Below are 47984 nucleotides of genomic sequence, written 5' to 3'. Positions count from 1 at the left end.
ACCATGGCAAGCAAGAGCGCCGACGTTCGCCCAAAGATCACGCTTGCATGCGTGGACTGCAAGGAACGCAACTACATCACCAAGAAGAACCGTCGCAACAACCCAGATCGCCTGGAGCTTGCAAAGTTCTGCCCACGTTGCGGAAAGCACACCGCACACCGCGAAACCCGCTGATCCAACGGTTCTTCGTAGTCCTAAATACTTAGGAGAGCAATGACGCAATCTTCTGTGAACCTCGACTTCATTGGCCGAGAGTATCCGCAGACCTCGCCCTATCAGGTTGGACGGGAGAAGATTGCTGAGTTTGCACGTGCACTAGGCTCATCGAACCCCGCCAACTTCTCAACTGAAGTTGCGCGGGGTTTGGGCTATCCAGATGTTGTTGCACCAACAACCTTCGCGGTCATCATTGCTCAGGCAGCTGAGGCCCAATACATCGAGGATCCCGAGGCCCGAGTCGACTTCAGCCGGGTCGTGCACGCCGATGAGCGGTTTACCTACACCCGGCCGATCTTTGCCGGGGACGAGCTGGTGACGACCGTCCACGTGGACAAGATCATCGAGCGGGCTGGCCTCGCCATGGTGACAACCCGCTGCGAGATCGAAGCGCTGCGCGATGGCGCCACCGAGCACGTGGTGACGGTGACGTCTACTCTTGCGATCCGTGGGGAAGGAAACTGATGTCGGACGTTTCGTTTGAAAGCCTCGAGGTCGGTCAGGTTGTAGCCACCAAGACCCTGAGCTTCGACCGCTCGACCCTCGTGCGTTATGCAGGTGCGAGCGGCGACTTCAACCCCATCCACTGGAACGATACATTCGCTCAGTCCGTCGGACTCGACGGCGTGATCGCTCACGGCATGCTGACCATGGGCTCGGCTGTGACTGTCGTTGAGGAATGGATCGGCGACCAGGCCCGAATTCGTGACTACCAGACGCGGTTCTCCCGTCCTATCGCAGTCCCAAACCCCGGCGTTTCGGAGGTTGAGGTGACCGCAACAGTTGGAGCTCTCGACGCGGAGGCACGTACTGCGCGCATTGATTTAAACGCACTGTTCGAGGGAACGCGAGTCCTCGCCAAGGCACAGGCTGTCGTTTCTTTCTAGCCGCATGAGACATGAGGGCTGGCCCCCGGATCGTTTCCGCGGGCCAGCCCATTTTTGCTCCATGTGCCTGCAGTGAGGCGATGAAAGACTCTATCAGCGGCGCGGAGCCGGTCCGCTGGTCGTGCCATTCACCACGGCGGTGTCCAACACGATGGGCGCCCCGACATTACCGTTGATGAGATCGATGGTGACCTCGGCGAGGATTTCTCCTTTGATGGCAAGAGGCTGGTCCACGGTGGTGAGCTTGTCGTCGCCGAGCCAGGGGAGGTCAACGCCGTCGAACCCGACAACGGACACGTCTTCGGGAACGCGCAGACCAAGTTGACGTGCTCCTTGCACCACCCCGGCGGCGAGCAGGTCGGACTGAGCCACGATTGCCGTGGGGACCTGTGAAGCATCGACATAGTTTGCCGGGTTGAGGAGGTTGGTTGCCGCGATCTGGCCCTCTTCGACCAACGAGCCCTGGGTAGACCAGATCGCGACTGGTGTAACTCCTGCGTCGTAGACCCCACGAAGCCTGCGGTGCGAGGGGTACCAGTAGGGCAGGTCCGGTGCATCGATGTCGTAGTCGCTGACTAGTCCAGGTCCAAAGCCTCCACCAAGGGGGAGCGTAGCAACTGCAATCCGGGTGTGACCGGAGTCCAAGAGGTGCTGCGTGATTGCACGCGACCCCTCTCGGTCGCGCACACTGACGGTGGGCGATCCCTCTACTTCTGCTCCCTCGCAGATGGTCACGGGGATACCGCGTTCGTGCAGGATCTTGTAGACGGGGTCCGAGGAGTGACCACCCCAGAGCATGATTGCAGCGTCCACGGCGGCCGTTTCGAGCAGCGGGTTCATGCCATCGGGGGAGTCGTAGTGTGTGCCGCCCGGCATGAGGAGGACCCCGAGTCCGCGCTCTCCGAGGGTTCGGGTGACACCGTCCAGCACGGAGATGGAGACAGGGTCACGGAAGGTGCGCCGCAGGGCATCACCAAAAACGACCCCTACGATCCCCGTGCGGCCCGACCTGAGTTGGCGGCCCAGCGCTGATGGCCCGCGGTATCCGAGTTCCTCTGCGGCTGCCAGCACGCGCTCCCGCGTAGCGCTTGCGATGGGTCCAGATTCGGAGAACGCAAGTGACGCGGTAGAGATGGAGACACCCGCGCGGGCGGCGACATGTGCGAGCGTGGGCTTTGTGGCTGACATTGCAGGGGCTTTCGGGTGGGATGCGATTGACGATAAGGACAGCGTACTTGAGAATTATATGGGTGGCTCGAATCGATTCGATACCGGACGTGGTTCAGCTGCCCGCCTTTACTTGCTAGACACTCACTAAAGATTGTTCATGACTTCATCTGACGGCCAGTTGGCCACCCCTGTTTCAGCGCTCTCGCCTGAGCAGGACACACGAGTTCGCAGCGCACGCATCTCGCTCCTTTTGCTTTTCGGCCTTCTCGGTCTTTCATTCTCCAGTTGGGTAGGCCGCTATCCAAGCGTCACCAGGGCGCTCAACCTCTCCACAGCCGACCTTGGCGTTGTGCTTCTTGCTGGTGCAGTTGGCTCTCTGATCTTTGTCACCCTCGCGGGCCCGCTCGTTCAGAGGTTTGGTGGCCGAAGCGTCCTCACCGTTTCCGCGTTCGGAATCTCCCTAGCGTTCTTCCTTGAGGGGCTTGGCCCGACGCTGGGCCAGACCTGGATTCTCGCCCTCGGCATCTTTCTTAACGGCGTGTTTGTTGCGCTGACTAACGTTCCCCAAAACGTGGAAACTGCAGGCGTTGAGCGCAGGGTAGGTCGGTCGATCATTTCGCACTTCCACGCCGCATACTCGGTTGGTGCCGTCGCGGGATCGCTCATCGGCGCGCTGTGCGCGGCCCTTGACGTTTCTCTCCTCGCTCAATTGACTACCACGGCAGCCATCACGCTCGTGGTCCGACTGATTCTCATTCCCAAGATCATTCTGGACACGGAGCTCACGTATGAGGAACGGTGGAACCGCGCGGACGCCGCCAGGCGCTCCCGGGTTCGAAAAGCAGAGCTGAAGGCTGGAGTCCTGCCTGCTGCAGAGCAGCCCACCGTCACGGACCTCTTCCGAGCCCGTACTCGTTCCTTGGGCTCGGCTCTGGGCGCGTGGCGCGAGCCGCGAACTCTGTTCATCGGGGTCATTATCTTTGCATCCTCACTATCTGAGGGGTCCGCAAACAACTGGCTCTCCATCGCCGTTGTTGATGGCTTTGGCAAGACGGAGGCGATCGGTGCGGTTAGTCTTGGCGTGTTCCTTGCATCCATGACGATCATCCGCGTTTCGGGACCCAGACTGATTGACAGGCTCGGGCGTGTGGATGTGCTTCGCTATTCGGCTCTCGCCACGATTGGTGGGCTCCTACTGTTCGGCCTATCCCCGGTGGTGCCGCTAGCCATCCTCGGTGTGGTGCTCTGGGGTATTGGGGCAGCACTCGTTGTTCCGCTGGCAATCTCGAGTGCGAGCGACGACCCCATGAAGGCTGCGGCGCGCGTCTCAGTAGTCTCCGCGTTCGGCTCGATTGCGTCACTCGCCGCACCGCCCGTTTTGGGTTTCATAGCGGAATCGATTGGCGCACGGCGCGCCCTGACGCTCATCGCGATCTTCGCGGTGCTCATGATCGTGCTCTCGCGTAACGTGGCGCCCCTGCGCCAAGATCAGAAGATGGGCCACCAAAAGGCCGCCCAGATGGAAGGATCCGCATCATGACTGCAGTGCACACAGTGAGGACGGCCAAGAACTCCGTTCATCTCACGTTCTTTGTGGTGGGCTTCATCTTTGCCAACTGGGCGTCTAGGCTCCCCGCGATCAGGGACACTCTTGAGTTTGAGCCGGCACAGATGGGCAGGCTCCTCCTCGTGGGTGCCGTTGGTTCGGTCCTTGCGCTTCCACTGTCGGGATGGGTTGCAGAGCGCCTCGGAGCCAAACGTGCGGTGTGGGTAGCCGCCGTTTTCATGTGCGGAGGCTACATCCTCGCGGCAACAACGCTGGGTGACGTCCCGGTCGCGGTCACCGGACTGGGCCTGTTCCTCGGCGGAATTGGCATGGGAACGTGCGATACCGCGATGAACCTTGAGGGTACGCGCGTAGAGCAGCAGCTCGGTCGCTCGATCATGCCCAAGTTCCACGGCATGTTCTCCCTGGGCACCATGGCCGGCGCACTTGTGGGCGCGGGAGTCGCGCTTCTCCACATTCCCGTGCAGGTCCATGTGGGTGTCGCGATCGCGATCGGATACCTCTTCATCACCTTTGCCGCGCGGTTCTTCCTGCCAGCAGGATTCGGGGTGCGCGCTCTGGATCTAGAGTCTGTGCACACGCGAGATGACGAACTCGACCCAGCCATATCGTCGGGAATCAGCACGGAGGGGGCCGCCGAGGCGGCCACACAGCCCAAGCGGTCCGTGTGGATGGCGTGGGCTGAGGGCCGCACATGGCTGATCGGACTTGTCATCCTGTCGGCGGCACTCACTGAGGGCGCCGCCAACGACTGGCTGAGCCTGGGCATCGTAGACGGGTTCGACACCTCGGACGCGCTGGGCGCGGTGGGGCTCTTTGTCTTCCTCAGCTCGATGACGGGGATGCGCATGGTCGGCACGTGGTTGATCGACAACTATGGACGTCTGCTGGTCATACGTGTCTGCTCGGCGAGCGCAATCGTGGGCCTCCTGCTGTTCGCTCTCTCCCCATGGCTGTGGCTCGCTATCCTCGGTGCCATCTTCTGGGGTGCGGGCGCTTCGCTCGGCTTCCCCATTGGCATGAGCGCGGCGAGCGACGAACCGGAGCGCGCCGCCGGGCGCGTATCCGTGGCAGCGACCATCGGCTACACCGCATTCTTTGCCGGCCCGCCGATCCTGGGTGAGCTGGCCCAGCACGTGGGTTACCGAAACGCCATGCTTGCAATCATGCTCCCAGCGGTGCTCGGGTTCCTCGTGGCAACCGCCGCGAATGAGCGCGGCAAAGCCGCCGAAGCGCTGTCCAATCGCCGCGCCGAACGCGCGCAGCGCGCGGAGCAAGCACAACGTACGGCCTAGCCGAAACCGCTGTGGCGTTCCACGCGATTCGGTAAATGGCTGATCGCAGCGAGTAGTCTTGTGTGCGTGACTACCCAGCCAAACAACGCGCCGCAGGTACTGGCGAGCGCCCGCACGGACCTCTCGCTGAGCGACATCACGACCCTGCGCATCGGCGGCCCCATTTCCACGTATGTGGAAACCCACTCCGAGGATGAACTCGTCCAGGTCGTGGAGTACGCCGATGCGAACAGCATAGACATTTTGGTTGTGGGCGGCGGTTCCAACATCGTCGCAGCGGACGAGGGCTTTGATGGGATCGTCGTGAGAGACATGCGCTCTGGCGTGAACATTGACCAGGTCGACTCGTGCGGTGGCGGCTCCGTCACGGTTCCCGCCGGGCACAACTGGGACGACTTCGTGGTCCAGTCGATCGCCGAGGGCTGGATCGGTATCGAATCCCTCATCGGCATCCCTGGAAGCGTCGGCGCGGCCCCCGTGCAGAACATCGGCGCCTACGGAGCCGAGGTCGCAAACGTCATCTCCTCGGTGCGTGTGTACGACCGCGGCACTCAGCGCAAGCGCACGTTCGCGCTGTTCGAGCTCGGCTTTGGCTACCGCGACTCCATCATCAAGCAGTCCATGACGATTGGCGACGATTCTGGTCGCGTTTGGGGCCCCACCCCTCGATACGTTGTGCTCGAGGTGTCCTTCCAGTTCCGCCTGGGCACCCGTTCGGCACCCGTTCAGTATGCAGAGTTGGCCAAGCGCCTCGGCGTGAACGTCGGCGACCGGGCCCCAGCCAAGGACATTGCGCAGACCGTCCTCGAGCTGCGTGGTGGCAAGGGCATGCTCGTTGACGCTTCCGACCGTCCTGAACTAGCTGACACCGCTGGCGCTCGCGGCACCCTTCCGCCCGCTCTTCTTGCCGCTACTAGCGACGAGATCGTGTCTGGCGCTGCAGCCGGTTTCATCACGCTGGACGCCGAAGCCCCCGCGGAATCGTGCGGTACGGACATCCGTAATGAGGATGTGCCGTCTGTGGAGTACACCGATTCTGCGAGTTTCAAGCCTGACTTTGACAGGTGGTCGGCGGGCTCCTTCTTCACCAACCCAATCATCGCTGCGGAGGACGCGGACGAACTGCCCGAGGGCGCCCCGCGGTACCCAGTCCACTCGGTTGCGCCGCTGGCCACCACTGGCCCGAGCACGGGTGCTGTGGACGCGGCAAAGGTTAAGACCTCGGCCGCATGGCTTATCCAGAACGCGGGCTTTGATCGTGGTTTTGGTGTGCACGGCGAGAGTTCGGCTGCGACCCTGTCCACCAAGCACACTCTTGCGTTGACTAACCGGGGAAGCGCTTCCGCTGCCGACGTCCGTGAACTCGCTTCCGCTATTCGTGCCGGGGTTCAGGAGAAGTTCGGGATTTTGCTCGAGCCGGAGCCGGTCGTCGTTGGACCGAAAATCAGCTGACGTAAGTCCAGACAGGCCCAGCAGTTCCCCGCGTGTGCGTTGTGCCCATCCATATTTTGTGGATAGGCACGACGCACATGCGTTTATAGGACACAATGTCACTTGTGAAGAACTGGGACGAGCGCCTGGCCAGCGGGCCCGCGCAACCACAGGTCAGTAAGCGCACAATCACAGCATGGTCGCTGTGGGATTGGGGATCTGCCGCGTGGAACGCGGTGGTGACCACTTTTGTATTCTCCACGTGGATCACGTCAAAGGCGTTCGTGCCCACGGAACTCGCGGACGCTTACGACACCTCCCTAGTGGCGCGCGATCAGGTCGACTCGATCATCGCGACCCACTCCACGTGGCTGAGCTGGGGGAGCGCCGCGGCGGGAATCGCCATCGCGCTGCTGGCCCCGATTCTTGGTTCCCGCGCGGACGCGGGAGGGCGGCGCAAACTCTGGCTGGGCATCAACACGGGTGTTGTCGTTGTACTCATGGCGATGATCTTCTTTGTGGTCCCCGATCAGGACAACCTGTCACGCAACGTCGTCTTTGGCATCGTCCTGCTGGGACTCGGAAACATCTTCTTCGAGCTGGCGTCCGTCAACTACAACTCGATGCTTAACCAGATCACCACCAAAGAGAACCGGGGCAGGATTTCCGGAATTGGATGGGGTGCGGGCTACCTTGGCGGAATCGTCCTGCTGTTCGTTCTGCTCGTCGGCTTCATTAACCCGGACGTGGGCTGGTTTGGTGTCACGGGTGAGAACAGCCTCAACATTCGTGCCGCGCTCCTGCTCTCGGCCGTGTGGTTCGCAGTGTTCGCTATCCCGGTGTTCCTAGCAGTCCCCGAGAAGCCGGCGGAAGCGACCCACAAGCCACTCGGTGTGAAGGGCTCCTACCAAAAGGTGATTCGCGACGTGAAGCACCTGTGGCATAACGACCGCCAGGTACTGCGCTTCCTGTTCGCCTCCGCAATCTTCCGAGACGGACTGGCCGGCGCGTTCGCTTTCGGCGGCATCATCGCGCAGGGAACGTTTGGCTTCACAGCCTCTACGGTGATTGTGTTTGCGATCGTTGCCAACGTCGTTTCGGGAATCGCAACCATCGCCTCCGGCTTCCTTGAAGACAAGATCGGTGCCAAGCGCATCATCGTGTTCTCGCTCGCTGGCATGGTCATCTCAGCGCTAGCGATATTCTTCCTCCACGACGCGGGCACCATCTGGTTCTGGATTTTCGGTTCCATCCTCTGCGTCTTTGTGGGTCCGATCCAGTCCGCGAGCCGCGCGACGGTCTCACGGATGGCCACCCCGAACACGGAAGGTGAGCTCTTCGGACTGTACGCGATGACCGGCCGAGTGGTCTCCTTCCTTGCGCCCGCCATGTTTGGTCTCTTGGTTGCAATCTTCGGCCGCCAGTACTGGGGAATCCTGGGTCTGGCCCTCGTGCTTGCACTGGGTCTGGCACTCACCCTCCCGCTACAGTTTGACCGTGAACGCGGAGCCCAAGACGAGGTTCCAGCGCAGGCGGACCACTAGCGAGCATTGCTGTCCCGTGACGGGCGCTCTCACCGGTGTGCGGGCGCCCAACACACGTTTCAAAAGCAAAACTGCTTCCAACGACATACGGTGGATCTATGTGGCAGCGTGACATTCTGGGTGGAGACTGGGTCTCTTGGCAGTTCGCGCTGCCTAAGTTGCGAGGGAGAGAAGCCGTCTCGACCCTCATAACTAAGCCCGAGTGGTTGCGACGGCGCTCGGGGGAGTTTTTGCCCTCCATCCATCAGTTCGCCGAGGCGGACACTCGCTCGCTTGCGATGGCGGATGCGGTTCTCCGCACGTCAACACAACCGCCGAAGACGGCGATTCTGTACTTGCCCGGGTACAACGACTACTTTTTCCATACTCACTTGGCGGACTATCTCGAGAGTTTAGGCGTCGCCTTCTTCGCCCTCGATCTGCATGGATACGGCCGCTCGACCCTCGATGAGGAATCGCGGAACAATGCGCATTCCCTGCGCGAGTACGGGCACGAGATCTCCGTGGCCACCAAGCTGATCAAGGAGCAGTGTGGCTACGAAAACCTCGTGGTCATGGGCCACTCAACGGGCGGACTCGTGGCCTCGCTGTGGAGCCATTCTCCAACCGGCCGGAGCACCGTCGACGGGTTAGTGCTTAACAGCCCGTGGTTTGATCTCAACCGCTCCTGGTTTGACCGTGTAGTGGGGACCGCCATGCTCGATGCGGTAGGAAACTACGTGACCGACTACGTGATCACAAACGATCCCTCGCCGTATACGCGCATGCTGCACTCCTCCCACGGTGGCCTGTGGGACTTTGACCTCGAGCTCAAGCGAGAACGCAGCACGCCTGTGCGCTCGGGGTGGCTGAGAGCCATCCGGGAGGGGCATGCCCGAGTCGCTCAGGGCCTCGGGCTGACTATCCCGGTACTTGTGTGCACCTCGGACCGGTCCTCTGGGGATCAGGCTTCAGACCAAGAGCGGCGCTCATCGGACACAGTCTTGGACGTCCAGCAGATTCGCGCCAGAGCGTTAATGCTTGGCCGCCGCGTGGACATAGTTGCGATCGAAGGTGGAGTTCACGATCTCGCACTGAGTTCAGAGGGTCCACGGCGCGCCTACTTTGAAGCACTGGCTGAGTGGCTGCGCGGCCACGGCTTCGCACCTCAGCACGCCTCTGAACTGTAACGTGTGTGGTGAGCGTGCACAAATACACGCCGCCCAGTAAGGAGTTGTCGTGCCAGTAGCCTTCGCAATCGACCCTGCTTCCGGCCTTCCGCCGTTTGAGCAGGTAAAGGGAGCGGTCAAGTCCGCCATCGCGGACGGAACAGTCGTGGTCGGCGAGAAGTTGCCGGCTATCCGGGCGCTCGCGGCGGAGCTGGGCCTTGCTGTCAACACGGTAGCGCGGTCCTACAAGGAGCTTGAGGACGAAGGTTACGTGGCTACGCACGGCCGTTCGGGCACCACGATCAGCCCGCGGGCGATGGGCTCCGGGGTGGCTCTCGACCAGTTCGCGCGCGCCTACGTGGCCGCCGCGCGAGAACTTGGTGTCTCTCGGGCGGCCGCCACGCGTGCCGTTGAGGCGCACTGGAACGCCTAGTACCTTGCTCCGGATTGCCACGGAGCCCATCCGCTCCTCTGTGCAGCGAGTCGCTAGCGATCGCGGGTAGGGAGTTTTGGCTACCAGCGGTTTCGTGCTTCCTCAGCCCAACCCTCGAGCCCGTCGAGCGAGAACGTGGTTCCGTCCGGGTGGCGATACACGCCTGACCACGTACCAAAGCACTGGTGGGTCTCTCCGCTGAGCACGAGCAGTGAAGTCTCTGCGATACGTTCATAGACCGGAGTGAAGGTTGCGTCGATGCACGAGCCCTTGACTCGCCAAGGGTTGAGCCAGTTCTTGCGGTCGTACTCCCAGGCCAGTTCCTCGGAGATCTTGGTGAGCTTGCCGTCGATGATGATTGCGTTCTCGGTGGAGCCTGTTCCGTCGGTCCACTTGTCGCCGAGTTGCAGACCGATGAGTTTGCCGTCAACTACACCGGAACCCGCTGCCCAGTTCCACACCATGGAATAAGGCCAGCGTCCGCGGCCGTGGTCGAGTACGGCGAAGGACTTGTCGTCGTCGTCGCCAAAGTAGTAGGTACCCTTGTTTGTGACAAGGCGCCCGTGCGCGCGTAGTGCTGGCTCCTTGATCGTGTACTGGAACCGGTTGGCCGACCACGGCACCACCACGTGGAGCGCCTCGGACTCGAGCGGTCTCTCGATCGTCACGTCAAGCATTGCGCGGTCGGTGACGGACACAACCTGGTTGTGCCCAACGTCTTCGAATCGAGGCCGGTTCACACCATTTGCTGTAATGCGGGTAGTGCGGTGGGTAGCATCCTGCGAGTGCACGATCTTTTGTGTCAGCCGCTTGGAGGTGAAGGACGCATCGCCCTGCGCGTAGGTCGAAGGCAGATCCACGCCGCGCGCGAACGGGGCAGTAGCTTCAAAGTCCATGGAGGCGTAAGTCTCGCGGTCCACCAAGTAGAACTGGCACACTCCCGCGTAGTCGAGCGTTGAGATTGTGATCCCGATGATGTGGGTGGGGGTCATGATTCCCCAGTATTCCCAGCGCTTGTTCCTGCCCCAGGCGCCGGGCCCGTTATAGAGGGCGGTGTCTAGTACGGGAGTCCGTGACCAGCCGTGCGCGTCCGGGTTCATCGCCAGGGTTGGCTTGCCGTTACGGACGCCCGAAAGGGTCGTGGGAGAAGTTAGCTCGCGTTCGTGGATTGGTGAGGGCTTGGTTGTTTTGGACGGCATGTTGCTTCCTCTAGCTAGGATCGACGGGCACGTAGTCAGGGGCTTTGGCGTGAAGCCCCGGCAACGCCGTAGAGTGAGGTCGTGATCATTGCGACCCATAACGGCAAATTCCATGCAGACGACGTCTTCGGCGTTGCGCTGTTGAAGCAACTGTACCCGGACGCGCAGGTAGTGCGTTCCCGTGACCCCAAGGTTCTTGACCAGGCGGATATCGTCCTGGACGTAGGTGGAGTGTATGACGTCGAGGCGCGGCGCTTCGATCACCACCAGGTGTCGTCGGGCGCCCGCGACTCGGGAATCCTGTACTCCGCGTTCGGTTTGCTCTGGCAGCACTACGGCAAGGAGTTCTGCGGCAACGACGACGTATGGCTCAAGATCGACTCCCGGCTCGTGACTGCGATCGATGCCGTGGACAATGGCCAGGACCTGTACGAGGTGTCGGACTTTGGTACCCGCCCGTTCGACCTGTCCGAATACTTGGGCCTGTTCAACCCCATTGGCGCCGACGAGGACTTCGACTCGCAGTTCATGGTGGCTGTCTCTCTTGCCACGTCCGTTCTACTGCGCCTGCGCGCAAAGTACCTCGACGTGATTGCTTCGGAGGAGTACTTCCTTGCGCAGTACGCGGCAAGCGAGGACAAGCGCATCGTGGTCCTCGATCGCTACATTCCGCACGGTTCGATCGCGTCCAAGCAGCCCGAGTTGCTCTACACGATCTACCCCGGCGCCACCGGCAACTGGACCGTCCAGACCGTTCGCCCCGAGAAGTCCCAGTTTGGTAACCGCAAGGACCTACCGGACGCCTGGCGCGGACTGCAGGGCAAGGACCTCGCTGAGGTCACGGGAGTCGCCGACTCCGTGTTCTGCCACAAGGCGGCCTTCATCTGTGCCGCAGAGTCCAAGGAGGGCGCTCTGGCGCTCGCGGACCTCGCGCTGAAGAACTAGTTCGCGCACACATCAGGCGGGTGGTCAGCGGCTTAGGCCTCTGACCACTCGCCTGCGTTTTCACACCTGATTTTCGACGATCCCCGCACTGCCCGTAGGGCATCTTTCTGCGGGAGGGTGGTCACTTGCCGTCAGGGTTTCCTGCATTATCGTCGGAAAGCCATGCGGCCACGCCGGAACGCATGGTCTTTTTGGTTTCCTCGCGAGCGGTGCTCGCGGCAATCGAGTCGAGGGCGAGACGCGCGAGCTGGTCGTCGGAGAAGCCGTGCACGTTTCGTGCGATTTCGTACTGCTCATTGAGCCGTGACTTGAAGAGCAGGGGGTCGTCGGAGCCGAGCGCGATCTTGAGCCCGGTGTCGTAGAGCTCCGCGAGCGGGACCTTGGTGATGTCTTCGAACACGCCAAGGCTGACGTTTGATGCTGGGTTCACCTCGAGTGCGACGTCCGCCTCGAGGAGCCGGTCCACGAGCCGTGGGTCCTCGAGCGCCCGCACGCCGTGCCCAAGTCGCTGTGGCGCGAGGTTGTCCAAAACCACCTCGACGTGGTCCGCGCCCAGGAGCTCGCCTCCGTGCGGTACGGAAATGAGCCCAGCACGTTGCGCGATAGCAAAGGCTGGAGCGAACTCTGACGTGCGTCCCTGACGTTCATCGTTCGAAAGACCGAAACCCACGACTTCACCGTCCGCGTCCCCGGCGTATTTGGCGGCCAGACGAGCGAGCACCCGCGCCTCGAGCGGATGGCGCATGCGGGAAGCCGCAACAATGACGCCCACGGAGATTCCGTGACGTGCGCTGGCACTCTTGGCCTCGTCGAGAATAATCTCCAAGGCGGGAGTAATCCCGCCAACAAACGGGGCATATGAGGTCGGGTCGACCTGAATCTCCATGCGACCGCCGCCAACGGCGGCATCTCCGGCTGCAGCCTCGTCCACCACCCTGCGCATATCGGCCTCGCCGCGGACACACGCACGGGCGGCGTCATACAGGCGCTGGAACCGGAACCACCCGCGGCTCGTGGGCGGCAGCATGACGGCGTCTTCAGTTTCAAGGACCGCACCGGGCAGGCGCACGTTGTACTGGTCGGCCAACTCAGCAACCGACTCGGGCTTCATGGAACCAGTGAAGTGGAGGTGGAGGTGGGCCTTCGGGAGAGCAGCCAGATCGCGCATGCTTGCAGTTTTACATGATCGGGAGGGCGGAGCCACACAGGCTCGCGGAGCCGAGACGGGAGCCCTATGTGACGCCGCGTAACTAAAGGTGACGGCGTTCACGGATGTTTCTGCGACCAAGGGACCTCCGGCCCAAGGAATTCGCTGCTGGCCGCGAAAGACTAGATATCACGACTCAAAGACACCAGGAGGGGCAGATGCGAGTCCTAGTAGCAGCAGCATCCAGACATGGATCAACACGCGAGATCGCTCAAGTTATCGGTGAGCAGCTCTGCGAAATGGGCATTGCGACCGACGTCAAAGACGCGCGCGATGTCATCTCAGTAGAAGAATATGACGCCGTCGTACTTGGCTCGGCAATCTACGTGGGCCAGTGGCTCGCGGACGCCCGAGAACTCGTGGACACGCGGGCAGCACAGTTGCTGAACCGCAAAGTGTGGCTCTTCTCGTCAGGTTTGGCGGACGCACCAAGCAAAGACGCAAACAACGCGCCCGCACTACTCACACGGATGAAGAACACGGGGGCAATTGGCCACCGGCACTTCCCCGGCAAGCTCGACGTTCTCCAGCTCAGCCTTGCAGAGCGGGCTGCCATCATGGCGGCTCGAGGCAAGTATGGGGACTCGCGCGACATGAACGTTGTCCGGGAATGGGCTCGCTCCATCGGTGAAGCCATCACTCTAGATCACCCGGTGAACGCGTAGCAGCGAGGAAACCCGAGACTACCTGGCCCGCCCCGCCTACGCGGCGCGACCGACCGGTGCGTTGATCAACTGACCTCCTGCGAGGCCGGCCCGTAGCCGGTCTCGCAGGAGGTCAGTGCATTTTCAAGGGTGGTTTAGCCACCCCAATGACGCGCAATTTCCTGTTGAAGGCGGCGTGGCGCGCCTCTCGTAACTGCGCGAGTTTTGCTATCAGCTGTGGCCGGTGGAGGACAGCTACTACGTGCGCGTGCTGGGCTTGAGCCATTCTTCTAGTCCTGAAGCCAGTCCTGGAGCGGGTTCAGGTGCCTGCCCACCGGCCAGTTAACACTTTGTGGCAACTTTCGCGTAGGATTACACAGGACCTTCCAAGAGGGGGAACACTTGCTTAGGTGTGCCTTCAAGGTCCATAGGGTAGTGGCGCAATTGGTAGCGCAGCGGTCTCCAAAACCGCAGGTTGCAGGTTCGAGTCCTGTCTGCCCTGCAGGTATCGGCTCAGTCATTTTGGCTGAGCCGATTTTTATTTGTGGCCGGTTCACGAGTGACCGTGTATCGCGTGGCCTTGCAGCACGAAGCCATTTGGGCATTCCACTTAGGTTGAGTACACTAACCGGGTACAGTTAAAGGGCAGTGGCGCAATTGGTAGCGCAGCGGTCTCCAAAACCGCAGGTTGCAGGTTCGAGCCCTGTCTGCCCTGCAAGTAACAATCATCAGTAGTGACTTCAGCACTCCAAACGTAGGGAATCACAGTGAGTGAATCAGCTTCCGGTGCAGTGAACGGTGACCTCTCCGGTGCACCGTCTGGTAAGTCGGCTGCGTCGAACGGTGCCCCAAAGAAGGGCAACATCTTCGCTCGTATCGCCCTGTTTGTGCGTCAGGTCATTGCTGAACTGAAGAAGGTTGTTACGCCAACTCGTAGCGCCTTCATCAACTACGTGACTGTTGTCATCGTATTCGTGATCGTTGTCATGGCCTTTGTTCTCGTCGTTGACGCTATCGTGAGCAGGGGAACGGGCCTGCTGTTCGGCTGACACAGTCGAGCAGGTCTACCACCGGTCTTGCCGGTGCATCATACGAGGACTGAACGCGCTGGCGTTTGGTTCTCGTCACATTTGAGGCAAACAACTCCCTCAGACGTGCAATTAATGGAAGAATAGGCTGTTGCAGGTTTTCTGCAACCCACGTGAAGTCGGGCTTGAGCCCGGTCAGTGAACTTAGAAAGCAGGTTGACACGTGTCTCAGGAGTCGTACGAACCGACAGAAGACAACGTTGACACTCCATTCATCGAGGTCGAAGCTGAGGTCGAAGAGACCGAAGCTGACGTTGTTGTGTCCGTAGATTCCGAAGACGTCGAAGCCGACGAAGACGAGTTCGAGGGCAACGAAGCCGCTGAGTCCGACGAGACGGACGAAGGAGACGAGGAGGACCCACTAGAGGCCTTCCGTCGTGAACTTCGTACGCTCGAGGGTGACTGGTACGTCATTCACTCGTACGCCGGCTACGAGAACCGCGTGAAGACCAACCTGGAGACCCGCATCACCTCGCTCAACATGGAGGACTACATCTTCCAGATCGAGGTTCCGATGGAAGAGGTCGCCGAGATCAAGAATGCCCAGAAGAAGATCGTGCGTCGCGTGCGTATCCCTGGTTACGTTCTTGTCCGCATGTACTTGACTGATGAGTCCTGGGGTGTTGTGCGCCACACGCCTGGCGTCACCGGATTTGTTGGTAACACCCACCAGCCTGTTCCGCTCACCAACGACGAGATCTTCTCGATGCTCGCACCGATGATTGAGCAGCCTGAACAGACCAAGGCATCCAAGAAGTCGAAGTCCGCACCGGTTGTGCAGATCGACTTCGAGGTTGGCGAGTCGGTCACCGTTACGGATGGACCGTTCGACACCCTGCCTGCAACGATTTCCGAGATCAACGTCGAGGCTCAAAAGCTCAAGGTGTTGGTTTCGATCTTTGGCCGGGAGACTCCGGTCGAACTTGGATTCAATCAGGTCGCCAAGATCTGACGTTCTACAAGCGCCTTTACTCGTGCCGGGAGACCGGTACGAGTTTTCGCGTGTAACGGATGATGAATCCGAGAAGTCTGTTGCCCTATCTGGGCAGCACATTTTCTAGTCACATTAAGAAGGACCCGAAATGCCTCCAAAGAAAAAGGTTGCTGGGCTTATTAAGCTCCAGATCAACGCCGGTGCAGCTACCCCAGCTCCACCAATCGGCCCTGCTCTCGGTCAGCACGGCGTCAACATCATGGAATTCTGCAAGGCTTACAACGCGGCTACCGAGTCGCAGCGTGGCAATGTTGTTCCAGTTGAGATCACGGTGTACGAAGACCGTTCGTTCACCTTCATCACCAAGACCCCTCCTGCTGCACAGCTGATCAAGAAGGCTGCCGGCATCGAGAAGGGTTCCGGAACCCCTCACACCGTTAAGGTTGCAAAGCTCTCGCAGGCTCAGGTCCGCGAGATCGCTACGACCAAGATGGAAGACCTGAACGCGAACGACATCGAGGCTGCTGCGCTGATTATTGCGGGTACGGCACGCTCGATGGGCGTTACCGTCGAGGACTGAGCGTAAGAAACGCATAGGTAGGGCGAGCGAAGCGAGACCTGCCGGAGCGTTTTTGGAGCTCAGCCCGAGCAAAAAGCATAGGGACTGAGCGAAGCGTTCGGGTGGCTCGCGTAAGCGAGACCTGCCGGAGCGTTTTTGGAGCTCAGCCCGAGCAAAAAGCATAGGGACTGAGCGAAAGGTTCCGCATCCAAGGGAACTTGGTTTTGGGAACCCGGGCTTTTCCCTCGCTGGTACTGAGCCCACGTCCGATCCAGTCGGACAACTTGACTCATTCATATCTAGGGCCCAGCCCTAGAAAGTGGCAGGATCCGCGCGGATCCTTTGACCACGACTGCTTAAGGAGAACAGCAGATGACTACGCGCAGCAAGGCTTACCGCGCCGCTGTTGAGAAGATCGACAGCTCGCGCATTTACTCCCCACGCGAGGCTCTTCGCCTAGCTAAGGAGACCGCGTCCACCAAGTACGACTCGACCGTTGAGGTTGCTTTCCGTCTTGGCGTGGACCCTCGCAAGGCGGACCAGATGGTTCGTGGCACTGTAATCCTGCCTCACGGCACCGGTAAGACCGCCCGGGTCCTGGTCTTCGCAAACGGTGAGCGTGCAGAGCAGGCACGTGCTGCTGGTGCAGACATTGTTGGTGGCGACGAGCTCATCGAGCAGGTTGCAAACGGTTTCACCGACTTTGACGCAGCAGTTGCTACCCCTGACCTCATGGGTAAGGTCGGTCGTCTGGGTCGTGTGCTTGGTCCTCGCGGCCTCATGCCAAACCCTAAGACCGGTACGGTAACCATGGATGTTGCTAAGGCTGTTAACGAGATCAAGGGCGGAAAGATCGAGTTCCGCGTTGACAAGCACGCAAACCTTAACTTCATCATCGGTAAGGCCTCCTTCTCGGAGACCCAGCTCGTTGAGAACTACGCTGCAGCGATCGAGGAAATCCTTCGTCTGAAGCCTTCGTCCTCGAAGGGCCGTTACCTCCTCAAGGCAACTGTTTCGACCACTCAGGGCCCTGGTATTCCAGTGGACCAGACCAAGGTTTCGAAGCTGACCGAGGAAGACGCTAACTGATTCTGAGCCTTCGGGCTTGATCGTTGTCGCCTTTCTGTGGGCCGTACTGCTTATGCAGTACGGCCCACAGTCGTTTGTGCGGCCGCTACGGTTAGGCCCCTGTACAGGCCTCTTATTGTCGACGATTTTGGTTGCATTCCAGCCCATGCGCGCGGTCGTCGCACACCGAGAGCGGTCCTTCCTGTCTCTCAGTTGAGCGTCCCAACCTACGCCTCCGCGGACTACTCCCTACCAACCTCCTCGCGAGTGCCGGTTTTTGGTGTCGAGTGCCGGGACGCGGATCCGGCACTCGACACCAAAAACCGGCACTCGTGGGGCATCCCGAGAACTCTCGGGAACGGATTGTGCGAGATCCGGACTTTTCGAGAGACGGAGCGCACGGCGTTACGTAAGCAGTGGCGGTTGTGGGGTGGTGCTGGTGGGGGAGCAAGATCGTCGTAAGTCAATGGGGGTGTGCACCTGCCCTGGATAAGGGCATGTGGATAGCCGGAGTGTGACGCAGAACGCGCCGGAGCGCGTTGTCTGCACCCACGGCGGTATGTATAGTTGACCTGTACCCAAGACCGTAGGTTGTTTGGTGTGTGCGTCCAATCGGATGAACACGGCAGACCGAAGTCCAGTTCTGGAGCCCACGCAGGTAACGAATTTAGACATGCTTTTGTATGTGTAAGCCTCGTGCCTGTGCACGAGGCTTTTTTGTTACCTAGGTGGCAGTCAGAGCGGGACGGGAGCTGGATCCCCCAGCGAATACCAGCGGCATTCAATCGGAAGGATTGCCATGGCGAGGCCGGACAAGGCAGCCGCAGTAGAGGAACTCGCAGGACTTTTCCGCGAATCCAACGCTGCAGTGTTGACCGAGTACCGCGGGCTCACCGTTGCACAGCTTAAGACGCTGCGCCGGTCGCTTAGCGGAAACGCATCCTACGCCGTGGTAAAGAACACGCTGACCGCCATTGCGGCCAAGGAAGCTGGCATCGAAGGACTCGACGCCGACCTCAAGGGCCCATCGGCAATTGCATTCATCACTGGTGACCCAGTAGATGCTGCTAAGGGTCTTCGTGACTTTGCCAAGGCTAACCCACAGCTGATCATCAAGTCGGGTGTACTCGACGGTAAGGCGCTCTCAGCTGCGGACATCAATAAGCTTGCGGACCTCGAGTCCCGCGAAGTACTGCTTGCAAAGACCGCTGGTGCCGTTAAGGCCACCATCGCGAAGGCAGCTTACCTCTTCGTGGCGGCACCATCGAAGACCGTTCGCACCATCGACGCCCTGCGCGAGAAGCAGGCATCGGCAGAGGCTGCAGCCTGATTCTCCACCCGGAGATTCAAGTTTCATTCTCTCGTTAACCCCTACTGCTTCACGCAGGATTAATCGGAAGGAAGGCCATCATGGCTAAGCTCACCACCGAAGAGCTCATCGCAGCATTCAAGGAACTCACCCTCATCGAGCTCTCCGAGTTCGTTTCCGCATTCGAAGAGACCTTCGACGTAACCGCAGCTGCTCCAGCAGCAGTTGCAGTTGCAGCAGCTCCAGGCGCAGCAGCAGAAGCTGCTGAAGAGAAGACCGACTTCGAGGTTATCCTCGAGTCCGCTGGTGACAAGAAGATCCAGGTCATCAAGGAAATCCGCGCCCTCACCTCCCTCGGCCTCAAGGAAGCTAAGGACCTCGTTGACGCAGCTCCAAAGGCTGTCTTCGAGACCTCGGTTGACAAGGACAAGGCTGAGGCTGCAAAGGCTGCTCTCGAGGCTGCTGGCGCAACCGTTACCGTTAAGTGATTCCTGCCTTCGGGCAACTTCACTTGGGGTAGCGGTCGTTTGACTGCTGGTTCCTAGACTCAACAAACCGGCCCGTATCCGATTTGGATACGGGCCGGTTTGTCTACGTCGTTAGGAACCGACTAAGGCATTGATTCGCTGTTCTTCAGTTCCGCTCTCTTAACGCCATCTTTCGGCCTGGACTAGTGTTTCAGGATCCGCATGCAGCAAGAGTTGAGAACAGAGGCGCGAGTTTATTAATACGGATCTTCCCGAGGAGTGGGCTGCAAAACGCAGCTTGCTCGAGCTTGGGGAGGTACGAAAATCTTGACCGACTTGCATTTGTTTGGGTCGGTCATGTAGGCTATCGCTTTGCGCTAACGTATGCCCGTGAGCGGTCACCATTGACGTTCAAGGGCCCAAAGGTAACCCTAGAAGGTTCGCATAATCTCGCGGTTTCCGCGGTGTTTTATGGGGGCGTTCGGCAAGACTCTAGCACGTCTGGCGTCTCAAGGGTTGGGCTTTGCTCGTGCGAACAGCACCAGTACGAGTAAGCGCATACACAAGTGTATAAGTGTGCACACGAACCGCAGGGAAGGACCCCTCTTGGCTGCCTCGCGCACCCCTTCTGCTCCGTCCGCAGACGCTATCGCTCGCCGCACGGCGTCACGACGCGTATCTTTTGCAAAGATCTACGAGCCGCTTGAAGTTCCAGACCTCCTTGGTCTGCAAACTGAGAGCTTCGATTGGCTCATGGGAAATGAACGTTGGCGCGCCCGCGTCGATGCCGACAAGGCTACTGGACGCAAGGACGTTCCTGACACATCGGGACTCGAGGAAATTTTCGCGGAGATCTCTCCGATCGAAGACTTCGGCGAGACCATGTCGCTTTCGTTCTCGAACCACCGTTTCGAGCCACCAAAGTACACCGCAGATGAGTGCAAGGAAAAGGACTTCACCTATTCCGCACCACTCTTCGTAACCGCTGAGTTCTACAACGACTCAACCGGTGAAATCAAGAGCCAGACTGTTTTCATGGGTGACTTCCCACTCATGACGGAGCGCGGTACCTTCATCATCAACGGAACCGAGCGTGTTGTTGTTTCGCAGCTCGTGCGTTCCCCTGGTGTCTACTTCGAGCGTCTTGCAGACAAGACCAGCGACAAGGACATCTTCTCCGCGAAGATCATCCCATCGCGTGGTGCTTGGCTCGAGTTCGAAATCGACAAGCGTGACGCCGTTGGTGTTCGTGTTGACCGTAAGCGTAAGCAGTCTGTCACGGTATTCCTCAAGGCACTCGGTATGACCGAGTCCCAGATTCGCGAGGAATTCGCACAGTTCCCAGCCGTTCTCGACACCCTCGAGAAGGACTCGGTCCAGACGCAGGAAGAGGCGCTTGTTGACCTCTACCGCAAGATCCGTCCGGGCGAGCCACCCACGGTTGAGGCTGGTCGCAACCTGCTCGAGAACTTCTACTTCAAGTCCAAGCGCTACGACCTGGCAAAGGTTGGTCGCTACAAGATCAACAAGAAGATTGGCGTTGACTCGCCGATCGACGCGTCGGTCCTGACTGTTGAAGACATCGTTGCAACGATCAAGTACCTTGCCGCGCTGCACGCTGACGTAGCGACCCTTGATGGTGTTCGCAACGACGAGCCAGTTCAGATCCGCGTTGAGACTGACGACATCGACCACTTTGGTAACCGTCGTATCCGCGCCGTTGGTGAGCTTATCCAGAACCAGATCCGTACTGGACTTTCCCGTATGGAGCGTGTTGTTCGCGAGCGTATGACGACTCAGGAAGTTGAGGCAATTGCTCCTCAGACCCTGATCAACATCCGCCCAGTCGTGGCTTCGATCAAGGAGTTCTTCGGAACCTCCCAGCTGTCGCAGTTCATGGACCAGAACAACCCACTTGCTGGCCTTACCCACAAGCGCCGTCTCTCGGCACTTGGCCCAGGTGGTCTTTCCCGTGACCGCGCAGGCATGGAAGTTCGAGACGTTCACCCGTCGCACTATGGCCGTATGTGCCCAATTGAGACCCCTGAAGGACCAAACATTGGTCTTATTGGTTCGCTTGCGTCCTTCGGTCGCATCAACCCATTCGGTTTCATTGAGACGCCATACCGCAAGGTCGTTGACGGCAAGGTCACCGAAGAACTCGTCTTCCTGACCGCTGATGACGAGGACAACTTCGTTATCGCACAGGCAAACACTCCGCTCTCCGAGGACGGCTCGTTCCAGCTCGACCGCGTTTTGGTTCGCACCAAGGGTGGCGAGACGGACGACGTTCCAGGTGTGGACGTTGACTACATGGACGTGTCGCCACGACAGATGGTTTCGGTTGCAACCGCGCTGATTCCATTCCTCGAGCACGACGACGCTAACCGTGCACTTATGGGTGCAAACATGCAGCGCCAGGCTGTTCCACTGGTTCGCAGCGAAGCTCCTTTCGTTGGTACCGGCATGGAGTGGCGCGCAGCTGTCGACGCCGGAGACGTCATCGTTGCCAAAAAGCCTGGTGTGGTCACCGAGGTTTCGGCAGATCTGATCGTTGTCTCGAACGACGACGGCACCACCACCTCGTACCGTGCGGCAAAGTTCCGTCGTTCGAACCAGGGCACCAGCTACAACCAGCGCGTCATCGCCCACCAGGGTGAGCGCGTTGAGGTTGGCTCCGTCCTCGCTGACGGTCCTGCTACCGATGGTGGAGAGCTCGCACTTGGCCGCAACCTCTTGGTTGCGTTCATGTCGTGGGAAGGCCACAACTACGAGGACGCGATTATCCTTTCGCAGCGTCTCGTTCAGGACGACGTTCTCTCGTCGATCCACATCGAGGAGCACGAGATCGATGCTCGTGACACCAAACTCGGCCCAGAAGAGATCACCCGCGACATTCCAAACGTCTCGGAAGATGTTCTTGCGGACCTTGACGAGCGCGGCATCATCCGCGTTGGTGCTGAGGTTTCCTCGGGTGACATCCTCGTTGGAAAGGTCACCCCTAAGGGTGAAACCGAACTGACCCCAGAGGAGCGTCTGCTCCGTGCGATTTTCGGTGAGAAGGCACGCGAGGTTCGCGACACTTCCCTGAAGGTGCCACACGGTGAGTCCGGTACGGTCATTGCGATCCGCACGTTCAAGCGTGAGGATGGCGACGAACTTCCAGCAGGTGTCAACGAGCTCGTTCGTGTTTACATCGCACAGCGTCGTAAGATCACCGCAGGTGACAAGCTCGCAGGCCGCCACGGAAACAAGGGTGTCATCTCGATCATCCTTCCTGTGGAGGACATGCCATTCCTCGAAGACGGTACCGCCGTTGACATCGTCCTGAACCCAATGGGTGTTCCTGGACGAATGAACGTTGGACAGGTCCTAGAGGTTCACCTTGGCTGGATTGCCGCACAGGGTTGGGACACGTCACTTGCAACCGAGGGTGACCTCGAATGGAAGAAGACCATCCCAGCAATTGCGTCCTCCTCCGAGCCACGAACCCCAGTTGCAACCCCCGTGTTCGACGGTCTGGAAGAAGCAGGCCTTGCAGGTCTGCTTACCACCACCCTGCCGAACCGTGACGGCGACCGTATGGTTGGCCCAGATGGAAAGGCGCGTCTGTTCGACGGCCGTTCCGGTGAGCCGTTCCCAGACCCAATCTCCGTTGGTTACATGTACATCTTGAAGCTTCACCACCTGGTGGACGACAAGATTCACGCTCGTTCGACTGGTCCATACTCGATGATTACCCAACAGCCTCTCGGTGGAAAGGCACAGTTCGGTGGTCAGCGATTCGGAGAGATGGAGGTGTGGGCACTCGAGGCTTACGGTGCCGCATACACCCTCCAGGAGCTCCTGACGATCAAGTCTGACGACGTTCCAGGACGTGTCAAGGTTTACGAGGCGATTGTTAAGGGCGAGAACATCCCTGACTCCGGTATCCCAGAGTCGTTCAAGGTTCTCCTCAAGGAAATGCAGTCCCTCTGCCTTAACGTCGAGGTTCTCTCGTCCGATGGTGTCTCCATCGAGATGCGTGAATCGGATGACGAGGTGTACCGCGCTGCTGAGGACCTCGGCATCGACCTCACCCGCCGTCCGAACGCAGCAGCAAGCATCGACGAGATCTAAGTTTCGTCTTGACCGTGGTTGGGGGTCTCGGGTTGACCCCCAACCACACTCAAACTTTTTAGCAACACCTCCACCGCGCCGGTCGTAATACCCGACGGTCCGGCAGACGAAGGAAGTAGGACACCTTGCTCGACGTCACAGAATTCGACGAGCTTCGTATCGGTCTGGCTAACGCCGAAGATATTCGTAACTGGTCTCACGGAGAAGTAAAGAAGCCTGAGACCATCAACTACCGCACACTCAAGCCTGAGAAGGACGGACTCTTCTGCGAGAAGATCTTCGGCCCAACTCGCGACTGGGAATGCTACTGCGGTAAGTACAAGCGTGTGCGTTTCAAGGGCATCATCTGTGAGCGTTGTGGCGTTGAGGTCACCCGCTCGAAGGTGCGCCGTGAGCGCATGGGGCACATCGAGCTTGCTGCTCCTGTAACCCACATTTGGTTCTTCAAGGGTGTTCCTTCCCGCCTTGGTTACCTTTTGGACCTCGCTCCAAAGGACCTCGAGAAGGTCATCTACTTTGCTGCTTACATGATCACGTCCGTTGACGAGGAGGCACGTCAGGCTGAACTGCCTAACCTCCAGAACGAGATCGACATTGAGCGCAAGGAAATCGAAGACCGCCGCGACAACGAGATCAACGAGCGTTCCGTACGCCTCGAGAACGATCTCGCGCAGCTTGAAGCTGAGGGCGCCCGCGCCGACGCCAAGCGCAAGGTTCGCGACTCTGCAGAGCGCGAGATGGGCCACATCCGTAAGCGCACGGACCTGGAACTCGACCGCCTGACCAACGTGTGGGAGAAGTTCAAGAACCTCAAGGTTGCAGACCTTGAGGGAGATGAAATGCTCTACCGTGAGCTCACCGACCGCTACGGCGCTTTCTTCGAGGGCTCGATGGGTGCTGCCGCTATCCAGAAGCGTCTGCAGAACTTCGACCTTGCAGCAGAAGCCGAGAACCTCCGCGAGATCATCCGTACTGGTAAGGGCCAGAAGAAGACCCGTGCGCTCAAGCGCCTCAAGGTCGTCAACGCGTTCCTGACCACGGACAACAAGCCAGAGTCGATGGTGCTGGACGCTGTGCCAGTTATCCCACCAGACCTTCGCCCAATGGTTCAGCTCGATGGTGGACGTTTTGCAACGTCTGACCTTAACGACCTGTACCGTCGTGTGATCAACCGTAACAACCGTCTGAAGCGTCTGCTGGACCTCGGTGCTCCCGAGATCATCGTGAACAACGAGAAGCGCATGCTCCAGGAAGCTGTTGACTCTCTGTTCGACAACGGTCGCCGTGGTCGTCCAGTTACTGGTCCGGGCAACCGTCCACTGAAGTCGATCTCTGACATGCTCAAGGGTAAGCAGGGTCGTTTCCGTCAGAACCTCCTGGGTAAGCGTGTTGACTACTCGGGTCGTTCGGTCATCGTTGTCGGTCCACAGCTGAAGCTGCACCAGGCGGGTCTGCCTAAGCAGATGGCGCTTGAGCTCTTCAAGCCATTCGTTATGAAGCGTCTTGTTGACCTCAACCACGCTCAGAACATCAAGTCTGCTAAGCGCATGGTTGAGCGGGGCCGTTCGGTCGTGTGGGATGTCCTCGAAGAGGTCATCACGGAGCACCCAGTTCTTCTGAACCGTGCACCAACCCTGCACCGCCTTGGTATCCAGGCGTTCGAACCACAGCTCGTTGAGGGTAAGGCAATCCACCTGCACCCACTCGTTTGTGCTGCGTTCAACGCTGACTTCGACGGTGACCAGATGGCAGTTCACTTGCCACTGCCGCTGAGGCGCAGGCAGAGGCTCGTATCCTCATGCTTTCGAGCAACAACATCCTGAAGCCTTCTGATGGGCGTCCAGTGACCATGCCTTCGCAGGACATGATCATCGGTCTGTTCCACCTGACTTCGGACCGCGAGAATCCACTGGGTGAGGGCCGCGCGTTCTCCTCGGTTTCGGAAGCCATCATGGCCTTCGACGCTGGGCAGCTGGACCTCAACGCTGTCGTCAAGATCCGCATGGACGACTTGGTGCCACCAAAGGCTGGCTTCGAGGCTCCTGAGGGTTGGGAAGTTGGACAGCCAATCCTGTTTGAGACCACTCTCGGCCGCGCACTCTTCAACGAACTGCTCCCAGTTGACTTCCCATACGTCAATGGTGTTGTAGACAAGAAGAAGCTCGGCCAGATCGTGAACGAATTGGCTGAGACCTACCCAAAGGTTGACGTTGCAGAGTCGCTCGACGCACTGAAGAGCGCTGGATTCAAGTGGGCTACTCGCTCCGGTGTTTCCATCGCGATTTCGGACGTTGCGACCCCAGCTGTGAAGGCACAGATCCTCGCTGAGCACGAAGAGCGCGCGCTGAAGATTCAGCAGCAGTTCGACCGTGGTCTGATCACGGACGACGAGCGTCGTCAGGAGCTCATTGAGATCTGGACCCAGGCAACTGACAAGGTTGCTAAGGCTATGCAGGAGAACTTCCCTGCACGCAACACCGTCTTCCGCATGGTTGGTTCCGGTGCACGTGGAAACTGGATGCAGGTTCGTCAGATCGCAGGTATGCGTGGACTGGTGGCAAACCCTAAGGGTGACATCATTCCTCGTCCTATCAAGTCGAACTACCGTGAGGGCCTCTCGGTTCTCGAGTACTTCATTGCAACCCACGGTGCACGTAAGGGTCTTGCTGACACCGCTCTGCGTACCGCAGACTCCGGTTACCTGACCCGCCGTCTCGTAGACGTTTCGCAGGACGTTATTGTCCGTGAGGACGACTGCGGAACTGAGCGCGGTCTGACCTTGCCTGTTGGTGAGGACATCGGAGATGGCACCCTCGTGCGTCACGAGAAGGTCGAGCAGTCGATCTACACTCGTACGCTCGCTCAGGATGTTGAGGTCGACGGTGAGATCATTGGTCGCGCAGGTGAAGACGTTGGTGACATCCTCATCGACCGTCTGATTGCCTCGGGTGTGGAGAACCTCAAGGTTCGCTCCGCTCTGACCTGTGAGTCACGCGTTGGAATCTGTGCAAAGTGCTACGGCCGCTCGCTTGCAACGGGCAAGCTCGTTGACATCGGTGAGGCTGTCGGTATTATCGCCGCACAGTCCATTGGTGAGCCTGGTACTCAGCTGACGATGCGTACCTTCCACACCGGTGGTGTTGCATCTGCAGATGACATCACGCAGGGTCTGCCACGTATTACGGAACTCTTCGAGGCCCGTACTCCTAAGGGTGAGGCACCAATTGCCGAGTACACCGGTCGCATTGCGATCGATGACTCGGAGCGCAGCCGCCGCATCACGCTGACGCCAAACGACGGCTCCGAGGAAATCGTTTACCAGGTTTCCAAGCGAGCACGTCTGCTGGTTGTTGACGGCGACGAGGTTGCGGTTGGTACTCAGCTGGTACAGGGTGCGGTTGACCCCAAGAAGGTCCTCCGTATTCTTGGCCCACGCGCTACCCAGAAGCACCTGGTGGACGAAGTCCAGCACGTGTACCGGTCGCAGGGTGTGGACATCCACGACAAGCACATCGAGGTTATCGTGCGCCAGATGCTGCGCCGCGTAACCGTGCTTGACTCGGGTACCACGGACCTGCTTCCAGGTGAGCTCGCCGAGCGTTCGCGCTTCGAGGATGCTAACCGCGGTGCACTCGCTGAGAGCGGTACTCCAGCTTCCGGTCGTCCGGAGCTCATGGGTATCACCAAGGCGTCGCTTGCTACCGAGTCGTGGCTCTCGGCCGCTTCCTTCCAGGAGACGACCCGAGTCCTGACCGAGGCAGCAATGTCCGGCCGTCGCGACCCACTCCTTGGCCTCAAGGAGAACGTCATCCTCGGTAAGCTCATCCCCGCTGGTACGGGTCTTCCTCGCTACCGCAACGTCGAGGTTGAGCCAACTGAAGAAGCTAAGGCTGAGCTGTACCCAAGCTTTGGCTACGACGAGATCGACTTCTCCGGAATCGGTCTTGGTTCCGGCGACTCGATTCCTCTGGATGACCTCGAGTTCCCAGACTTCCGCTGATCGTGTGATCTGAAGTCAGCGGGGGCCCCGGCTATTGCCGGGGCCCCTGCTTTTTTATCCCTGATTCTCGACGATCTTGGTTGCGATCCAGCACACGTGCAGGTCACGGACGGGGCCGGGGAGAGGTGTGGTCACTGCGCTGTGGATAACGAGAAGAATGACGAAGGTCACGTACGCAAGTGAGCCAACTTTCTTTGACGCGGTTGTTCCCGCTCTGTAGACTTAGTGATTGTGCGTACCAACAGTGTGCGCCCGAAACGCCGCTCAAATAGTTGAACATCTAGGCTTCGCCTAGTTACCACACTTCTTGGCGGTGCCACTCAGTTCGCTGAGTCGAGCTCTGGCTGTCAGTGCCAGGCTGGAATCAACGAACTGAACTCCGTCAAGGAGTTTCGGGCCGCTGCACTCTTTGTACTCATCCCTTCCTCGCCACTGACAGGCATGAAGGGCCATCGAGCCGGTGGTACGTGGCGATCATTGACAGCTTTCCGCTGTGGGTCTTTCCGCGTGCGCCTGCAAGCGATGGGTTGTCAATAGACCATAGAAGCCCGCGTTGGAAAGTCAAGACCTTGAGCGGGCTCTTAATGACACGGAGTTGTAGTGCCCACTATTCAGCAGCTCGTCCGTAAGGGGCGGACGTCAAAGGCCGGGAAGTCGAAGACTCCTGCGCTTAAGGGTTCCCCTCAGCGGCGCGGTGTGTGCACCCGCGTCTACACCACCACCCCAAAGAAGCCAAACTCCGCGCTCCGTAAGGTCGCTCGTGTGAAGCTGTCGAGCGGTATTGAAGTTACCGCTTACATCCCAGGTGTTGGTCACAACCTCCAGGAGCACTCGATCGTGCTCGTTCGTGGTGGTCGTGTTAAGGACCTTCCGGGTGTTCGTTACAAGGTAATCCGCGGTGCACTTGACACCCAGGGTGTTAAGAACCGTAAGCAGGCTCGTTCCCGCTACGGCGCAAAGAAGGAGAAGAACTGAAATGCCTCGTAAAGGCCCAGCTCCTAAGCGTCCGCTCGTTGTAGACCCAGTCTACGGCTCGCCAGTAGTGACGCAGCTTATCAACAAGGTTCTCCTTGACGGCAAGAAGTCGACTGCAGAAGCAATCGTCTACGGCGCTCTTGAGGGCGTTCGCGAGAAGACCGACGCTGACCCAGTAATCGCACTGAAGCGCGCTCTCGAGAACATTCGTCCAGCTCTTGAGGTTCGTTCACGCCGCGTCGGTGGAGCAACCTACCAGGTGCCAGTTGAGGTTCGCCCAGCACGTGCGACCACCCTCGCACTGCGTTGGCTGACCGACTACTCCCGCGCACGTCGTGAGAAGACGATGACCGAGCGTCTCATGAACGAGATCCTCGACGCATCGAACGGACTCGGGGCTGCTGTCAAGCGCCGCGAGGACATGCACAAGATGGCCGAATCGAACAAGGCATTTGCTCACTACCGCTGGTAATACTTTTAGGGTGCTTCGCATGAGCGAAGCACCCAGTATTCCCTCGGCAGTGAACAACTCGCGTTGTTCCTACCACTTTGAAGAGGTAACTCGTGGCACTTGACGTGCAAACCGACCTGAACAAGGTCCGTAACATCGGCATCATGGCTCACATCGATGCTGGAAAGACCACCACGACTGAGCGCATCCTGTTCTACACGGGTGTGAACTACAAGCTTGGTGAGACCCACGACGGCGCATCGACGATGGACTGGATGGAGCAGGAGCAGGAGCGCGGTATCACCATTACCTCCGCTGCTACCACTTGCTACTGGCACGAAAACCAGATCAACATCATCGACACCCCTGGCCACGTCGACTTCACCGTTGAGGTAGAGCGTTCGCTCCGCGTCCTCGACGGTGCAGTAGCTGTGTTCGACGGTAAGGAAGGTGTTGAACCACAGTCCGAGACCGTTTGGCGTCAGGCAGACAAGTACAACGTTCCACGTATTTGCTTTGTCAACAAGATGGACAAGCTCGGTGCTGACTTCTACTTCACCGTGAAGACGATTGTGGACCGCCTCAAGGCGAAGCCACTCGTTATCCAGCTCCCAATCGGTGCTGAGAACGACTTCATCGGTATGGTCGACATCATCGAAGAGAAGGCATATGTCTGGCACGGCGAGACCGCGCTTGGCGAGGCTTACGACGTCGAAGAGATCCCAGCTGACCTTGTTGAGAAGACCGCAGAGTACCGCGCTCAGCTCATCGAGGACATCGCCGAGACCGACGACGCTCTTATGGAGAAGTACCTTGGCGGCGAGGAAATCTCCATCGCCGAGATCAAGGCCGGTATCCGTAAGCTCGTTATTGCTGGTGAGGCATTCCCTGTTCTTTGTGGCTCCGCCTTCAAGAACAAGGGTGTCCAGCCAATGCTCGACGCCGTGATCGACTACCTCCCATCGCCACTCGACGTGCCTGCTGTTGAAGGCCGCGCAGTCAACGACGAAGAGAAGGTCATCACTCGTAGCGCAGACTCGAGTGAGCCGTTCTCGGCACTCGCATTCAAGGTTGCAGCTCACCCATTCTTCGGTAAGCTCACCTACGTTCGCGTGTACTCGGGCAAGGTTGCTTCCGGTGCCCAGATTGTTAACGCGACGAAGGGCAAGAAGGAGCGCGTAGGCAAGCTCTTCCAGATGCACTCCAACAAGGAAAACCCTGTTGAAGAGGCAACTGCAGGCCACATCTACGCCTTCATCGGTCTGAAGGACACGACCACGGGTGACACCCTCTGCGACCCGCAGAACCAGGTAATCCTCGAGTCGATGACCTTCCCTGAGCCAGTCATCGACGTGGCCATCGAGCCAAAAACCAAGGCTGACCAGGAAAAGCTCTCGACCGCTATTCAGAAGCTTGCTGAGGAAGACCCAACCTTCCGCGTGAAGCTCGACGAAGAGACCGGCCAGACCGTCATCGGTGGTATGGGTGAACTTCACCTCGATATCCTCGTTGACCGTATGCGCCGCGAGTTCAAGGTTGAGGCAAACGTTGGTAAGCCACAGGTTGCCTACCGCGAGACCATCCGTCGCACGGCAGAGAAGATCGACTACACCCACAAGAAGCAGACTGGTGGATCCGGTCAGTTCGCAAAGGTGCAGGTAACCTTCGAGCCACTCGACACCTCCGAAGGCGAGCTCTACGAGTTCTCCAACGAGGTCACCGGTGGCCGCATCCCACGCGAGTACATCCCATCCGTTGACGCCGGTATCCAGGCAGCAATGGAGCAGGGTATCCTCGCTGGCTTCCCACTCGTCGGTGTGAAGGCTCGTCTCCTTGACGGCGCCTACCACGACGTTGACTCGTCAGAAATGGCGTTCAAGATTGCCGGTACGATGGTCCTCCGCGAGGGTGCCAAGCGTGCCGACCCGGTACTTCTCGAGCCAGTCATGGCCGTCGAGGTGCGTACTCCTGAGGAGTACATGGGTGACGTTATCGGTGACATCAACTCACGCCGTGGAATGATCCAATCCATGGAAGATGCAACCGGTGTTAAGGTCGTCCGCGCACAGGTACCATTGTCAGAGATGTTCGGGTACATCGGTGACCTGCGGTCGAAGACCCAGGGTCGTGCAGTGTACTCGATGTCGTTCGATAGCTACGCCGAGGTACCTCGCGCAGTTGCCGAAGAGATCATCAAGAAGACCCGGGGCGAGTAAGTTCCCCACAGGTCGTACTGTAAAATAACAACACATCAACCTGTAGCGACAGCCGCCCCGTATGTGCCTCGTTCACTCGAGCGAGGCACATGCAAGATCGGCAAAACTACCCAAGTCCCAGGAGGACCCCAGTGGCGAAGGCCATTTTCGAGCGTACCAAGCCGCACGTAAACATCGGTACCATCGGTCACGTTGACCACGGTAAGACCACTCTTACCGCTGCAATCTCTAAGGTACTGGCTGAGAAGTACCCAGACGTTAACACCGCGTTCAAGTACGACGAGGTTGACAAGGCGCCAGAAGAGAAGCAGCGCGGAATCACCATCAACATCTCGCACATCGAGTACGAGACCGACAAGCGCCACTACGCGCACGTTGATGCTCCAGGTCACGCTGACTACATCAAGAACATGATCACCGGTGCTGCACAGATGGACGGCGCTATCCTCGTCGTTGCTGCAACCGACGGTCCAATGGCACAGACCCGCGAGCACGTTCTTCTTGCTCGCCAGGTTGGTGTTCCTTACCTCCTCGTTGCACTCAACAAGTGCGACATGGTCGACGACGAGGAAATCCTCGAGCTCGTCGAGATGGAGGTTCGTGAACTTCTTTCGAGCCAGGGCTTCGATGGCGACAACGCTCCTGTTGTCCGCGTTTCGGGCTACCAGGCACTCGAGGGCGACCAGAAGTGGATGGACTCTGTTGCAGAGCTCATGGACGCTGTGGACAACAACATCCCAGACCCAGTTCGTGACCTTGACAAGCCATTCCTCATGCCAATTGAGGACGTCTTCACCATCACCGGTCGTGGAACCGTTGTGACCGGTAAGGTCGACCGTGGTGTTCTCGACGTGAACTCCGAAGTTGAGATCGTCGGTATCCGCCCAGCGCAGAAGACCACCGTTACCGGTATCGAGACCTTCCACAAGCAGATGCAGCAGGCACAGGCTGGCGACAACACCGGTCTGCTCCTCCGCGGCACCAAGCGTGAAGACGTTGAGCGTGGCCAGGTTGTTGTTAAGCCAGGCTCGATCACCCCTCACACCAAGTTCGAGGCTCAGGTCTACATCCTGGCTAAGGACGAGGGTGGACGTCACAACCCGTTCTACTCGAACTACCGTCCACAGTTCTACTTCCGCACCACGGACGTCACCGGCGTTATCACCCTCCCAGAGGGAACCGAAATGGTTATGCCTGGCGACAACACCGAAATGTCGGTTGAGCTCATCCAGCCAATCGCAATGGAAGAGGGCCTCGGCTTCGCTATCCGTGAGGGTGGCCGCACCGTTGGTTCCGGTCGTGTAACCAAGATCATTTCCTGATCTAGTCACACACCTTCCAGCATTTAGCTGACCAAAAGGGCCCCGACTCCGCAAGGAGTCGGGGCCCTTTTGTAGTTTGCCTGCACAAACGCACGCGAGGGGCGCTGGAACCGCGCCAAGATCGTCGATAAGTGGGTCCAAAGTAGGGGAGGCGGTCCCATATTGCGGGGCTAAACTGTAGTGAGGAAAGTAAAACTACAGAAAAAGGAAAGAATGATGCGTACTTACGTAATCACTGGCGCTGCATCCGGCGTTGGCAAGGCAACCGCGGACATGGTTCGCGCGAACGGCGACAAGGTCATCTCGGTTGACCTGCACGATGCAGATGTCATCGCCGACCTGTCCTCCAAGGAAGGGCGCGAGCACATGGTCGCCGAGGTTGGTCGTCTGACCGACGGCAAGATCGATGTCATCGTTGCCAATGCGGGACTGTCGATCAACGCATCCGTAACTCTTGCCGTGAACTACTTCGGTGCACTCGCAACTCTCGAGGGCCTGCATCCATACCTTGCTGGTTCCGACTCGCCACGTGCAGTCATCACCGCTTCGATGGCGTCCCTCCAGCCGTTCAACCAGGAGATCCTGGACCTTAGCCTCGCAGGTGACGAAGAAGCCGCAATGAAGGTAGCCGAGGCAAACTCCGACCCAGCCGGCTACGTAAACTACCCAACCTCGAAGCGCGCCCTTGTGCGTTGGATGCGTGAGCACGCAATCAGCGAGGAGTGGGCTGGAGCAGGCATTCCACTGAACGCAATTGCACCTGCAATCATCCTCACCCCAATGACCGAGCCAATCTTTGCTGACCCAGTTCAGCGCGAGAACATGCTCTCCAAGGTTCCAATGCCGCTCAACGGTCCAGCTCCAGCTGAGGCTTGCGCATCGGCAATCATGTTCCTGGCTTCCGAGGCGAACACCCACATCTGCGGTCAGGTTCTCTTCACCGACGGCGGGTACGAAGCAAGCACCCGCGGCGCGGGCCAGTGGTGAGCTAACGACAGGTCCGGCGCTCGTGCTGCTATTAGGGCGAGCACATTCAAGCGTGTAGCGGGCTTCGGTCTGCTACGGCACGCTATAGAGGGTCGCAGCCGGTTTTCGGCTGTGGCCCTCTGCTGTTCCGGTGAGTAGTGCGGGGCCTGGAACAACATAGTTGTGTGCTGGAACTGCAGGGCTAGATAGGCCAGTACTGCAGTGCCGGACCTGGCAAGCCGGTGCAGTGGTGCGGTCTAGTGAGCACAGGTCAGGTGTGATTTGGCGCGGAAGAACCCGTTGCGGTCTTGAGAGCATCTCGGGTCCGCTATACTTGGAAAGACGTAACCCCAAGTGCCAGATCGCGTGCATGAACCCCGTGTGATCTTGGTTAAAGTGGTTGGCTTTCTGTTGCCCATCGTGGCACTATTAAGTAGTTGCCTTGTTGCAGGGCGCGATCATTAAAATATCGAACAGTGTGTTTTGCCGAGGCGCCTAAGGTGCCCAATTTCGTGTGAGCTCTCTGTGCGATTTTTCAGATCGACGCCCGCGAACCTAGTTCGGCAAACACAGGCAAGCAGACGTTGTGAAGGAACTTCATCGGCTTGTTGTTCGGTGAGGAACCTTCTCTAGTACAAACGGCCCGCACACAAATGTGTAGCGCCGCGGTGTGCCGCTAAAAGCGACACGCGCGAGTGCGGGGGTCGGACAGCTAGCGGTTCAAGAGAAGAGAGTCAGACGACGCCATGGCGGGACAGAAGATCCGCATCCGGCTCAAGTCCTACGACCACGAGGTAATCGACAGCTCGGCACGCAAGATTGTCGACACGGTTACACGCGCTGGTGCGACGGTCGTGGGCCCGGTGCCGCTGCCAACGGAGAAGAACGTATTTGTCGTTATCCGTTCGCCTCACAAGTACAAGGACAGCCGTGAGCACTTTGAGATGCGCACACACAAGCGGCTTATCGACATCATCGATCCAACGCCAAAGGCAGTAGATTCGCTTATGCGTCTCGACCTGCCTGCGGACGTTAACATCGAGATCAAGCTCTGAGACTGGGGGAGAAAATAATGACTACCCAGCAGAACGAGAAGCCAGTAAAGGCGATTCTCGGTACGAAGCTCGGAATGACCCAGGTTTGGGACGAGGACGGCAAGCTGGTTCCAGTAACTGTTGTTGCAGTTGAGACCAACGTTGTCACCCAGGTCCGCACCGCAGACGTCGATGGCTACGCAGCTGTACAGGTTGCAACCGGCCAGATCGACCCACGCAAGGTGACCAAGCCGCTCAAGGGGCACTTTGAGAAGGCAGGCGTGACCCCACGTCGCCACGTAACCGAGATCCGCACTTCTGATGCATCCGAATACTCGCTCGGTCAGGAACTGACCGTAGACGTATTTGAGGCCGGAGTTAAGGTCGACGTAGTCGGTACCACTCGCGGTAAGGGATTTGCCGGTGTTATGAAGCGTCACGGCTTCCACGGCGCATCCGCTTCCCACGGTGCACACCGTAACCACCGCAAGCCTGGTTCGATCGGTGGAGCTTCGACTCCATCGCGCGTATTCAAGGGCCTGCGTATGGCTGGTCGTATGGGCGGAGACCGCCAGACCACCCAGAACCTGACCGTCCACGCAGTCAACGCTGAGAAGGGCTACGTACTCGTAAAGGGTGCGGTTCCAGGTCCTAAGGGCGGCGTTGTACTCGTGCGTAGCGCAGTTAAGGGAGCGTGAAACAAATGGCAGAGACCCTTACTGTTGCCGTAGTTGACGCAACTGGAAAGAAGACTGGCACGACTGAACTTCCTGGTGAAGTTTTTGACGTGCAGGTAAACGTCCCACTCATCCACCAGGTCGTCGTTGCACAGCGTGCAGCTGCGCGCCAAGGAACCCACGCGACCAAGACTCGCGCGGACGTTCGCGGTGGTGGACGTAAGCCTTACAAGCAAAAGGGAACCGGCCGTGCCCGTCAGGGTTCGACCCGTGCGCCTCAGTTCGCTGGTGGTGGAACCGTACACGGTCCACAGCCACGCGACTACTCGCAGCGCACCCCAAAGAAGATGAAGGCAGCTGCTCTCCGCGGCGCCCTGTCGGACCGCGCACGCGCTAACCGCGTACACGTTATTTCCGGCTTCGGCGTTGAGGGTGTTCCTTCGACCAAGCAGGCGCTCACCGCACTTCGTACGCTCTCCCTGAGCAAGGCCATCTTCGGTGACGTCAAGCATGTTCTCGTGGTCCACGAGCGCGGCGACGATGTAACCATCAAGTCCCTGCGCAACGTTGAGTCGGTTCACCTGATTACGGCTGACCAGCTCAACACCTACGACGTGCTTGTCTCCGATGACGTGGTTTTCACTGAAGGTGCGCTTGCAGCGTTCCTCGGTGGCAACAAGTCGGCCGAGCTCGACAAGGAGACCGCAAAGTGACTCAGGTACAGAAGGACCCACGCGACGTTATCGTTGCGCCAGTCCTCACGGAGAAGGCCTACGTAGGTTTCGAAGAGGGTAAGTACACCTTCCTCGTTGACCCACGTTCGAACAAGACCGAGATCAAGATCGCCATCGAGCGCGCATTCGAGGTCAAGGTTGCATCCGTCAACACCATCAACCGTCAGGGCAAGACCCGTCGGACCCGTTTCGGCATCGGCAAGCGCAAGAACACCAAGCGCGCGATCGTAACTCTCCAAGAGGGCTACCAGATCGACGTGTTCGGTGGAGCAGCTAGCTGAAGCCGTTCGAGAGCAGATTAGGATAGATCCCCATGGGAATCCGTAAGTACAAGCCGACGACGCCGGGCCGCCGCGGTTCGAGCGTAGCCGACTTCGTCGAGATCACGCGCTCGGAGCCGGAGAAGTCCCTCGTTCGTCCACTGACCAAGACTGGTGGACGTAACAACTCCGGACGCATCACTACCCGTCACAAGGGTGGTGGCCACAAGCGCGCTTACCGTGTCATCGACTTCCGTCGTCACGACAAGGACGGCGTACCGGCAAAGGTCGCTCACATTGAGTACGACCCAAACCGTACCGCCCGCATTGCCCTTCTGCACTACGCAGATGGCGAAAAGCGTTACATCATTGCTCCAGAGAAGCTGAAGCAGGGTGACTTTGTGGAGAACGGCCCAAACGCCGACATCAAGCCAGGTAACAACCTGCCTCTCCGCAACATCCCAACCGGTACCGTGATTCACGCAATCGAGCTTCGCCCAGGTGGCGGCGCAAAGATCGCGCGTTCCGCTGGTGTCTCGGTTCAGCTCGTTGCAAAGGATGGCCCATACGCCCAGCTGCGTATGCCATCCGGCGAAATCCGCAACGTTGACGCTCGCTGCCGTGCAACCGTAGGTGAAGTTGGTAACGCAGAGCAGTCCAACATCAACTGGGGTAAGGCCGGCCGTATGCGTTGGAAGGGCGTTCGCCCAACCGTCCGCGGTGTTGCAATGAACCCAATCGACCACCCACACGGTGGTGGTGAGGGTAAGACTTCCGGTGGTCGCCACCCAGTCTCACCTTGGGGTCAGCCGGAAGGCCGTACCCGTCGTCCGAACAAGCCAAGCGACAAGCTTATTGTTCGTCGTCGCCGCACCGGCAAGAAGCGCTGATAGGAGCCTTTAGACATGCCACGTAGCTTGAAGAAGGGTCCTTTCGTTGATGGCCACCTTCAGAAGAAGGTAGATGCCCAGAACGAAGCAGGCACCCAGAACGTAATTAAGACCTGGTCCCGTCGGTCGGTAATCACCCCCGACTTCCTGGGTCACACCTTTGCCGTGCACGACGGTCGCAAGCACACTCCTGTGTTCGTAACCGAGTCCATGGTTGGACACAAGCTCGGTGAGTTTGCACCAACGCGGACATTCCGCGGCCACGTGAAAGACGACAAGAAGGGTCGTCGTCGCTGACCCCCGGGTCAGTTGCGATAACCCCTTCAGGTCATGACGAACCAAGAAGGCAGGACAGCAATGGAAGCCATGGCGAAGGCGCGGTTCATCCGCGTCACGCCCCAGAAGGCCCGTCGCGTCGTGGATCTTATCCGTGGCAAGCAGGCCACTGAGGCCGTTGCAGTACTCAAGTTCGCTCCTCAGGCAGCGAGCGAGCCAGTACTGAAGGTCGTGCAGAGCGCGATCGCAAACGCACGGGTAATCGCCGACCGTGACAACGTAGCTTTTGACGAGAACAACCTCGTCATCAAGACTGCGCTTGTGGACGAGGGACCAACGCTTAAGCGTTTCCGCCCACGTGCCCAGGGTCGTGCAAGCCAGATCCTCAAGCGGACCAGCCACATCACCGTGGTTGTCGCTCCGGTTGACGACAAGGAAGGGGCCCGATAGTGGGACAGAAGATTCGCCCGCACGGGTACCGTCTCGGTATCACCACCGACCACCGGTCGCGTTGGTTTGCCGACAGCACCAAGCCTGGCCAGCGTTACCGTGACTACGTTCGCGAGGACGTAGCAATCCGCAAGCTCATGAGCGAAGGCCTTGAGCGCGCCGGTATCGCAAAGGTCGAAATCGAGCGTACGCGTGACCGCGTTCGCGTCGACATTCACACTGCACGTCCCGGCATCGTTATCGGTCGCCGTGGTGCAGAGGCTGACCGCATTCGCGGCGAGCTCGAGAAGCTCACCGGCAAGCAGGTTCAGCTGAACATCCTCGAGGTCAAGAACGCCGAGATCGAGGCGCAGCTCGTTGCTCAGGGTATTGCTGAGCAGCTCGCATCGCGTGTTTCGTTCCGTCGTGCGATGCGCAAGGGCATGCAGTCCGCGCTTCGCGCCGGTGCAAAGGGCATCCGTGTCCAGTGTGCTGGTCGTCTCGGTGGCGCAGAAATGAGCCGTTCCGAGTTCTACCGCGAGGGTCGCGTTCCACTTCACACGCTCCGTGCGAACATCGACTACGGCTTCTACGAAGCTCGTACCACGTTCGGTCGCATCGGTGTAAAGGTGTGGATCTACAAGGGCGACATGACCGAGAAGGAATTCGCGGCACAGCAGGCAACCCAGGCACCTCGTGCCGGTCGCGGCCGTACCGACCGTCCTTCACGCGGTGGCCGTCGTAACAACGACCGTAAGGCAGCTGCTCCAGAAGCAGCAGCACCTGAGGCTGCTCCAGCAGCCGCTGAGACCGGAACGGAGGCCTGAGCGTAATGCTTATCCCGCGCAGGCTCAAGCACCGTAAGCAGCACCACCCTTCGCGCACTGGCGCTTCCAAGGGCGGCAACGAGGTTACTTTTGGTGACTACGGCATCCAGGCACTGACCCCTGCCTACGTCACCAACCGCCAGATTGAAGCTGCACGTATTGCTATGACCCGTCACATCAAGCGTGGCGGTAAGGTCTGGATCAACATCTATCCAGACCGTCCACTGACCAAGAAGCCAGCCGAAACCCGTATGGGTTCCGGTAAGGGTTCTCCTGAATGGTGGATTGCCAACGTCAAGCCAGGTCGTATCATTTTCGAACTGGCTGGAGTTCCAGAGCCACTTGCACGCGAGGCAATGCGCCGCGCGATGCACAAGCTCCCAATGAAGTGCCGTTTCGTGGTACGCGAAGGAGGTGCTAACTGATGGCTGTAGGAACTAAGGGTCTAGAAGCCAAGGAGTTGGACCTGCTCGACGACGCAGCTCTTGTTGCTGAAGTTGAGAAGGCAAAGAAGGAACTCTTCAACCTGCGTTTCCAGGCTGCCTCTGGTCAGCTCGAGACGCACGGACGACTCAAGGCCGTTCGTCGCGACATCGCAAGGATCTACACGATCCTTCGTGAGCGTGAGCTCGGCATTCGTACTGCACCAAGCGTTAGCGAGTGAGGCTTAAATGAGCGAGAAACTAATCGCGGAACGCCCTCAGCGCAAGACGCGTCGTGGGTACGTTGTGAGCGACAAGATGGACAAGACCATCGTTGTCGAGGTCGAGGATCGCGTAAAGCACCCGCTTTACGGTAAGGTTATGCGTAGGACTAGCAAGGTCAAGGCTCACGATGAGCTGAACACTGCTGGAGCCGGCGACCTCGTCCTCATCATGGAGACCCGCCCGCTGTCCGCTACTAAGCGGTGGCGCCTGGTGGAGATCCTCGAGAAGGCCAAGTAACTTGTTTCGTCCCTAGGGGCGGATCGAATATTCGGTCCGCCCCATAGGGGTGTCTTAAAGTTGCTTTGGTTGAAAAATATCCGTTCGGCAAGGCTCGTTAACAGACGAGAACCAGCTCGACGACAGGAGTTCATTACATGATCCAGCAGGAGTCGCGACTTCGCGTTGCTGACAACACCGGTGCAAAGGAAATCCTCTGCATCCGTGTTCTCGGTGGCTCGGGCCGTCGCTACGCCGGAATCGGCGACACCATTGTCGCAACCGTCAAGGATGCAATCCCTGGCGGGAACGTTAAGAAGGGCGATGTGGTTAAGGCCGTTATCGTCCGCACAGCCAAGGAACGTCGTCGTCCAGACGGTTCCTACATCAAGTTCGATGAGAACGCAGCTGTGATTCTCAAGAACGATGGTGAGCCTCGTGGAACCCGCATCTTCGGCCCAGTCGGCCGCGAGCTGCGTGACAAGCGTTTCATGAAGATCATCTCGCTTGCTCCGGAGGTGATCTGACATGGCGAACATCAAAAAGGGTGACATGGTAGTTGTCATCGCTGGTAAGAACAAGGGTGAAAAGGGACGCGTACTTGAGGTTCTCAAGGACCGCGACCGTGTCATCGTTGAGGGCATCGGCCGTGTGACCAAGCACGTTAAGCCTGGTCAGACCGCGCGCGGTACCCGTACCGGCGGCATCGAGACTGTCGAAGCCCCAATTCACATTTCGAACGTGCAGTTCTACGATGCAGAGGCTAAGCGCGGCAAGCGTCTTGGTGCTCGCCTCGAAGAGGTCGAGCGCGATGGCCGTACCCGTGTTGCACGCGTTCGCGTAGCCCGCGGTCACGGCGAGGCAGAGAGGGACGTCTGATGACTCAGCCACGCCTTAAGGCACGCTACAACGAAGAAATTCGTACTGCTCTCCTCGAAGAGTTCAAGCACCAGAACGTCAACCAGGTTGGTGGCCTCGTAAAGGTCGTCGTCAACATGGGTGTCGGTGACGCTGCTAAGGACTCGAAGCTCATCGAAGGCGCAATCCGCGACCTGACTCTGATCACCGGTCAGAAGCCACAGGTAACGAAGGCACGCAAGTCGATCGCACAGTTCAAGCTCCGCGAGGGAATGCCAATTGGTGCCCACGTTACGCTCCGTGGCGACCGCATGTGGGAGTTCCTCGACCGACTGACGTCGATCGCTCTCCCACGTATCCGTGACTTCCGTGGTCTCTCCCCGAAGCAGTTCGACGGCAACGGAAACTACACGTTCGGTCTGACCGAGCAATCGATGTTCCACGAGATCGACCCAGACTCGATCGACCGCCAGCGCGGCATGGACATCACTGTTGTGACCACCGCAAAGACCGATGACGAGGGCCGCGCGCTTCTCAAGCACATCGGCTTCCCTTTCAAGGAGAACTGATATGGCGAAGAAGGCCCTTATCAACAAGGCAGCCGCAAAGCCTAAGTTCGCGGTTCGCGCCTACACCCGGTGCCAGAAGTGCGGTCGTCCGCACTCTGTGTACCGCAAGTTCGGACTCTGCCGTGTATGCCTTCGCGAGATGGCACACCGCGGTGAGCTTCCCGGCGTCACGAAGAGCAGCTGGTAACAACTACGTCGTAGGTCCAGCGGGAGCTTAACAGCAAACTAACTGGATACCCCGACGAGGAAGGGCAAGAGCCCAATGACAATGACCGACCCGATCGCAGATATGCTCACGCGTCTGCGTAACGCGAACTCGGCTTACCACGAGACGGTAACCATGCCGTCTTCGAAGCTGAAGTCGAACATTGCAGACATTCTGAAGGCCGAGGGTTACATCAAGGGATGGACCGTCGAGGACGCCCCTGTTGGCAAGAACCTCGTACTCGAGCTCAAGTTTGGCCCAAACCGCGAACGCGCCCTCGCTGGCGTAACCCGCGTGTCCAAGCCAGGTCTGCGTGTATATGCAAAGTCCACTAACCTGCCAAAGGTTCGCGGCGGCCTCGGAGTGGCAATTTTGTCCACCTCCTCAGGTCTTCTGACCGGCAAGCAGGCAGCACAGAAGGGCGTGGGTGGGGAAGTCCTCGCCTACGTCTGGTAATCGGAAAGGATAGAGATACAAATGTCACGTATCGGTAAGCTTCCTATTCCGGTCCCGGCTGGTGTGGATGTAACGATTAGCGGTGCACTCGTAACGATCAAGGGTGCCAAGGGCACGCTTGAGCACGTTGTGCCTGCTCCAATTGAGGTCGCTCGCGAGGAAGATGGCTCCATCGTCGTCTCCCGTCCGAACGACGAACGCGAGTCCCGTGCACTGCACGGCCTGACCCGCACGCTGCTCTCCAACATCGTCATCGGTGTTACCCAGGGCTATGAGAAGAAGCTTGAAATCGTAGGTACCGGTTACCGTGTTGCCGCGAAGGGTTCGGACCTCGAGTTCGCTCTTGGTTTCTCCCACCCAGTGATCATCTCCGCACCTGAAGGCATCACCTTCGCTGTTGAGGGCCCAACCAAGTTCTCGGTTTCGGGCATCGACAAGCAGCAGGTCGGCGAAGTCGCTGCGAACATTCGCAAGATTCGTAAGCCAGAGCCTTACAAGGGTAAGGGTGTCCGCTACGCTGGCGAGATCGTCCGCCGCAAGGCTGGAAAGGCTGGTAAGTAACAAATGGCTAGCAAAGATTTCAGCAAGAGCAAGGCTGTTTCTCGCAAGCGCCGTCACATTCGTCTTCGCAAGAAGATCCGTGGCAACGCTGCGCGTCCACGCCTGGTTGTAACGCGCTCGTCGCGTCACATGGTAGCTCAGGTTATCGACGACACCGTCGGTAAGACTCTGGTATCTGCTTCCACCCTCGAGGCCGATCTTCGTGCCTTCGATGGAGACAAGTCTGCAAAGTCCCGCAAGGTTGGCGAGCTTATCGCTGAGCGCGCGAAGGCAGCAGGCATTGACGCAGTCGTTTTCGACCGCGGTGGAAACCAGTACCACGGCCGAGTGGCTGCAGTTGCAGATGGCGCCCGCGAAGGTGGTCTGTCACTGTGATTACCACTTCCGTTTCGAAGCAAAGGACACTCTGATGGCTGCAGGGCAGCGCAACACTGGCGCACCCACGGGTGGCGCCAACGAGCAGAACGATCGCCGTAATGGCCGCGGACGCGGTGAAGGCGGTCGTCGTGGTGACGCAGCTGAGAAGAGCGCTTTCGTAGAGCGTGTTGTCACCATCAACCGTGTAGCTAAGGTCGTTAAGGGTGGACGTCGTTTCTCCTTCACCGCACTTGTTGTGGTTGGAGACGGCGACGGCACCGTTGGCGTTGGCTACGGTAAGGCGAAGGAAGTTCCTGCGGCTATTGCCAAGGGTGTTGAGGAAGCGAAGAAGAACTTCTTCCGCGTTCCACGCATCCAGGGAACCATCCCTCACCCAATCCAGGGTGAAGCTGCAGCTGGTGTAGTGTTCCTGCGCCCAGCAGCTCCTGGTACCGGTGTTATCGCCGGTGGTCCAGTGCGTGCAGTACTTGAGTGCGCTGGTATCCACGACGTTCTTTCCAAGTCGCTGGGTTCTTCCAACGCGATCAACATCGTTCACGCGACTGTTGCAGCACTGCGTGGACTCGAAGAGCCAGCTGAAGTTGCTGCACGTCGCGGCCTGCCACTGGAAGATGTTGCTCCTGCAGCTCTTCTCCGTGCACAGGTTGCGGGCCTCGCAGCTAAGGCAGCAGAGGTAGGTGCATGATGGCCAATCTCAAGGTAACTCAGGTCAAGTCCGCTATTGGCGGAAAGCAGAACCAGCGAGACACGCTGCGTACTCTCGGTCTCAAGGGCATCGGTTCTTCCGCTGTCAAGGAAGACCGTCCAGAGTTCCGCGGCATGATCGCAACTGTGGCTCACCTTGTCACAGTTGAGGAGGTTGACTGATCATGGCCGAGAAGAAGGCTGAAGAGGTCGTCGAGGCAGTAGCCGAGACCACCGAAAAGAAGGCTCCAGCCAAGAAGGCAGCGGCTAAGAAGCCTGCTACCACCAAGGCTGCAGCAACCAAGGCTCCAGCTAAGAAGGCTGCTGCGAAGAAGGAAGAGGTTCAGGAAGTGACCGCTGGTCCAGCTCTGAAGCTCCACCACCTTCGCCCAGCCCCTGGTGCTAAGACTGCCAAGACCCGTGTTGGTCGTGGTGAAGCATCCAAGGGTAAGACTGCTGGCCGTGGTACCAAGGGTACGAAGGCTCGTTACCAGGTTCCACAGCGCTTTGAAGGTGGCCAGATGCCACTTCACATGCGTTTGCCAAAGCTCCGTGGCTTCAAGAACCCATTCCGCGTTGAGTTCCAGGTTGTAAACCTGGACAAGCTCGGCGAGCTCTACCCACAGGGTGGAACTGTAACGGTTGAGGATCTTGTAGCTAAGGGTGCTGTCCGTAAGGGACAGCCAGTCAAGGTGCTCGGCACCGGAGACGTTTCCGTAAAGCTCGAAGTTGCCGTTAACGCAGTTTCGGGTTCCGCGAAGGAGAAGATCCTCGCGGCGGGCGGCTCGATTTCCGAGAACTGATCCTGACTAGGCGGGGCCGACACCATCAAGGTGTCGGCCCCGCCTTTTCTATTGGTACTGTGCATGGACGGGGATTTCTTTATCTTGGCCTGAACCGATAAAGTAACTTCGTTATTGGTTTGTTGATTGAGTGCGAATTGCCTTGCACAGTACGCACGGCTGCGTAGTGAGTGCGGACTGGCGCTACGCTTGCGCTTTCGCCATCCGACAGATTCATAATTGCCGATCAGAGGTATTGCCTCTCCTCGATAATGCGCTCACGCATCATCGACACAACGCTTATGCCGGGTCCTGCTTCTCGCGGGATGCGGTTCAGGAGGACTAGGTGCTTAGCGGATTCGCTCGGGCGTTCAGAACGCCAGACCTACGACGCAAGTTGCTGTTTACAATCGGGATCATCGTGCTCTACCGCATCGGTTCCCACGTACCAGCTCCCGGTGTTTCGTATAAGAACATCCAGGCGTGTCTTGCTAACAACGAGAGCAACGACCTGCTGGGAATTGTGAACCTGTTTAGTGGTGGCGCACTCCTGCAGCTCTCTATCCTTGCGCTCGGTATCATGCCGTACATTACGGCTAGCATCATTATTCAGCTGCTCCGCGTGGTTATCCCTCACTTCGAGGCTCTGCACAAGGAAGGCCAGACTGGTACCGCGAAGTTGACTCAGTACACTCGTTACCTGACGATTGGCCTCGGCCTCCTGCAGGCGACCACGTACGTAACCATGGCGCGTACGGGCCAGCTCCTGCCAAACTGTGATCCGATTCCGAACGACTCGATCATGACTTCTGTCCTCATCATCCTGACAATGACTGCTGGTACGGGCCTGATCATGTGGCTTGGTGAGCAGATCACCGAGCGCGGCATCGGTAATGGTATGTCGATGCTCATCTTCATCTCGATCATCGCGTCGTTCCCAGGCGCACTGTGGTCGATCGCAAAGGGCAACGGCGGCCTAGGCAAGTTCGTTGTGGTTGTTCTTGTGGCTCTCCTTGTCATCGCCCTGGTCGTGTTCGTCGAGCAGTCGCAGCGCCGAATTCCGGTTCAGTATGCAAAGCGCATGGTTGGTCGTCGGGTCTACGGTGGGTCGACCACGTACATCCCAATCAAGATCAACATGGCCGGTGTTATCCCAGTCATTTTCGCTTCCTCGCTGCTCTCTGTGCCGATGCTGATTGCGCAGTTTGCCAACATTGATGCGGGCTGGGTTCGCTGGGTTCAGGTTCACATCGCTGACCCTTCAGCACCACTGCACCTTGTGCTGTACGTGCTGCTGATTCTCTTCTTCTGCTTCTTCTACACTGCGATTACGTTCAACCCGGACGAGGTCGCGGACAACATGAAGAAGTATGGCGGATTCATTCCGGGTATTCGTGCTGGGCGTCCAACGGCCGATTACCTGAACTTCGTGATCACTCGTATCACGTCCGCCGGTTCGATCTACCTCGCGCTCGTCGCGTTGATCCCGACGGTTGCCTTTATCGCGATGGGTGTTTCAACGAACATTCCATTCGGTGGCACGTCGATCCTCATTATTGTTGGTGTTGGTCTTGAGACGGTCAAGCAGATCGACTCACAACTCCAGCAGCGTCACTACGAAGGGTTGCTCAAGTGAGCGCACGTATTGTTTTGTTGGGCCCTCCAGGGGCAGGTAAGGGAACTCAGGCAGCTCGTCTTGCCGAGACCCTCGGCGTCGAGGCTATCTCCACCGGAGATATCTTCCGCGCGAACATCAAGGGCGAGACCGAACTGGGCAAGCTCGCGCAGGACTACACCTCGCGCGGAGAACTGGTTCCAGACTCGGTCACCAACGCGATGGTGCGCGACAAGCTGGCTTCCAAGATCTCGGGCGACCCATCAGAACTCGGGTTCATCCTTGATGGCTACCCTCGCAACGTCGCCCAGGTTGAAGAACTGGATGCCATCCTTGCGGACCTTGGTGTCTCACTGGACGGTGCTCTCGAGATCACCGCTGACAACGACGTTGTTACGGAGCGCCTGTTGAAGCGCGCTGAGATTGAGGGGCGCGCAGATGACACTGAACCAGTCATCCGTCACCGACTTTCGGTATACGCAGAGCAGACCGCACCAATCTCTGCTGTGTACTCCGAGCGTGGGGCTCTTGTAGAGGTCGATGGCATCGGCGAGGTAGACGAAGTCACCGCACGCCTCGTGGACGCTCTCGAGTCTCTGGAGAAGTGACCACACACTACAGTGTGAAATATTTAGGAGCGGGACATGTTTGGACGCGAACGCGTTGAAATGAAGTCCCTGGATCAGATCCGCTTGATGCGGAAGGCCGGTCTAGTCGTTTCAGAAGCTCTGAGTGAAGTCCGGGATGCTGCGCGTCCCGGACTTTCGCTTTTGGAACTCAATAGCATCGCTGAGGCCGCGATCCGGGATAGGGGAGCGGTTCCGTCGTTCCTCGGGTATGAGGGCTTTCCAGCCTCGATCTGTACGTCCGTCAACGACGAAGTAATTCACGGGATTCCCAGCGCACGTGCCCTAGAGGACGGCGACGTACTGTCAATTGACTGTGGTGCCATCCTTGACGGCTGGCATGGCGACTCTGCGATCACTCTTCTTGTAGGGGAGGCGCATAGCACCGCGGTCCGCGCGCTGGACGCCGCCACTGAGCGTTCCATGTGGGCCGGTCTTGCCGCCGTCGCCTCAGCCAAGTATGTCAACGGCATTGGGCTCGCCATCGAGGGCTCGTTGGAAGACTCCGGTGAGCAGGACGGTGTCGAGTACGGGATCGTCGAGGACTACGTGGGGCATGGCATCGGCACTTCGATGCACCAGCCGCCGGACGTCGTGAACTTTTGGACTAAGGAGAAGGGTCCCAGGGTACGACCAGGTCTGTGCCTCGCCATTGAGCCAATGGTGACTCTGGGTAGTCCCGAAACTACGGTGCTGGATGATGACTGGACGGTAGTCACTGCCGACAGTTCAATCGCCGCCCATTGGGAGCACACTGTCGCGGTGATGGAGTCAGGTATTTGCGTCTTGACGGCCAGTGATGGGGGCCTCGCTGGCCTCGCACCATTTGGGGTTACGCCCGTTTCTCTGGACTGATCGCGGTCTCAACCCCGATACGTGTCTCGGCTCGCGCTCTGATGCGTTTTCTCGTCGTCGTTTGTGCGGAGTAGGAGTACCTCTGCGTGTTTCTCATACCCTGTGGGTGGTTGGAAGAGATCAAGGACGGTTCGCTCAACTGCTGGGGCGCTGCGATGGAACCTGGCTCGGACGGAGACTTCGGTCCAGAACCGTTTAGGAATGAGGAGCAGATCATTGCTCCTCAGCGAACTGGGTGCGGCGTCAGGTACCTATGGGGCCACGTAGTTCTGAGTTGTGATGGCCCCTCGGCAATGACGACGTTGCAGGCCCCCTCTTCTTGTGGCTGTTTTGGTCCTCGATTAGGGCTGCACCAAAGGTTGACATCGTCGTGTCGACTGCCCCGCCGACTCACGCAGCGATGCTGATCGCGCCGCCTGTGGATTTCTTGATAATCACCCATGTGGATGTGCGGCTGTTCCCGCAGGAAGCTGCCGATGCGTCTATTTCACGTGGAGAAAAGATTACCGACGATCTTGGACAGTCACTTGGGCATCCCGCTATGCGGTGGCCCCCACGGATAAGTTCACAGTGCAGTTGATGCTCCGTCTTCGGAACAAGGGACGCGGAGATACCGAACGGATCGGCAATGATGCGTTCAAGATTGCCTTCAAAGTCACGCTAGATGTTGAAGGTGCTCTGCCTCGAAGATGTGACTTCGCGGACATGCTTGACCTCGACATAGTAATAGTCACGGACCTGAGTGCGACACATTCAACACGGCGACTTACTACTCGGGTAAGTGAAGCGCAACTGATCCTGACCGTCTGCACATTCCTGAACCAGAGATTGCCGTGTACGTGGTTACGAAGGACGCGGGTGTTTCCAAGTTCATGCGGTCAACGAGTTCAAGGGCACCAATACTGCAAAGAATGAATGATTAGAAGTCCCTGATAATGCGGTTCCTGATGACGCGTTCCCTGGCTGCGTCAAGCACACTGTTGCCCACTTTGACGCGGGGTTGCCAATGGCTCTAGGACTGGCTTCAACCGGTAACGACCAGTCGCTCGCCTACCTCGCGTCGGCGCCTACCCTCGCTGGTTTGGGGACGCTCCTCGGAGCAAGGAGGAAGCGCGGGGCTCACAGGTTGAACTGACAAGGCGCTAGGAGCCTCCCAAACGCAGGCCACTGGGTTTGATGGGGCCC

The 47984-nt window shown here is 58.7% G+C and carries 50 protein-coding genes, 2 tRNA genes and 1 pseudogene; 50 read left to right on the top strand and 3 right to left on the bottom strand.

Annotated features, from left to right (window positions below; all coding sequences use genetic code 11):
* The first annotated feature begins 3 nt into the window (after positions 1–3).
* Genes rpmG through HGSM_RS00585 form a run of 3 tightly spaced genes read left to right on the top strand, consistent with a single transcriptional unit; the run spans position 4 to position 1103 of the window.
* Positions 4–174 (top strand): 50S ribosomal protein L33, encoded by a 171-nt coding sequence (rpmG, locus tag HGSM_RS00595; protein WP_040594352.1) that lies wholly within the window; start codon positions 4–6, stop codon positions 172–174.
* Between the two features lie 39 nt (positions 175–213).
* A complete protein-coding gene (locus tag HGSM_RS00590; protein WP_019146799.1) occupies positions 214–681 on the top strand; it encodes an FAS1-like dehydratase domain-containing protein in 468 nt (155 codons plus the stop codon).
* Positions 681–1103 (top strand): MaoC/PaaZ C-terminal domain-containing protein, encoded by a 423-nt coding sequence (locus HGSM_RS00585; protein ID WP_019146798.1) that lies wholly within the window; start codon positions 681–683, stop codon positions 1101–1103. The genes HGSM_RS00590 and HGSM_RS00585 overlap by 1 nt, the downstream gene beginning before the upstream one ends.
* Before the next feature lie 93 nt (positions 1104–1196).
* On the opposite strand, the gene HGSM_RS00580 is transcribed toward HGSM_RS00585, so the two are convergent.
* A complete protein-coding gene (locus HGSM_RS00580) occupies positions 1197–2291 on the bottom strand; it encodes a LacI family DNA-binding transcriptional regulator (RefSeq protein ID WP_019146797.1) in 1095 nt (364 codons plus the stop codon).
* Positions 2292–2430: 139 nt separating this feature from the next.
* Here HGSM_RS00580 and HGSM_RS00575 point away from each other — a divergent pair, with 139 nt between their 5' ends.
* The 6 genes from HGSM_RS00575 to HGSM_RS00550 all read left to right on the top strand — a co-directional run bounded on the left by HGSM_RS00575 (position 2431) and on the right by HGSM_RS00550 (position 9691).
* Positions 2431–3813, top strand: a complete 1383-nt coding sequence (locus HGSM_RS00575; protein WP_019146796.1) for an MFS transporter — start codon at positions 2431–2433, stop codon at positions 3811–3813.
* A complete protein-coding gene (locus HGSM_RS00570; protein ID WP_019146795.1) occupies positions 3810–5135 on the top strand; it encodes an MFS transporter in 1326 nt (441 codons plus the stop codon). Before HGSM_RS00575 ends, HGSM_RS00570 begins: the two co-directional genes overlap by 4 nt.
* A 66-nt stretch (positions 5136–5201) precedes the next feature.
* Entirely contained in the window at positions 5202–6587 is a 1386-nt protein-coding gene (locus tag HGSM_RS14695; protein ID WP_019146794.1) for a UDP-N-acetylmuramate dehydrogenase, read from the top strand.
* Between the two features lie 95 nt (positions 6588–6682).
* Entirely contained in the window at positions 6683–8110 is a 1428-nt protein-coding gene (locus HGSM_RS00560; RefSeq protein ID WP_019146793.1) for an MFS transporter, read from the top strand.
* A gap of 98 nt (positions 8111–8208) precedes the next feature.
* Positions 8209–9279: an alpha/beta hydrolase gene (locus HGSM_RS00555; RefSeq protein WP_019146792.1), complete on the top strand. Its 1071-nt coding sequence runs from the start codon at positions 8209–8211 to the stop codon at positions 9277–9279.
* A gap of 49 nt (positions 9280–9328) precedes the next feature.
* A complete protein-coding gene (locus HGSM_RS00550) occupies positions 9329–9691 on the top strand; it encodes a GntR family transcriptional regulator (protein WP_019146791.1) in 363 nt (120 codons plus the stop codon).
* 80 nt (positions 9692–9771) lie between these two features.
* Here the strand turns inward: HGSM_RS00550 and HGSM_RS00545 are convergent, their stop codons facing one another.
* A complete protein-coding gene (locus HGSM_RS00545) occupies positions 9772–10890 on the bottom strand; it encodes a DUF2804 domain-containing protein (protein ID WP_019146790.1) in 1119 nt (372 codons plus the stop codon).
* An 81-nt stretch (positions 10891–10971) separates the two neighbouring features.
* On the opposite strand from HGSM_RS00545, the gene HGSM_RS00540 reads away from it, so the two are divergent.
* On the top strand, positions 10972–11835 hold the full coding sequence (locus tag HGSM_RS00540; RefSeq protein ID WP_019146789.1) for an MYG1 family protein: 864 nt from the start codon (positions 10972–10974) through the stop codon (positions 11833–11835).
* Between the two features lie 121 nt (positions 11836–11956).
* Here HGSM_RS00540 and HGSM_RS00535 read toward each other — a convergent pair whose 3' ends face one another.
* Entirely contained in the window at positions 11957–13003 is a 1047-nt protein-coding gene (locus tag HGSM_RS00535) for an adenosine deaminase (RefSeq protein ID WP_019146788.1), read from the bottom strand.
* Between the two features lie 197 nt (positions 13004–13200).
* Here HGSM_RS00535 and HGSM_RS00530 point away from each other — a divergent pair, with 197 nt between their 5' ends.
* The 40 genes and pseudogenes from HGSM_RS00530 (at position 13201) to map (ending at position 46799) form a co-directional block, all read left to right on the top strand.
* On the top strand, positions 13201–13707 hold the full coding sequence (locus HGSM_RS00530; protein WP_019146787.1) for a flavodoxin domain-containing protein: 507 nt from the start codon (positions 13201–13203) through the stop codon (positions 13705–13707).
* 408 nt (positions 13708–14115) lie between these two features.
* Positions 14116–14188 (top strand) — tRNA-Trp (locus tag HGSM_RS00525).
* Between the two features lie 140 nt (positions 14189–14328).
* Positions 14329–14401: transfer RNA gene (locus tag HGSM_RS00520), tRNA-Trp, on the top strand.
* A 52-nt stretch (positions 14402–14453) separates the two neighbouring features.
* A complete protein-coding gene (gene secE / locus HGSM_RS00515; RefSeq protein WP_019146786.1) occupies positions 14454–14735 on the top strand; it encodes a preprotein translocase subunit SecE in 282 nt (93 codons plus the stop codon).
* Between the two features lie 202 nt (positions 14736–14937).
* Positions 14938–15726 carry a transcription termination/antitermination protein NusG gene (nusG, locus tag HGSM_RS00510; protein WP_019146785.1) on the top strand — a complete coding sequence of 263 codons (789 nt, stop codon included), beginning with the start codon at positions 14938–14940 and terminating at the stop codon, positions 15724–15726.
* 130 nt (positions 15727–15856) lie between these two features.
* On the top strand, positions 15857–16288 hold the full coding sequence (gene rplK, locus HGSM_RS00505; RefSeq protein ID WP_019146784.1) for a 50S ribosomal protein L11: 432 nt from the start codon (positions 15857–15859) through the stop codon (positions 16286–16288).
* Positions 16289–16639: 351 nt separating this feature from the next.
* A complete protein-coding gene (gene rplA, locus HGSM_RS00500; RefSeq protein ID WP_019146783.1) occupies positions 16640–17356 on the top strand; it encodes a 50S ribosomal protein L1 in 717 nt (238 codons plus the stop codon).
* A gap of 778 nt (positions 17357–18134) precedes the next feature.
* The gene (rplJ, locus tag HGSM_RS00495) at positions 18135–18665 is read left to right on the top strand and encodes a 50S ribosomal protein L10 (RefSeq protein ID WP_019146782.1); all 531 of its coding nucleotides are present in this window, start codon (positions 18135–18137) and stop codon (positions 18663–18665) included.
* 80 nt (positions 18666–18745) lie between these two features.
* Positions 18746–19132 carry a 50S ribosomal protein L7/L12 gene (rplL, locus tag HGSM_RS00490; RefSeq protein WP_019146781.1) on the top strand — a complete coding sequence of 129 codons (387 nt, stop codon included), beginning with the start codon at positions 18746–18748 and terminating at the stop codon, positions 19130–19132.
* Between the two features lie 585 nt (positions 19133–19717).
* Complete coding sequence (gene rpoB, locus HGSM_RS00485) at positions 19718–23230, top strand: DNA-directed RNA polymerase subunit beta (RefSeq protein ID WP_019146780.1); 3513 nt, start codon at positions 19718–19720, stop codon at positions 23228–23230.
* Between the two features lie 125 nt (positions 23231–23355).
* A pseudogene (locus HGSM_RS14975) lies at positions 23356–27230 on the top strand (DNA-directed RNA polymerase subunit beta').
* 600 nt (positions 27231–27830) lie between these two features.
* On the top strand, positions 27831–28205 hold the full coding sequence (gene rpsL / locus HGSM_RS00475; protein WP_019146778.1) for a 30S ribosomal protein S12: 375 nt from the start codon (positions 27831–27833) through the stop codon (positions 28203–28205).
* Between the two features lies 1 nt (position 28206).
* Positions 28207–28677 carry a 30S ribosomal protein S7 gene (rpsG, locus tag HGSM_RS00470; protein WP_019146777.1) on the top strand — a complete coding sequence of 157 codons (471 nt, stop codon included), beginning with the start codon at positions 28207–28209 and terminating at the stop codon, positions 28675–28677.
* 92 nt (positions 28678–28769) lie between these two features.
* Entirely contained in the window at positions 28770–30872 is a 2103-nt protein-coding gene (fusA, locus tag HGSM_RS00465) for an elongation factor G (RefSeq protein ID WP_019146776.1), read from the top strand.
* Positions 30873–31003: 131 nt separating this feature from the next.
* Complete coding sequence (gene tuf / locus HGSM_RS00460; protein ID WP_019146775.1) at positions 31004–32194, top strand: elongation factor Tu; 1191 nt, start codon at positions 31004–31006, stop codon at positions 32192–32194.
* Between the two features lie 216 nt (positions 32195–32410).
* Positions 32411–33181: an SDR family oxidoreductase gene (locus HGSM_RS00455; protein WP_019146774.1), complete on the top strand. Its 771-nt coding sequence runs from the start codon at positions 32411–32413 to the stop codon at positions 33179–33181.
* 725 nt (positions 33182–33906) lie between these two features.
* On the top strand, positions 33907–34215 hold the full coding sequence (gene rpsJ / locus HGSM_RS00450; protein ID WP_019146773.1) for a 30S ribosomal protein S10: 309 nt from the start codon (positions 33907–33909) through the stop codon (positions 34213–34215).
* A gap of 17 nt (positions 34216–34232) precedes the next feature.
* Positions 34233–34892, top strand: a complete 660-nt coding sequence (rplC, locus tag HGSM_RS00445) for a 50S ribosomal protein L3 (RefSeq protein ID WP_019146772.1) — start codon at positions 34233–34235, stop codon at positions 34890–34892.
* Between the two features lie 5 nt (positions 34893–34897).
* On the top strand, positions 34898–35584 hold the full coding sequence (gene rplD, locus HGSM_RS00440; RefSeq protein ID WP_019146771.1) for a 50S ribosomal protein L4: 687 nt from the start codon (positions 34898–34900) through the stop codon (positions 35582–35584).
* Positions 35581–35886 (top strand): 50S ribosomal protein L23, encoded by a 306-nt coding sequence (rplW, locus tag HGSM_RS00435; protein ID WP_019146770.1) that lies wholly within the window; start codon positions 35581–35583, stop codon positions 35884–35886. The genes rplD and rplW overlap by 4 nt, the downstream gene beginning before the upstream one ends.
* Before the next feature lie 32 nt (positions 35887–35918).
* Complete coding sequence (gene rplB / locus HGSM_RS00430; protein WP_019146769.1) at positions 35919–36755, top strand: 50S ribosomal protein L2; 837 nt, start codon at positions 35919–35921, stop codon at positions 36753–36755.
* A 15-nt stretch (positions 36756–36770) separates the two neighbouring features.
* Positions 36771–37052, top strand: a complete 282-nt coding sequence (gene rpsS, locus HGSM_RS00425) for a 30S ribosomal protein S19 (RefSeq protein WP_019146768.1) — start codon at positions 36771–36773, stop codon at positions 37050–37052.
* 60 nt (positions 37053–37112) lie between these two features.
* Positions 37113–37481 (top strand): 50S ribosomal protein L22, encoded by a 369-nt coding sequence (rplV, locus tag HGSM_RS00420; protein WP_019146767.1) that lies wholly within the window; start codon positions 37113–37115, stop codon positions 37479–37481.
* Entirely contained in the window at positions 37481–38287 is an 807-nt protein-coding gene (gene rpsC, locus HGSM_RS00415) for a 30S ribosomal protein S3 (RefSeq protein WP_019146766.1), read from the top strand. Before rplV ends, rpsC begins: the two co-directional genes overlap by 1 nt.
* Before the next feature lie 5 nt (positions 38288–38292).
* Positions 38293–38712 (top strand): 50S ribosomal protein L16, encoded by a 420-nt coding sequence (gene rplP / locus HGSM_RS00410; RefSeq protein ID WP_019146765.1) that lies wholly within the window; start codon positions 38293–38295, stop codon positions 38710–38712.
* Positions 38712–38951, top strand: a complete 240-nt coding sequence (gene rpmC / locus HGSM_RS00405; RefSeq protein ID WP_019146764.1) for a 50S ribosomal protein L29 — start codon at positions 38712–38714, stop codon at positions 38949–38951. Before rplP ends, rpmC begins: the two co-directional genes overlap by 1 nt.
* A gap of 7 nt (positions 38952–38958) precedes the next feature.
* Entirely contained in the window at positions 38959–39231 is a 273-nt protein-coding gene (rpsQ, locus tag HGSM_RS00400) for a 30S ribosomal protein S17 (RefSeq protein WP_019146763.1), read from the top strand.
* Positions 39232–39368: 137 nt separating this feature from the next.
* Positions 39369–39737 (top strand): 50S ribosomal protein L14, encoded by a 369-nt coding sequence (gene rplN, locus HGSM_RS00395; protein WP_019146762.1) that lies wholly within the window; start codon positions 39369–39371, stop codon positions 39735–39737.
* A 1-nt stretch (position 39738) separates the two neighbouring features.
* On the top strand, positions 39739–40089 hold the full coding sequence (gene rplX, locus HGSM_RS00390) for a 50S ribosomal protein L24 (protein ID WP_019146761.1): 351 nt from the start codon (positions 39739–39741) through the stop codon (positions 40087–40089).
* Positions 40089–40637 carry a 50S ribosomal protein L5 gene (gene rplE / locus HGSM_RS00385; RefSeq protein WP_019146760.1) on the top strand — a complete coding sequence of 183 codons (549 nt, stop codon included), beginning with the start codon at positions 40089–40091 and terminating at the stop codon, positions 40635–40637. The genes rplX and rplE overlap by 1 nt, the downstream gene beginning before the upstream one ends.
* Position 40638: 1 nt before the next feature.
* A complete protein-coding gene (locus HGSM_RS00380) occupies positions 40639–40824 on the top strand; it encodes a type Z 30S ribosomal protein S14 (protein ID WP_019146759.1) in 186 nt (61 codons plus the stop codon).
* Positions 40825–40899: 75 nt separating this feature from the next.
* Positions 40900–41298, top strand: a complete 399-nt coding sequence (gene rpsH, locus HGSM_RS00375; protein WP_040594199.1) for a 30S ribosomal protein S8 — start codon at positions 40900–40902, stop codon at positions 41296–41298.
* Positions 41299–41319: 21 nt separating this feature from the next.
* A complete protein-coding gene (gene rplF, locus HGSM_RS00370; RefSeq protein ID WP_019146757.1) occupies positions 41320–41859 on the top strand; it encodes a 50S ribosomal protein L6 in 540 nt (179 codons plus the stop codon).
* A 3-nt stretch (positions 41860–41862) separates the two neighbouring features.
* Positions 41863–42234 carry a 50S ribosomal protein L18 gene (gene rplR, locus HGSM_RS00365; RefSeq protein WP_019146756.1) on the top strand — a complete coding sequence of 124 codons (372 nt, stop codon included), beginning with the start codon at positions 41863–41865 and terminating at the stop codon, positions 42232–42234.
* A 34-nt stretch (positions 42235–42268) separates the two neighbouring features.
* On the top strand, positions 42269–42922 hold the full coding sequence (gene rpsE / locus HGSM_RS00360; RefSeq protein WP_019146755.1) for a 30S ribosomal protein S5: 654 nt from the start codon (positions 42269–42271) through the stop codon (positions 42920–42922).
* Positions 42922–43104, top strand: coding sequence for a 50S ribosomal protein L30 (gene rpmD, locus HGSM_RS00355; RefSeq protein WP_019146754.1), 183 nt, complete (start codon positions 42922–42924; stop codon positions 43102–43104). The genes rpsE and rpmD overlap by 1 nt, the downstream gene beginning before the upstream one ends.
* Before the next feature lie 2 nt (positions 43105–43106).
* On the top strand, positions 43107–43724 hold the full coding sequence (gene rplO / locus HGSM_RS00350) for a 50S ribosomal protein L15 (protein ID WP_019146753.1): 618 nt from the start codon (positions 43107–43109) through the stop codon (positions 43722–43724).
* 325 nt (positions 43725–44049) lie between these two features.
* Positions 44050–45339, top strand: coding sequence for a preprotein translocase subunit SecY (gene secY / locus HGSM_RS00345; RefSeq protein ID WP_019146752.1), 1290 nt, complete (start codon positions 44050–44052; stop codon positions 45337–45339).
* The gene (locus HGSM_RS00340) at positions 45336–45926 is read left to right on the top strand and encodes an adenylate kinase (protein WP_019146751.1); all 591 of its coding nucleotides are present in this window, start codon (positions 45336–45338) and stop codon (positions 45924–45926) included. Before secY ends, HGSM_RS00340 begins: the two co-directional genes overlap by 4 nt.
* A gap of 36 nt (positions 45927–45962) precedes the next feature.
* Positions 45963–46799 (top strand): type I methionyl aminopeptidase, encoded by an 837-nt coding sequence (map, locus tag HGSM_RS00335; protein WP_019146750.1) that lies wholly within the window; start codon positions 45963–45965, stop codon positions 46797–46799.
* Positions 46800–47984 lie beyond the last annotated feature (1185 nt).

Source organism: Timonella senegalensis JC301 (assembly GCF_000312125.1).
GTDB lineage: Bacteria > Actinomycetota > Actinomycetes > Actinomycetales > Cellulomonadaceae > Timonella > Timonella senegalensis.
This window is presented reverse-complemented; position numbering and strand designations above follow the sequence as displayed.

What these genes read in the sequence shown, in the direction of transcription:
- HGSM_RS00380 (WP_019146759.1), top strand. Translation starts at nt 40,639, where the DNA reads ATGGCGAAGAAGGCCCTTATCAACAAGGCAGCCGCAAAGCCTAAGTTC.
- rplL (WP_019146781.1), top strand. Translation starts at nt 18,746, where the DNA reads ATGGCTAAGCTCACCACCGAAGAGCTCATCGCAGCATTCAAGGAACTC.
- HGSM_RS00575 (WP_019146796.1), top strand. Translation starts at nt 2,431, where the DNA reads ATGACTTCATCTGACGGCCAGTTGGCCACCCCTGTTTCAGCGCTCTCG.
- HGSM_RS00455 (WP_019146774.1), top strand. Translation starts at nt 32,411, where the DNA reads ATGCGTACTTACGTAATCACTGGCGCTGCATCCGGCGTTGGCAAGGCA.
- rplK (WP_019146784.1), top strand. Translation starts at nt 15,857, where the DNA reads ATGCCTCCAAAGAAAAAGGTTGCTGGGCTTATTAAGCTCCAGATCAAC.
- rpsQ (WP_019146763.1), top strand. Translation starts at nt 38,959, where the DNA reads ATGAGCGAGAAACTAATCGCGGAACGCCCTCAGCGCAAGACGCGTCGT.
- rpmD (WP_019146754.1), top strand. Translation starts at nt 42,922, where the DNA reads ATGGCCAATCTCAAGGTAACTCAGGTCAAGTCCGCTATTGGCGGAAAG.
- rplA (WP_019146783.1), top strand. Translation starts at nt 16,640, where the DNA reads ATGACTACGCGCAGCAAGGCTTACCGCGCCGCTGTTGAGAAGATCGAC.
- HGSM_RS00560 (WP_019146793.1), top strand. Translation starts at nt 6,683, where the DNA reads ATGTCACTTGTGAAGAACTGGGACGAGCGCCTGGCCAGCGGGCCCGCG.
- rpsG (WP_019146777.1), top strand. Translation starts at nt 28,207, where the DNA reads ATGCCTCGTAAAGGCCCAGCTCCTAAGCGTCCGCTCGTTGTAGACCCA.
- rplO (WP_019146753.1), top strand. Translation starts at nt 43,107, where the DNA reads ATGGCCGAGAAGAAGGCTGAAGAGGTCGTCGAGGCAGTAGCCGAGACC.
- rplE (WP_019146760.1), top strand. Translation starts at nt 40,089, where the DNA reads ATGACTCAGCCACGCCTTAAGGCACGCTACAACGAAGAAATTCGTACT.
- rplC (WP_019146772.1), top strand. Translation starts at nt 34,233, where the DNA reads ATGACTACCCAGCAGAACGAGAAGCCAGTAAAGGCGATTCTCGGTACG.
- HGSM_RS00545 (WP_019146790.1), bottom strand. Translation starts at nt 10,890, where the DNA reads ATGCCGTCCAAAACAACCAAGCCCTCACCAATCCACGAACGCGAGCTA.
- rplN (WP_019146762.1), top strand. Translation starts at nt 39,369, where the DNA reads ATGATCCAGCAGGAGTCGCGACTTCGCGTTGCTGACAACACCGGTGCA.
- rpsS (WP_019146768.1), top strand. Translation starts at nt 36,771, where the DNA reads ATGCCACGTAGCTTGAAGAAGGGTCCTTTCGTTGATGGCCACCTTCAG.
- rplR (WP_019146756.1), top strand. Translation starts at nt 41,863, where the DNA reads ATGGCTAGCAAAGATTTCAGCAAGAGCAAGGCTGTTTCTCGCAAGCGC.
- HGSM_RS00570 (WP_019146795.1), top strand. Translation starts at nt 3,810, where the DNA reads ATGACTGCAGTGCACACAGTGAGGACGGCCAAGAACTCCGTTCATCTC.
- HGSM_RS00590 (WP_019146799.1), top strand. Translation starts at nt 214, where the DNA reads ATGACGCAATCTTCTGTGAACCTCGACTTCATTGGCCGAGAGTATCCG.
- rplJ (WP_019146782.1), top strand. Translation starts at nt 18,135, where the DNA reads ATGGCGAGGCCGGACAAGGCAGCCGCAGTAGAGGAACTCGCAGGACTT.
- rpmC (WP_019146764.1), top strand. Translation starts at nt 38,712, where the DNA reads ATGGCTGTAGGAACTAAGGGTCTAGAAGCCAAGGAGTTGGACCTGCTC.
- rpsH (WP_040594199.1), top strand. Translation starts at nt 40,900, where the DNA reads ATGACAATGACCGACCCGATCGCAGATATGCTCACGCGTCTGCGTAAC.
- rpsJ (WP_019146773.1), top strand. Translation starts at nt 33,907, where the DNA reads ATGGCGGGACAGAAGATCCGCATCCGGCTCAAGTCCTACGACCACGAG.
- rplD (WP_019146771.1), top strand. Translation starts at nt 34,898, where the DNA reads ATGGCAGAGACCCTTACTGTTGCCGTAGTTGACGCAACTGGAAAGAAG.
- HGSM_RS00555 (WP_019146792.1), top strand. Translation starts at nt 8,209, where the DNA reads ATGTGGCAGCGTGACATTCTGGGTGGAGACTGGGTCTCTTGGCAGTTC.
- map (WP_019146750.1), top strand. Translation starts at nt 45,963, where the DNA reads ATGTTTGGACGCGAACGCGTTGAAATGAAGTCCCTGGATCAGATCCGC.
- HGSM_RS00585 (WP_019146798.1), top strand. Translation starts at nt 681, where the DNA reads ATGTCGGACGTTTCGTTTGAAAGCCTCGAGGTCGGTCAGGTTGTAGCC.
- rplB (WP_019146769.1), top strand. Translation starts at nt 35,919, where the DNA reads ATGGGAATCCGTAAGTACAAGCCGACGACGCCGGGCCGCCGCGGTTCG.
- rplF (WP_019146757.1), top strand. Translation starts at nt 41,320, where the DNA reads ATGTCACGTATCGGTAAGCTTCCTATTCCGGTCCCGGCTGGTGTGGAT.
- rplV (WP_019146767.1), top strand. Translation starts at nt 37,113, where the DNA reads ATGGAAGCCATGGCGAAGGCGCGGTTCATCCGCGTCACGCCCCAGAAG.
- rpsE (WP_019146755.1), top strand. Translation starts at nt 42,269, where the DNA reads ATGGCTGCAGGGCAGCGCAACACTGGCGCACCCACGGGTGGCGCCAAC.
- HGSM_RS00530 (WP_019146787.1), top strand. Translation starts at nt 13,201, where the DNA reads ATGCGAGTCCTAGTAGCAGCAGCATCCAGACATGGATCAACACGCGAG.
- rplP (WP_019146765.1), top strand. Translation starts at nt 38,293, where the DNA reads ATGCTTATCCCGCGCAGGCTCAAGCACCGTAAGCAGCACCACCCTTCG.
- rplX (WP_019146761.1), top strand. Translation starts at nt 39,739, where the DNA reads ATGGCGAACATCAAAAAGGGTGACATGGTAGTTGTCATCGCTGGTAAG.
- HGSM_RS00535 (WP_019146788.1), bottom strand. Translation starts at nt 13,003, where the DNA reads ATGCGCGATCTGGCTGCTCTCCCGAAGGCCCACCTCCACCTCCACTTC.
- HGSM_RS00580 (WP_019146797.1), bottom strand. Translation starts at nt 2,291, where the DNA reads ATGTCAGCCACAAAGCCCACGCTCGCACATGTCGCCGCCCGCGCGGGT.
- rpmG (WP_040594352.1), top strand. Translation starts at nt 4, where the DNA reads ATGGCAAGCAAGAGCGCCGACGTTCGCCCAAAGATCACGCTTGCATGC.